The sequence below is a fragment of the Streptomyces sp. NPDC050211 genome, from assembly GCF_040656035.1.
Classification (GTDB): domain Bacteria; phylum Actinomycetota; class Actinomycetes; order Streptomycetales; family Streptomycetaceae; genus Streptomyces.
The window spans coordinates 56,067-113,737 of record NZ_JBFALC010000013.1 but is presented as its reverse complement, the minus strand read 5'-3'; the positions used below and the strand labels follow the sequence as shown (position 1 = coordinate 113,737).

Below are 57,671 nucleotides of genomic sequence, written 5' to 3'. Positions count from 1 at the left end.
TCTCTCGGCAGCAAGACCCTGCCGGCCGTGAGCGAGTGGCAGGAGCGCCTCGGCTATCGCGGCCGCCAGCCCGGCGGCGACGCGGACGGCTACTTCGGCAGGACGTCGCTGGTCAAGCTCGGCCATCGGTACGGCTTCGACGTGAAGGAGTAACCCATGCTCACCAAGGCGTTCTGGAAGGCGACCGCCGAGCGCTCCGTGCGCACCTTCGCCCAGGTCCTGGTCGGCTCCCTCGGCCTGGACACCCTCGGCATCATCAACGCGAAGTGGAGCGAGGGCCTGGCGCTCGGCGTCGGCGCCGCGGTGCTCACTGTGCTGACGGCGGTGGCGACGTCCGGCGGTCCGGAGGGGCCGGGCCTGACCGAGACCGTGAGCCGCCGGTGACGGTGCCCGAGGCATCGGTCGCGGTCGAACTGGCCCAGCTCAGAGGGGAGATCAACACGGGCCTGGAGCAGATCAAGGGAACGCTCGGCATTCTGGTCGAGCGCACCAACCGTACCGATGCCGATGTGAAGCAGCTGCGAACCGACACCGAGAAGACCCTGACCGAACTCCGTGCCGACGTCGAGGCACTGAAGACGCGCCGCTGGCCCCTCCAGACCGTCAGTGTCCTAGCCGGAGCCGCCGGCACTGTGACGGGCGTCCTGGCGCTCATCCTCCGCTGAACCGTTGCCCCCTTCCGCCTTCGGGCGGGAGGGGGCGCACTCTCTTTTCAACGAGCGCCCCTCACGCGCCACTTGCGCCCTAAGAGAGGTCCGTCACAGACCGGTGCACTCTGCGCAGCTTGGGTGGCACGCCGTGCCAGGGGAATCCGGCCCTTTCTCCCCGGAACCCGGGCTTTCGCCTCGGAATCCAAGGCGTCACTACGCTTGACCGACACCCGGTGCCGACAACGACGGACCCCTGTTGTCGACACACTGTCGTAACCTGATTGGCGCAGCAACACCTTCGAATCGAAGGTGACACAAAAAGACACCCTCCGCAGGGGTAGCAGCCCTGCGGAGGGCCAAAACCAGGAGGTTGAGCTCCGTGGTGCAATCGCAAGGTAACGCAAGCCTGCCCACTGAAGCCAGTGGGGGGTCTAGTCCTTTTGACAAAATCCGCCATGTGGACACCTACGGGCGCGAGTATTGGCTCGGGCGCGAGATGCAGCCGCTCATGGGCTACGCGCAGTGGGGCAAATTCGCGCTCGTCATCGAGAGGGCCAAGACCTCCTTGGCCCTTGTTCAGGGCGAAACCGCAGCTCAGAACCATTTTTCCCAGACGGGAAAGATGGTTCCGATCGGTTCTGGAGCCGAACGTGAAGTTCTGGACTTCCGCCTCACCCGCTTCGGCGCCTACCTCACGGCGATGGCCGGCGACGACACCAAAGAGGCCGTGGCCCTGGCCCGCGTCTACTTCGCCGTCCGTACTCGGGAGGCCGAGACCGGCGCGCTCACCGAGTTGGAGGTCCGCCGCACCGCCCTTGCCCGGGCGCGGGAGATGGTCGACTACCAGATCTTCCGCGACATGATGCGGGACAACGCCCCCGACTACGAGCCCAGCGGCAAGGCCACACGCATCTTCTTCGCCGCCATGCAGAACAAGCTGTACGTCCATGTCGTCGGCATGACCGCCGAGGAGATCAAAGTGGCTCGGGACATCTGCACGTGGCCTGGCATTGAGGAGGGCAAGCCCGAGCCTGGTCCGAAGAGTCGACACAGGAAGGTGGCCAAGAACTACCTCACGGCGAAAGAGCTCGCTAAGCTCGACCGCCTCGTCAGCCGCCTCTGTCTACGCGCCGAGGACATCGCTGAGGATGACCTCCACCTGTCCCTGATGGAGTGGCAGAACCTGGTCGAGGTCGAGCTGATGATGGCGAATCGACAGCTCGCCGCGTGACAGTCGCCGTGTGGCCCCCTCTCGCCTTCGGGCGCGAGGGGGCTTTCGTCGTGTCTCAGCGTGGGTTCAGCGTCCGTCGCACGCGGTTGATCACATTCTGCGCGTCCGCCCCGTACACAGCCGACTCGCCAAGCGTGTCCCACACCCGCCGGTACGAGGCCACCGTCTCGTCGTCGTCCAGCCACAGCTCAGCGTGCCAGTCTTCGGCGATGACCAGCCTGTTGTCGAGGATCCAGAAACCGTTAGCAGTTGGGACCTTGAGAGATGCGCTGAGGGGGATGATCCCGAGCTCGATCGTGTCCATCCCGACTTGGCCCGCCAGACGGTCCAGCTGCGCGGCGAGCACCGACGGCGGGCACACGAGGGCGTGCAGCGCTGGCTCCCACACCAGCGCGTGGAAGCGTCTGCCGCCCTGGTACAGCCACGACTGCCGCTCCATCCGCGACCGTACGGCTTCCTCCGTATCGCGTTTCGTGCCCTGAAGGTCGGCGTACCGCAGGAAGATATGCCGAGCGTAGTCGGCAGTCTGGAGCATGCCTGGCACGACGGCCTCTTCCCAGGCATGGATGACGCGGGCCTGGTCCACAGCGACGTTCCAGGTGTCCTGCACCGGGCGGTGGCCGGCGCCGAGCTGGCGGCGCCAGGAGCGGATGTGGGACTCGAATCCGCGTAGCCGGGCTACCAGTTCCTCAGCGGTATCCGAGTGGCCGACGGCGTCAGCCCAGGCCTGGAGGTCCTCAGGGACCGCCGTCTGCCGGCCGCCCTCCAGCTTGTACACCTTGGAGTGCGGCCAGCCGAGCCGCAGTGCGAGCTGTGTGCCGGTGAGACGGCCTCCCGGGGCGGACAGGCGTAGCTCCCTCAGGCGTCGACCGAGGGCCTCGCGTGCCTGCTGGTAGTCCGTGCTCACCGGTGCCGGTCAGCCCTTCAACTGTGCCGCGAAGACGTCGTAGGGGAGGGAAGCGTGTACGGCCGCGTCGCGGACCTGGCAGTAGCGCAGCACCTCGGCAGGCTCGGTGATGACCTCGACGTCGTGGAAAACGTCCTGGTCGTCGAAGCGGAGTATCGCTACGAGTCGGCTGTCGAAGACCCAGAAGTCCTCGGCGGGCAGATGTGCCCGCTCGGCGTCCTCGCGCCACACGTTGCGGGCGTCCTCGCCGGTGGCCGCGTTGCAGCGGGCGTAGCTGAGGAGGAACCGCTGCCCGTCGGTCGGCGGGTTGTCGACGACGCGGACGCGCCCGACGTACTTCCCTGCCGCCGTCTGCCGACGGATGTTCTGGCACCAGTCGCTGTCAAGGTCGCACGGCGCCTGGCCGGTGGCGAGGAACTCATCGAAGCCCAGGTCTTCCCGGTCGGAGGCGTAGCCGCGCCGGGTCTCCAAGTGCCACGCCGAGTGCTCGAACGTCTCGAAGAGCCGGCCGAACTCCTCCAGGTCGATGATCTTCGGCACGCGGTACATCTCCTTGGGACCATGGTTGACGAGCAGTTCCCAGGGGACGGCAACGGCCGCATCGTCTGGTCCGAAGTGCTGGAGTTGGGCCAGGTCGGCCGGGTCGGTGATGGGCACCCCCTGGACGATGATCTCACCGCTGTCGAGGTCCTCGTGCACGGCGGGGCAGCCGCCGTTCTTGCTGTCGGTGCCGTTGAAGCGAAGCCGTCGCGCCATGGTCGTCTCCCGTCAATGCCGGATCGGTCGCCTTCAGCATCGCCAGGCTCGGTGGCGGGTACTACAGGGCACGCGCGGTTCCGTGAGACCACACGAGAACATTCCGTGAGCCAGTGAGAACATTCGAGAACATCGCATGGCGGCTGTCAACGGCGCCTCCCTAACGTCCTGTTCATGGTCGAAGCACGCGAGTTGCACGACGTCGATCCGTTCGCGACGCACGTCGATCCCTTCACGGCTGTGGAGTCACTCAGGGCGGCGCTGGAGAAGGCGGGCATCGTGCTGCCGTCACTCGCCGTCGATGCGGCATCGCCCACCCTCGGCCTCGTCGAACTGGGGCGTGTGCGTGCGGACGTGGCCGTGCGACTGGCGGACGCACTCAGGCGAGGGGGTCCACCATCATGACTGCGCCCGCGATAGAGACGTCGCCCCTGTCTGCTGAGTGCGAGCTGGCGAAGCGGCCCGGCTACAAGGACCTGCACGGCCACTGCTGCCAGACCAAGGACATACCGCTTCCCCATGGGGGCGGCATCCTGCTGCAGCGTCGTTGTGGCTGCTCCTGTCACCGTTGGAACGGGAGCTCGTCGTGACTGCGCTGCATGTGTGCCGGTACTGCGACGGCCTAATCACGGACCCGGATGACGCGGTCGCGGTCGCCCACGAGTTAGGGATGTCCGGCCCCGGCTGGACGGTGTGGGCGCACAGTGCACACGCGCACCTCGTCGAACCGGACGCCGATGCGATCCGGATCCTTTCGCGGATTCTGATCACACGCGCTCTGGCGTCAGACGACTGAGGCCCAACGCGCAGCCGAACCCCCGCTGCCGGCGCCCGCCGATGGTGCCGGCAGCGGGATGAGCGGCGGACGCCCCCGTCTCCCCCGTCGGGGGCGTCCGCTCAGCGCACGGGGGAGTCGGTTGCTGGGCCCTGGTGGCCTTGCTCGATACGACCGGTCGACGCCGGTCCGCACCACGATCACCCCTCCCTCCGCGGATCGGCAGCCGCAGCGGCAGTAGGCACCAAGACTCCCGGGGCGGGGTCCCACCACGCACGTCCGAAGCACACCGACTCGAGGAGGCACGGACCGTGACAGACACACAGAAGCGCAGCCTGATCGACGCTCGGAGCCTGATCAGCGAAGAGATGCGGTCAACTCTCGTCGCCAACATGTGTGACAAGTTCCCTCAGTTGACGGAGGAGAAGGCGGACCGGGGCGTCGGCCAGATGCTCGCCTTCCTCGCCGCGTGCGCCTACAGCGAGAGGCCGCTCTCTCCCTCGCCGCTGGTGGACGACTTCTGGCACGCCTTCCTGCTCCACACCAAGGCCTACCGGGAGTTCTGCGCCGAAACCTTCGGCCGGTTCCTGGACCACCAGCCCGGCTACCTCGACCCGGAGGAGCACGGTGGGGGCAAGGCGCTCCGCGCCCGGACGGTCGACGCGATCACGCTCGCCGGGTACGAGATCGACATGGAGTTCTGGCCTGAGCTGGAGCTTGCGAAGTGCTCGCAGTGCCACGCCAACTGCTCCGACAGCCCGAACCATCCCTGACACACACGCTGGCTCTCGGCGGCCTGTGCCACGCTCTGGCCAGGCCGGGGGCTGGCCATTTCGCTCAACCGAAGCAGGAGCAGCGGGTGAACCGCATCGAATGGCACCACCTACCAGCAGCGACCCGGGCCGCCGTCGAGCGGCACGCGAGCCCCGTCGAGAGCGCCGAGACGGCGCCACACGGCGTCATGTCCCGGCTCGCCTGCACTATCCGCACACGGGCAGGCCGAGCGTTCCTCAAGGGAACGCGGCAGGACGACCCGCAGGCCTGGGTGTACCGCCACGAGGCTAAGGTCACGCAGGCGGCCCCGCGCGCGGCCCGCGTGCTGTGGGAGGTCGACGCAGGCGGGTGGCTGCTCTACGGGTACGAGTACGTCGACGGGCGGTACCCGAACCTGCGTCCTGGCTCGGCCGACCTCGCCCCTCTCGTGTCCTCTCTTGCTGCCCTCTCCGAGGCGCCCTGGCCCGAGGCCCTGAGGAAGAAGCCGCTGCACACGCGCTGGGCCGACTTCCTGCCCGAGGATGTGCCGCCGGGATTGCAAGGCCGGAGCCTCGCCCACACAGACATGTCCCCACACAACATGCTGGTGACCCTGGCAGGTGAGTTGCTGCTGGTGGACTGGGCCCTGTCCTGCCCCGCCCCCGCATGGGCAGACACCGCGCTGACGATCCCCAGACTCATCTCCGCCGGCCACACACCGGAGCAGGGTGAGGCGATTGCCCGGCAGGTGCCCGCGTACCGCGCGGCCGACCCTGACACCGTCACCACTTTCGCGCGCACCGTCTACGCCGCGTGGGAGGACTGGGAGCGAACTCGCCCACTTCCTCATCGGGCCGCGCTCACGGCTGCTGCCCGCGAATGGGTCGCGTGCCGTGAGGTCGTGCCACTGCCCTGAGCCGGGCCACTCATACGGCCCCGTCCGTCCATTACCCCCGTGGCGGATGGGCGGGGTCCGGCAGTCGCTGGCCACGGATCAGTGAAGGTGGAGGTCCGTTCCGCACCAGCCACCCGAACGCGGGACGGTGTGATGTGCGTCCGTCGTTCCCGCAGAGCGCTCGCCGACGAGGCTGAGCGCGGCCGCCCCGCCCTCCGTATAGAGGGCGGGGCGGTTTACTGTGTGCGACCGACGCCCCCCGCCGAATCACGCGGCGGGGGGCGCCCTTCCGACCGGGGGCCTCCCGAGCACCCCAGCCGGGCTTGCTTGGGGTTGTGCGTCAGACGGACGGAAGCTTCTCGTCCGCCTCCCCTGCCTGCACTGTACCTACCGTTACTGCCCGATCTACAGCGGGTAGACGGGGCGTACGCGAAAGCTCTACAGATCGCTCATCTCAGCTGCGGACGCCCGTCCCCACCAGGCCATGACTTGGTACATCGAGCGATACCCGAGGGAGTCCCGGATCGCGGCGAGTTCCTTGGTCACGGCGCGCTCGCTGAGTCCGATGCGGGGGCCGACCTGTTGCTGCGAGTATCCGGCGTCGAGCTCGCGCAGTATGCGCCGCTGGCGTTCGCTAATGGCCGTGTGGCCCGCCGGCCGGGAGAGGTCTTGCCACCGGGTGGCCTGGTCCCAGAAGTGGTTGAATACGGCGCGGGCCCACATGACTGCCGCTCTATCGAAGACGTGCCAGCCGGAGTTTGGTTCGGCGCTCTCGATGACGTGGTTGTCGATGAAGAGGTGGCGCTGGTCGATGATGACCATGCGCGGGCCGGGGGTGCTGGAGGCGCGGACGTCGGCGCCGTCGGCGACCATCTGGCCGATGTAGTCGCGGGACTGGCCGTGCTCGTGGGTGCTGCGGTGGTAGAGCGAGCGGACGTGGACTCCGCGGCTGAGCGCGGCGCGGGTGCGGTCGATGCCCAGTCGGAGTATCGCCGGGTCGCGGTCGGCTGGCTCCGAGGGCTGGAGGGTGATGACTTCCGCGGTGGCCGCGACGGTGGTTTCGCCGAGGCGAGCGTTCATCTGATGGGCGGTGGCGAGGTACTCCGACCCTGGGCCGCCGTAGAGCCGGTGGGGGTCGAAGTGCTCGGCAAGGCGCTCCAGGGCAGGGATGTGGGCCATGCGGTCGGCGAGCTGGGTGAGGTCGCGCAGGGCGGCCGCGGTGAGGGCTTGGGCGACGGCGCGGGGATCGTGTGGGACGTAGCGGCCGGCCCGGTAGGGGTCGCGGTCGATGAGGCGGAGCGCGAGTAGCCGGTCGACTTTTCGGTCGGGTGGGAGTTCTTCCTGCTCGGCGATCATCCGGTAGGTCTCAAGATCTTCGGGTGGGAGGGGGAGTTCACCGCCCGACCTGTCCAACTCGCTCATGTTCGCCCCCAGTTGGGTGTGCGAGATTCTGCATGTGCTCTTTTCTGTACGGCCTGTCGCTTGGATCTCATCAATCCCGCATGCCAACCTACGTTGAGTAGCGCTAATTCGCGCGCACGTTCGAGTAAGGGGTTTCCATGACGAGGATCCGCCTAGCGGCCGTGGCCACACTGCTGGCCCTGGCTGCCACCGTCACCCCTGCTGCAGCGGATACCCCGGATGCGCAGGGGACCAGCGTCGAGCCCACCACCTCGACTACCCAGGAGCCGTCGGAGGCTGATGCGTCTCCGGCCCTCGACGATGTCGGTTGGGGCTGACAGCCCGCCCAGAACTCCGGCCGGGTGCTCGGGAGGCCCCAGCCGGAATGGCAGACGCCCCCTGCCGCGTGATTCGGCAGGGGGCGCGCTGCCACAGTAGTGCCCCGCGAGTCAGTTGGCATCCACAGCTTCCTGCAAGGTCATCCAGTCGCGTTTGGCGCAAGTTACGGGGTAGTAGCGGGATACCAAGATCCACACATGTAGAAGCCCGGTAGATCCTGGGGATCTACCGGGCTTCTCACCTGGCGCTATGCCGCTGTGGGGCTAACAGGATTTGAACCTGTGGCCTCATCCTTATCAGGGATGCGCTCTAACCAACTGAGCTATAGCCCCGCCGCGCTCTGCGGTGTATGTCCCGCGCGCTGACCCCTGAAGATTAGCGCACGACGTGGGCAGTCCCAAAATCGATAGTCAGAGGACCGTCGCCCGAGGTTTGAAAGGGCGTTGCCGGTTAATGTCACTCGTCCTCGGCCAGCGTCAGCTCGACGCCGCCCACGAAGCCCGCCGACAGGTTGTAGATGAACGCGCCGAGGGTCGCCAGGGCCGTCGCGAGGACGACGTCGATGACGGCGATGATCGACGTGAACATCAGGACGTTCGGGAGGGACAGGAAGGACTGGAGGTCGAAGCCGTTCGACTCGTTCGAGCCGGTGGCCTCGGAGATCGTGCCGCCAACCGTCGAGAAGACGCCCATCGCGTCCATGACCATCCACAGCACCGCCGAGGCGACGATCGTGCAGATGCCCAGGGCGATGGAGAGCAGGAAGCTCACCTTCATGACCGACCAGGGGTCGGCCTTCGCCACGCGCAGCCGGGCCTTGCGGGTGCGGGGCGTCGTACGGGCGCCCGTGCGGGGCCGTCGTACGGCACCGGCGGGCGCCGCCGCCGGCGGGTAGGCCTGCGGCGGGTGGTACGGGCCGGCGGGCTGCTGTGGCTGGCGCTCTCCCGGCAGCGGAGAGGCCGGCTGCGGCGCCGCCTGAGCGGCTTGCTGGGCCGACGGCTGGGGCTGGGAGCCCGCAGCGGCCGAGCCCGCCCCAGCCGCGTACTGCTGGGTCTGCGAGCCACGGGTGTCCGTCACAGTTCCCCCCTGGGATCCATGAGTGTCAGGCGAGCGTGAGTCGGTCGGGGACGACTTGATCGCTTGCAGGTTGGTCGTGTGCGAGTCCGTCACACGCGCGGCGGAGCCACTGCCGCCGCCGTCCGTCTCCGTACCGGTCGGTCCGGCGCCCGTGGCTCCGCTCACGATGACTCACTCCTCGCGCTACTCGTCCGAGGGCGCCTCACCCTCGTCCGTGCCGGTGGTCGCGACACCCTCGGCGATCTCGTCCACGGCCACGTCGCCGTCGACTTCCTCCGCCTCGCGTCCCGCCTCGGCGTTGCGTGCGATACCGACGACGGCATCGCGCTTGCCCAGGTTGATCAGTTGGACGCCCATCGTGTCACGGCCTGTCTCCCTGACCTCGTTGACTCGCGTACGAATCACACCGCCGGACAGCGTGATGGCGAGGATCTCGTCGGTCTCCTCAACCACCAGCGCACCGACGAGCGATCCGCGGTCCTCCACGATCTTGGCGGCCTTGATGCCGAGGCCGCCGCGTCCCTGGACGCGGTACTCGTCGACAGCGGTCCGCTTCGCGTACCCGCCGTCGGTGGCAGTGAACACGAACGTACCGGGTCGAACAACATTCATCGAGAGCAGCTCGTCGCCCTCGCGGAAACTCATGCCCTTGACACCCGAGGTGGCACGGCCCATGGGCCGCAGGGCGTCGTCCGTGGCAGTGAACCTGATCGATTGCGCCTTCTTGCTGATCAGAAGCAGATCGTCATCGGGCGATACGAGTTCGGCTCCGATCAGTTCGTCATCGGAACCGTCCGCCGTCTCACGGAGGTTGATCGCGATGACGCCACCGGAACGCGGCGAATCGTAATCCTTCAGAGGCGTCTTCTTGACCAGACCGCCCTTGGTGGCGAGCACCAGGTGCGGCGCCGCCTCGTAGTCGCGGATCGCGAGGATCTCGGCGATCGCCTCGTCCGGCTGGAAGGCGAGCAGGTTGGCCACGTGCTGGCCGCGCGCGTCACGGCCGGCGTCCGGCAGCTCGTACGCCTTCGCCCGGTAGACGCGGCCCTTGTTGGTGAAGAACAGCAGCCAGTGGTGGGTGGTGGACACGAAGAAGTGGTCGACGATGTCGTCTTCCTTGAGCTTCGCGCCGCGCACGCCCTTGCCGCCGCGCTTCTGGGCGCGGTAGTCGACGGTCTTGGTGCGCTTGACGTAACCGCCACGTGTGACGGTCACCACGATGTCCTCTTCGGCGATGAGGTCCTCGATGGACATGTCGCCGTCGTAGGGCACCAGCATGGTCTTGCGGTCGTCGCCGTACTTCTCGACGATCGCGGCCAGCTCCGCGCTGACGATGCCGCGCTGGCGGACCGGCGAGGCGAGGATCTCGTTGTACTCGTTGATCTTCGCCTGGAGTTCGTCGTGCTCCTGGACGATCTTCTGGCGCTCGAGGGCGGCGAGGCGGCGCAGCTGCATCTCGAGGATGGCGTTGGCCTGGATCTCGTCGATCTCCAGGAGCTGCATCAGGCCGCCGCGCGCGATCTCGACGGTGTCGCTGCGCCGGATCAGCGCGATGACCTCATCGATGGCGTCCAGGGCCTTGAGGAGGCCGCGGAGGATGTGGGCGCGCTCCTCGGCCTTGCGCAGGCGGAAGCGCGTCCGGCGGACGATGACCTCGATCTGGTGCGTCACCCAGTGGCGGATGAACGCGTCCAGGGAGAGGGTGCGGGGCACGCCGTCGACCAGGGCCAGCATGTTGGCGCCGAAGTTGGTCTGCAGGTCGGTGTGCTTGTAGAGGTTGTTCAGAACGACCTTGGCGACCGCGTCCCGCTTCAGCACGATGACCAGTCGCTGGCCGGTGCGTGACGAGGTCTCGTCGCGGACGTCCGCAATACCGCCGACCTTGCCGTCCTTCACCAGGTCGGCGATCTTCTGCGCCAGGTTGTCCGGATTGACCTGGTATGGCAGCTCCGTCACCACCAGGCACTGGCGGCCCTGGATCTCCTCGACCTCGACGACCGCGCGCATCGTGATCGAGCCACGGCCCGTGCGGTACGCCTCCTCGATGCCCTTGCGGCCGACGACGAGCGCGCCGGTCGGGAAGTCCGGGCCCTTGATGCGCGCGACGAGGGCGTCGAGCAGTTCCTCGTGCGACGCCTCCGGGTTCTCGAGGTACCACTGGGCGCCGGACGCGACCTCGCGCAGGTTGTGCGGCGGAATGTTGGTCGCCATGCCGACCGCGATACCGGCCGAGCCGTTGATCAGCAGGTTCGGGAACCGGGCGGGCAGGACGGTCGGCTCCTGGGAGCGGCCGTCGTAGTTGTCCGTGAAGTCGACGGTCTCCTCGTCGATGTCGCGGACCATCTCCATCGACAGCGGCGCCATTTTGCACTCGGTGTAGCGCATGGCCGCCGCCGGGTCGTTGCCCGGAGAGCCGAAGTTGCCGTTGGAGTCGACGAGCGGCATGCGCATCGACCACGACTGGGCGAGGCGGACCAGGGCGTCGTAGATCGAGGAGTCGCCGTGGGGGTGGTAGTTGCCCATGACGTCGCCGACCACACGGGCGCACTTGTAGAAGCCGCGCTCGGGGCGGTAGCCGCCGTCGTACATGGCGTACAGGACGCGGCGGTGGACGGGCTTGAGCCCGTCCCGGACGTCCGGCAGCGCACGGGAGACGATGACGGACATCGCGTAGTCGAGGTACGAGCGCTGCATCTCCGTCTCGAGCCCGACGGGCTCGACACGCTGGGCGATGTCGCCGCCTTCTTCAGGCGTGAAGGGAGTGTTCTCGTCGGCCATTGCTGGTGAAGATCCTTCCTGGTGCGGTCAGCTGAGACCGACTCAGATGTCGAGGAAGCGGACGTCCTTGGCATTGCGCTGGATGAACGCGCGCCGCGCCTCGACGTCCTCGCCCATGAGGACCGAGAACAGGTCGTCGGCCTGCGCGGCGTCGTCGAGGGTGACCTGGCCGAGGACGCGGTGCTCCTGGTCCATCGTGGTGATGCGCAGCTCCTCGGCGTTCATCTCGCCGAGACCCTTGAAGCGCTGGACCGAGTCGTCGCGGATGCGCTTGCCGTTCTGCCGGCCGAGTTCGATCAGCGCGTCGCGCTCGCGGTCGGAGTACGCGTACTCGAAGTCGTCCCGGCCCCACTTGATCTTGTAGAGCGGGGGACGCGACAGGAACACGTGCCCGGCCTCGACCAGCGGCCGCATGAAGCGGAACAGGAAGGTCAGCAGCAGGGTGTTGATGTGCTGGCCGTCGACGTCGGCGTCCGCCATCAGGATGATCTTGTGGTAGCGCAGCCTCTCGATGTCGAAGTCCTCGTGGACTCCGGTACCGAAGGCGGAGATCAGCGCCTGGATCTCCTGGTTCTGCAGGATCTTGTCGATCCGCGCCTTCTCGACGTTGAGGATCTTGCCTCGGATCGGGAGGATCGCCTGGTACTGCGGGTTGCGGCCGGACTTGGCCGAGCCGCCGGCGGAGTCACCCTCGACGATGAAGATCTCGCACTTGGTGGGGTCGTTCGACTGGCAGTCGGAGAGCTTGCCCGGCAGGGACGCCGACTCCAGCAGGCCCTTGCGGCGGGTGAGGTCGCGGGCCTTGCGGGCGGCCACGCGCGCGGTGGCGGCCTGGATGCCCTTGCGGACGATGTCCGCGGCCTCGTTCGGGTTGCGGTCCAGCCAGTCGTTGAGGTGCTCGTAGACCGCCTTCTGGACGAAGGTCTTCGCCTCCGTGTTGCCCAGCTTGGTCTTCGTCTGGCCCTCGAACTGCGGCTCGCTCAGCTTCACCGAGATGATCGCGGTCAGACCCTCGCGGATGTCGTCGCCCGTGAGGTTGTCGTCCTTCTCACGGAGCAGCTTCTTGTCGCGCGCGTACTTGTTGATCAGGTTCGTCAGCGCCGAGCGGAATCCCTCTTCGTGGGTGCCGCCCTCGTGGGTGTGGATGATGTTGGCGAAGGAGTACACACCCTCGCTGTAGCCGCTGTTCCACTGCATGGCGACTTCGAGGGAGAGGGCCTTGTCCTTGTCCTCGGCCTCGAGGTCGATCACCGTCGGGTGCACCACGTCTCCCTTGCGGGAGTTGAGGTACTTCACGAAGTCGACGATGCCGCCGTCGTAGTGGTACGTGACCTTCTTGACCTCGGCGGTCTCGTCCGCGCCGGCCTCGTCCGCCCCGGAGGTCGCCTTCGCCGACTCGCGCTCATCAGTGAGTTTGATGGTCAAACCCTTGTTGAGGAACGCCATCTCCTGGAAGCGCCGCGAGAGCGTCTCGAAGGAGTAGTCCGTGGTCTCGAAGATGTCGGCGTCGGCCCAGAAGGTGACCGACGTGCCGGTCTCGTCCGTGGCCTCGTGCTTGACCAACGGCGCCGTGGGGACGCCCATCTTGTAGTCCTGCGTGTGGCGGTACCCGTCGGTCTTGACCTCTACGGCGACCTTCGAGGACAGCGCGTTCACCACGGAGACGCCCACGCCGTGCAGACCACCGGAGACCGCGTAGCCGCCGCCGCCGAACTTGCCGCCCGCGTGCAGCACGGTCAGCACGACCTCGAGGGCCGGCTTGCCCTCGGAGGCGACGATGCCCACCGGGATGCCACGGCCGTTGTCGACCACGCGCACGCCGCCGTCGGCGAGGATCGTCACCTCGATGGTGTCCGCGTGACCGGCCAGCGCCTCGTCGACGGAGTTGTCGACCACCTCGTACACGAGGTGGTGCAGTCCGCGCTCACCGGTCGAGCCGATGTACATACCGGGTCGCTTGCGGACCGCGTCCAGACCCTCGAGGACGGTGATGGCGCTGGCGTCGTACGAGGCGGTGACCTCGCCGTTCGACGAAGTCACCGCGCCGTTGGCGCCGGCGTCGGTGGACGGGATGTTCTCGTTGGGGTTGCCGGAATCGGCCACGAAGCGCCCTTTCTGGCACAGCACGAGCCAGGCTCGCCGGCAGGTTGCCGGAGCGGCTGCGGCATGTTGCGTTGGTAAGCCTTGATCAGCGTTGCTCAGCTTTTCCCGGACGGTCCCCACGGATGGGGCGGGATTAGCTTCCAGTCTACCGGTAGCGCCGACAGTGATGGGGGTTTGCCGGTACCTGAGTCCTCATGTGGCGCCCTGAATCGGTCTCCGCCGGGTCCCCATATACGGAGCGGGGCTCCAAGAGGCTCACAGCGGCACTCAGCGCTTCCGGCTGTCAACCCATGGCTACTTCGGAGTCAGGTCGCGATTCGCAACCGCGTCCGCCGGTACTTCGCAGACGTCGACGCGCGTTGATCGCTTCTCTCGACGTGATGTCCGTCACCCATAGGTGTCGCCGGGCCCCGTGCTGCCCGGAGCACGCAGCGGGCCGTACCGGCGGGCGGGACCACCGGGGCCGTTCACCTTGATCAACTGCACCGTGCCATGGCCCAGATCCTCGTTCAGCCGGGCGACCAGCGTGGGGGCGAGCAGACGCAGGTTCGTCGCCCAGGCCGTGGAGTCGCAGCGCACGATCAGCACACGCTCGTCCTCGTCGTACCGCTCCGGCACGCAGTGCTTGGCGACGTCCTCGCCGACGATCTGCGGCCAGCGGCCCATCACACCGCCCACCGCGGCCGGGGCCTCCCAACCCCGCTCGGTGATCAGGCGGTTGATCGCGGCGCCGAGCGCCATGGGGTCGCGTCCATCGGCACGCGCGCCGGAGCGCAGGCCACCGCGACGCGCCTGCTTCTTCTGCTGCACGGCATCCCCACGCGCGCGTGCCTGTTCCTTCGCCGCGCGCAACGCCACGCGCGCGAGGTCCACCCCGGACGGCTCGGGTGCCCCCTGCTCGGTTGCCTTCTTGGGGTCGTCGGTCGTCATGCGCGCTCCACCGTCCCGTCCGACACCGTGTACCGCGTCCCCGTCAGCACGTGCGGTACGTCGTCGTCCACCGCGGCCGTCACCAGCACCTGCTCACCGGGCGCCACCAGCTCGGCCAGCCGCTCGCGCCGCCGGGTGTCCAACTCGGCGAACACATCGTCGAGGATCAGCACCGGCTCATTGCCCTCGGCCCTGAGCAGGTCGTACGACGCCAGCCGCAGCGCCAGCGCAAACGACCATGACTCACCGTGGGAGGCGTATCCCTTGGCCGGCAGCTGACCGAGTTTGAGATTCAAATCGTCTCGATGAGGCCCTACGAGGGTGACGCCCCGCTCGATCTCCTGCTTGCGCGCATCGGCGAGCGCGGCCATCACCTGCGTGTAGAGGTCCTCGCGCGTGTGCGCCTCGCCCGGCGCCGACGGCTTGTACTCCAGGGCCACCGGGCCGCCACCGGGCGCCAGTTGCTCGTACGCCTTGTCGGTCAGTGGCTGGATCGCGGCTATCAGGTCCAGGCGCTGAGCAAGCAACTCGGCGCCCGCGCGCGCAAGATGCTGGTCCCAGACGTCGAGGGTCGACAGATCCATCGAGCGACCGCCGTGCCGACGAGCCAACGCGGCACTTTTCAACAGGGTGTTCCGCTGCCTGAGGACCCGCTCGTAGTCCGAGCGCACACCGGCCATGCGCGGAGACCGGGCGGTGATCAGCTCGTCGAGAAAGCGGCGCCGCTCCCCGGGATCGCCCTTGACCAGAGCGAGGTCCTCGGGCGCGAACAGCACAGTCCGTACGATGCCCAGCACATCACGGGGTCTGACCTGCGAGGACCTGTTGATGCGAGCGCGGTTCGCCCTGCCGGGGTTCAGCTCCAGCTCGACCAGCTGCTGCCGCTCGCCCTGCTTGACCTGCGCACGGATGACCGCACGGTCGGCGCCCATCCGGACGAGAGGGGCGTCGGAGGCGACGCGGTGACTGCCCAGGGTGGCGAGGTAGCCGATCGCCTCGACGAGGTTCGTCTTGCCCTGCCCATTGGGGCCGACGAAGGCGGTGACACCCGGGTCGAGCGGAACTTCGACCCGGGCGTACGAGCGGAAGTCGGCCAGCGACAGATGCGTGACGTGCATGGTCGTTCGCCGACCTCCCCCAGTGTTGTGGACCGCTCAGCAGCCCTGTGGATTACTTCGTCTCGACCGCGTGGCCACCGAACTGGTTCCGCAGCGCCGCGATCATCTTCATCTGCGGAGAGTCATCCTGCCGCGAGGCGAACCGCGCGAACAGGGACGCCGTGATCGCCGGGAGCGGCACGGCGTGGTCGATGGCGGCTTCCACAGTCCAGCGGCCTTCCCCGGAGTCCTGTGCATAACCGCGCAGCTTCTGCAGGTGCTCGTCCTCGTCGAGGGCATTTACCGCGAGGTCGAGCAGCCAGGAGCGGATGACCGTGCCCTCCTGCCAGGAACGGAACACCTCCCGGACGTCGGTCACGGAGTCGACCTTCTCCAGGAGCTCCCAGCCCTCGGCGTAGGCCTGCATCATCGCGTACTCGATGCCGTTGTGGACCATCTTCGCGAAGTGGCCCGCGCCGACCTTCCCGGCGTGCACCGCACCGAAGTCGCCCTCGGGCTTGAGGGCGTCGAAGACCGGCTGCACCTTCGCCACGTTCTCCGTGTCGCCGCCGTACATCAGCGCATAGCCGTTCTCCAGGCCCCAGACGCCGCCGGAGACACCGCAGTCGACGAAGCCGATGCCCTTGGCGGCCAGCTCCTCCGCGTGCTTCTCGTCGTCCGTCCAGCGCGAGTTGCCGCCGTCCACGACGACATCCCCGGGCTCCAGCAGCTCGGCCAGCTCGTCGATGGTCGACTGGGTGGCCGCACCGGCCGGGACCATCACCCATACGACGCGCGGGCCCGCGAGCTTGCCCACAAGCTCTTCCAGGCTGTGGACATCGGCGAGATCCGGGTTGCGGTCGTATCCGATGACGGTGTGGCCTGCGCGGCGGATCCGCTCGCGCATGTTGCCGCCCATCTTGCCGAGGCCGACGAGACCGAGCTCCATCAGTTGTTCCTTAGGTTGCTGTGTGGCGTGTGAGGCACCTTCGTACCCATGTCCGAGCCTAAACCCGGACTCTCACGCACACCTGTGGGCATACGCGCTCAAACGTATGCCCCGACCTGCGGTGTTCTCGTCGGTCGCGGTCAGCCGCTGAGGCGGACCGGCATGATCAGGTACTTGTAGGCCTCGTCCGCCTCGGCGTCCAGCGCCGGCTTGCCGCTGAGCAGCGCGGGCTTGGTGGACGTCGTGAAGGACAGCTGCGCCACCGGGGAGTCGATGGCGCTCAGGCCGTCCAGCAGGAACGTCGGATTGAAGGCGATCGAGACGTCATCGCCCTCCAGCTGGGCGTCCACGCGTTCCACAGCCTGTGCATCGTCGCTGGAACCGGCCTCCAGGATCAGCACGCCCTGCTCGAAGCTCAGCCGCACAGGAGTGTTGCGCTCGGCGACCAGGGCCACGCGCTTGACGGCCTCCACGAAGGGGGCGGTCTCGATCACGGCGACCGAGTTGAACTCCGTCGGGAACAGCGAGCGGTACTTCGGGAGGTCGCCCTCCAGCAGCCGCGTCGTCGTACGCCGGCCGGCGCCCTCGAAACCGATCAGGCCCTCGCCCGCGCCCGAGCCGGACAGCGCCAGGATCACGCTGTCGCCGCTGGTCAACGCCTTGGCGGTGTCCAGGAGCGTCTTGGCGGGGACCAGGGCGACCGCGGACGCCTCCGGGTTCTCCGGCTTCCACAGGAACTCACGGACCGCGAAGCGGTAGCGGTCGGTGGAGGCCAGGGTGACCCGGTCGCCCTCGATCTCGATGCGCACACCGGTGAGGACGGGCAGCGTGTCGTCACGACCGGCGGCGATGGCGACCTGGGAGGCAGCCGAGGCGAAGACCTCACCGGGGACGGTGCCGGTCGCCGACGGCATCTGCGGCAGCGCCGGGTATTCCTCCACAGGCAGTGTGTGGAGTGTGAACCGCGAGGAGCCGCAGACCACCGTCGCCCGTACACCGTCTGTGGAAATCTCCACCGGGCGGTTGGGAAGGGCGCGGGAGATGTCGGCGAGCAGCCTGCCGGAGACGAGGACCGTGCCCTCCTCCTCGACCTCGGCCTCCACAGACACGCGTGCCGAGACCTCGTAGTCGAAGCTGGACAGGCTCAGCTGGCCGTCCTCGGCCTTCAGCAGCAGGCCGGCGAGGACAGGCGCCGGCGGACGGGCCGGGAGGCTGCGCGCCGCCCAGGCCACTGCCTCCGCGAGTACGTCGCGTTCCACCCGGATCTTCACTGTTGCCGCCTCCTGCTGTTGCCGGCGCTTCTCGGCCTGCCTGGCTTCGTCGTCTGTCTCGGTGTGGTCGGTCCCTGTGAGGGGAAGGACACCGGAGAACAGTCTGACGCACGGCACTGACAGTAGGTGCCTCTCGGGGTCAAGTCGTGACGAGGGGCAGTCGGGCGCCGAAGAGCGAGTTGTGCACAGGACCCTCTTCGAAGCGAATTCCCAGCTCTCTCTAGTTGGGAGTAGTAGTAGGGCCTGTGGATACCGTGGATAACCCTGTTTTCCCAGGTCAGCGGCAAGATTTTGTCCACGGGCCCTGTGGGCGACACCGGTGGACAACCAGGCGAATCTGTGGAGAACGGAAAGTTCTGCACACCCCATGCACAGGCTGAGGCGACTTCTCCCCAGTGCCGTCCCCAGCTTTACCCAGCTTTCCCACAGACCAACCCGGCAGCTTGATGTGACGCCTTTCACTCGTCCCGGTGAGGAGGCGCGTCGCGTTGCCGAACAGTGGACAGCGGTGTGGAGAAGCGGGCCATCCTTGGGGACAACTGACCCCAGCCTGTGGGTTGCCCGTGGACAACTTCGTACACAGCCTGTGGATCTTTTCGCTGTCCACAGTCTGTGGAGATCGCTCGTCCACCAATCCACAACCACTTGAGCTGGCTTGATGGTCTGTCAACGGAGTCGGCTGTGGACAGGATCTGGACAACTCCCCAGTCCCCAGGGTGTGGACGGCAGAAAGTCACCGAATCTGTGGAGAGTGGCCGTAACGCGGCACGTAATCGAACACCGGGTGGCTGCGGCATAACGAAGGGCGCCCTCCGGATCTCCTCCGGAGGGCGCCCTCGGTGCCGTAACCCTGTGGTCGTCAGCCGTTTTTGATGCGGTTCGTCAGCTCGGTCACCTGGTTGTAGATGGAGCGCCGCTCGGCCATCAGATTGCGGATCTTGCGGTCGGCGTGCATCACCGTCGTATGGTCGCGGCCGCCGAACAGCGCGCCGATCTTCGGCAGCGACAGGTCCGTGAGCTCGCGGCACAGGTACATGGCGATCTGGCGGGCCGTGACGAGCTGGCGGCCGCGCGAGCTGCCGCACAGATCCTCGACCGTGAGACCGAAGTAGTCGGCGGTCGCGCTCATGATGGCCGTCGAGGTGATCTCCGGCGTCGAGTCTTCACCGCCGGGGATGAGGTCCTTGAGGACGATCTCGGTCAGGCCCAGGTCCACCGGCTGCCGGTTGAGCGACGCGAACGCCGTCACCCGGATCAGCGCGCCCTCCAGCTCGCGGATGTTGCGCGAGATCCGGGAGGCGATGAACTCGAGTACCTCCGGCGGGGCGTTGAGCTGCTCCTGCACCGCCTTCTTACGGAGGATGGCGATACGGGTCTCCAGCTCGGGTGGCTGGACGTCGGTGATCAGGCCCCACTCGAAACGGTTCCGCAGCCGGTCCTCCAGGGTCACCAGCTGCTTCGGCGGCCGGTCGCTGGAGAGCACGATCTGCTTGTTGGCGTTGTGGAGCGTGTTGAAGGTGTGGAAGAACTCCTCCTGCGTCGACTCCTTGTCCGCGAGGAACTGGATGTCGTCGACGAGCAGGATGTCCATCTCCCGGTACCGCTTGCGGAAGCTGTCGCCCTTGCCGTCGCGGATGGAGTTGATGAACTCGTTGGTGAACTCCTCCGAGCTGACATAGCGCACGCGCGTGCCCGGGTACAGGCTGCGGGCGTAGTGCCCGATCGCGTGCAGCAGGTGCGTCTTGCCGAGCCCCGACTCCCCATAGATGAAGAGGGGGTTGTACGCCTTCGCCGGCGCCTCGGCGACGGCTACCGCGGCCGCGTGCGCGAAGCGGTTGGAGGCGCCGATGACGAACGTGTCGAAGAGGTACTTCGGGTTCAGCCGCGCGGTCGGCTCGCCGGGGCCGGTCGCCGGCGCGGGCTGCGCGGCCAGCGGGCCGGGGGCGCCGGTGGTGGGGAGCGTGGGTCCGACCGGTCCGCCGCGATGCACATGACCGGACCCGGACGGCGGCTCGGGCCGCTCCCGGCGGGCGTCACGCTGGTCGTAGTCGGAGCGGGACTGGTCGTAGTCGGAGCGCTGTGTGTCGTAGGAGGGGCGCTCCATGGACTGCGGACGGTAGTCCTGGGAGGGCTGGTGGTACGAGTCCTGGGACGGCGGAGAGTACGAGTCCTTGGGTCCGTACGAGTCCTGAGAGCCGTAGGAGTCCTGGGACCGGTACGAGTCCTGTGACGGCGACGCGTACGGGTCGCGCTCCGGGAAGCCGAGCCGCTGCTGCTGCCAGCCGTAGTCGTCCTGGGATCCGCGGGGCCAGGCGCCGGGTTCGGGGCGCTGGTATTCCGAGGGGTACGCGGGGCGGGCCGTCGGGAGCTGGTCCGCGCGGGGCGGGGGCAGCTGGTCGCTCGGGGTGCCGGGCCGGTCGTCGGCGCGGTGGCGGCCGTAGCCCTCGTACTGGGAGGAGGGGAGTTCCGGCTCTTCGTACCGGGGGCGCGCGGGCGGGGCCGGGGGTTCGCCGACGGAGTCGTCGACGGTGATCGCGATGCGGATCGGGCGGCCGCATTCACGGCTCAGCGTCTCGCTGACGATCGGTGCGAGACGGCCCTCCAGTACGCCCTTTGCAAATTCGTTCGGTACGGCGAGCAGGGCGGTGTCCGCGACCAGCGCCAGGGGCTGGCAGCGCCGGATCCAGCGCTCGTCCTTGGCTTCGACGCCCTGCCCGCGGCCCTCCCCGAGGAGTTGCTCCAGTACTCGTGGCCACACTGCGGCAAGATCGGCAGGTACGTCAGCCACAGGGCACGCTCTCTCGTGGGTCCCACGAACGTGTGGTTGTGGGACGGGTAGGGATTCACATCGGATGGGACGGGCGAATCGGAGTCCAGCCAAGGTAGTCAGGGCGACGGGTGCGGTTCAAGTTGTTGTCCCCAGGCTGTGGATAGTGTCTCCTGTGGGCCGTTGGTTTGACCGGATGGCGTAGCCCCGCGTACCGTGACCAGGTCGAGTTGTCGATGGCTGCTGCCGCCTGCCTCCGATGGGCACAGATCGCTGAAGGTGATCGGGAAGCGGTGCACTCGGGCGTGATGCGAGCTACTCGTGGGCGCACGGTGACAGCCAGGACGGCACCCGCCACCACCGATTGATTTCTGGAGCCCCCGAGTGAGCAAGCGCACCTTCCAGCCGAACAACCGTCGTCGCGCGAAGACCCACGGCTTCCGGCTGCGTATGCGCACCCGTGCCGGCCGCGCGATTCTCGCGTCCCGCCGTGGCAAGGGTCGCGCCCGTTTGTCCGCCTGATCCCGGTCAGGTCATGACGTCGTGCTGCCCACCGAGAACCGGCTGAGGCGGCGCGAGGACTTCGCGACCGCGGTACGACGAGGACGCAGGGCCGGACGCCCGACTCTCGTCGTCCACCTTCGAAGCGGTGCCACGGACCCGCACGCGCCTGGGGAGAGCGCTCCCCCGACGCGTGCGGGTTTCGTCGTGAGCAAGGCGGTGGGCGGCGCGGTCGTCCGGAACAAGGTGAAGCGCAGACTCCGTCATCTGATGCGGGAGCGAGTCGCCCTGTTGCCCCCCGGTAGCCTGGTAGTCGTACGAGCGTTGCCCGGTGCGGGCGACGCCGACCATGGACAACTGGCCCAAGACCTGGATGCCGCTCTGCGGCGGCTGCTGGGAGGGGGCGCACGATGAAGTACCCGCTACTGGCTCTGATCAAGCTCTACCAGTGGACGATCAGTCCGCTGCTCGGGCCGGTCTGCAAGTACTACCCGTCGTGCTCCCACTACGGCTATACGGCCATCGACCGGCACGGTGCGATCAAGGGAACGGCACTCACCGCCTGGCGCATCCTGCGGTGCAATCCGTGGTCGCTGGGCGGTGTGGACCATGTCCCGCCGCGCAAGCGCCCGCGGTGGCACGAAATGCTGCGTGACGCCTGGCGCACACGCAGGGGCGGGAACTCCGCCGCCGTAACGGCCACCGAGGGGCAGACTCCTTCGAGCCCGGCCGCAGAGACCCCGTCCCATGCCCAAGGAGCATGATTAGTGGACACGATTGCCAGCTTCTTCAGCTTCATCACGACACCTGTCTCCTGGGTCATCGTCCAGTTCCACACGGTGTACGGCGCCCTCTTCGGCGATGACACCGGGTGGGCCTGGGGCCTGTCCATCGTGTCCCTGGTGATTCTGATCCGTATCTGCCTGATCCCGCTCTTCGTGAAGCAGATCAAGGCGACCCGGGCGATGCAGACGCTCCAGCCCGAGATGAAGAAGATCCAGGAGCGCTACAAGAACGACAAACAGCGTCAGTCCGAAGAGATGATGAAGCTGTACAAGGAGACGGGTACCAACCCGCTCTCCTCGTGCCTTCCCATCCTGGCGCAGTCGCCGTTCTTCTTCGCTCTGTACCACGTGCTCAACAGCATCGCGAACAACGACACCGTCGGTGTCATCAACGCGAGCCTGCTGGAGAGCGCGCAGAAGGCGCACATCTTCGGGGCCCCGCTGGCCGCGAAGTTCACCGACAGCTCGTCCGACGTCGCCGCTCTCGACGCCTCGCTGACCACCGTCCGCATCGTCACCGCGGTCATGATCGTCCTGATGTCGGCGTCGCAGTTTTACACGCAGCGTCAGCTGATGACGAAGAACGTCGACACCACGGTGAAGACGCCGTTCATGCAGCAGCAGAAGATGCTGATGTACATCTTCCCGATCATGTTCGCCGTCTTCGGCATCAATTTCCCGGTGGGTGTCCTCGTCTACTGGCTGACCACCAACGTGTGGACCATGGGTCAGCAGATGTACGTCATCCGCAACAACCCGACTCCGGGTTCCAAGGCCCAGGCCGCGTACCTGGAGCGCCTGCACAAGCACGTCACGCACCACGGCAAGACGCGTGGCCGCGGTGAGAAGGCCATCGTCAAGGCCATCGTGGCCAAGGGCCGCGACCGCAACGAGTACGAGCGGAAGTTCATCAACGGTCTGAGCAAGGCGGGCCTCGCGGCTCAGGCTGACGGCACCGTGGTGAAGGGCGAGACCGCGACCGTCGTGCAGACCGAGGACGGTACGCCGACGACCGCCACGCCCAAGCGTCAGCAGCCGAAGCGGCAGTCCAAGTCCCAGCGGCAGGCCGGCGCGAAGGTGGCCGGTGAGTCCTCCGAGCCGAAGACGTCACTGAGCAAGTCCGATGAGCCCGAGGATGCCAAGCCCGCCGCGAAGAAGGCCGCGCAGAAGCCCGGGGGCGGTGGCCGCAGCAAGGCCCAGTCCGGGCAGCGCAAGGGTCCGCAGCGGCCCAAGTCCCCGACCAAGAAGTAAGAAGGAGTCCATCCCGTGACGGAAGGCACCACCTCCGCCGCTGCCGAGGGCGCAGACACCCTGACCCGCCTGGAGCAGGAGGGCGAGATCGCGGCGGACTACCTCGAGGGTCTGCTGGACATCGCCGATCTCGACGGCGACATCGACATGGATGTCGAGGCGGACCGCGCGGCTGTGTCGATCATCAGCGACTCCGGCAGCCGTGACCTGCAGAAGCTGGTCGGCCGTGACGGCGAGGTGCTGGAGGCGCTTCAGGAGCTCACGCGCCTGGCCGTGCACCGGGAGACCGGGGATCGCAGCCGCCTGATGCTGGACATCGCGGGCTACCGGGCCAAGAAGCGTGCGGAGCTCTCCGAGCTGGGCGCGAAGGCGGCTGCTGAGGTCAGGAGCAGCGGTGAGCCCATGAAGCTGAAGCCGATGAGTCCTTTCGAGCGCAAGGTCGTGCACGACGCGGTCAAGGCCGCGGGTCTGCGCAGTGAGTCCGAGGGCGAGGAGCCGCAGCGGTTCGTCGTTGTGCTTCCCGCCTGATCGGTCCCTTCGGTCCTCCGGCCCCGTCTGCCCGGCAGGCGGGGCCGAACTTTGTCAGCCTGATAGTTCTGGTGGTTCTCGTGGTCGGCGTTCGGTGCGCCGAGGCGGTACGGAAGGACGGTCCCCGTGACGGAGGCAGTGGAGCTTCCCCCTGTGCCGGAGCAGGCGCGCGAGGTGTTCGGCGATCGCTTCGCTGATGCCGTGCGCTATGCCGAGTTGCTCGCCGAGGCGGGAGTGCAGCGCGGTCTGATCGGCCCGCGCGAGGTGCCCCGGCTGTGGGAGCGGCACCTGCTGAACTGCGCTGTGCTCTCCGAGGTCGTGCCTGAGGGGGTGACCGTGTGCGATGTCGGCTCGGGCGCCGGCCTGCCCGGCATTCCTCTGGCCCTCGTCCGGGAGGACCTGAAGATCACGCTGCTGGAGCCGCTGCTGCGCCGCACCACCTTCCTGACCGAGGTCGTGGAGCTGCTGGGGCTCGATCATGTGACGGTGGTGCGCGGCCGAGCCGAGGAAGTCATGGGGAAGCTGACGCCGGTGCATGTCGTGACAGCACGGGCCGTGGCGCCGCTGGACCGATTGGCCACGTGGGGCATCCCGCTGCTGCGCCCGTACGGCGAGATGCTCGCGCTCAAGGGTGATACGGCCGAGGAGGAGCTCAAGAGCGCTTCCACGGCTCTGAGCAAGCTCGGCGCCGTGGAGACGTCCATCCTCCATGTGGGCGAGGGAGTGGTGGATCCGATGTCCACCGTCGTCCGTGTGGAGGTCGGGGAGAGCCCAGGAGGAGTGCGCTTCGCGGCGAAGCGTGCGAAGGCGGCCCGGACGGGGCGGGCACGTCGACGTCGTTGAGATGAGCGGGCGCATGAGGGGCGCCGCTGATCCGTCCTGACGACGACACGTACTCCACACAAGCTGCCAAACCTACGCAGGCCGGAGTGTCGCGACACTCCGGCCAGGGCTGCTGTGCATCGTGTTTCACGTGAAACGTCGCTCATTGCTGCACGGCATCATCAGTCGCGGCCGCGCCGCGGCCGAACCTCGCGACCGAAAGCCTCTCGGATCACTCGGCGAGGCGCCAGCTACCGATTCCGGCGGCTCTCGGTCCCCCTCGGGGGGCACGGAGTTGTCCACAGAGGTGGAATTCTCCACAGAACAACAGGCCTCACTGGTTCACGACCCCGAAGACATGGGAGGCTCTGTTCATTGCGAGCCTGAAGTCGAGGAGAGTGAATCCTTGCGGTCCGACGCCAACATCGCGGGACCGATGACCGATCCGGTCCCCGGTCCCCGTACCGAGTCGATGGGGGACGATGTTTCACGTGAAACACCGCCCCCGATGGACGACACTCCCATCGGTCGTGCTGCCCAACTGGCGGTGGAGGCTCTGGGCCGCGCCGGCGAGGGCCTGCCACGGCCTGAGCAGACCCGGGTCATGGTGGTCGCCAACCAGAAGGGAGGCGTGGGCAAGACAACGACGACCGTCAATCTTGCCGCTTCGCTGGCCTTGCATGGCGGCCGTGTCCTGGTGATCGACCTCGACCCCCAGGGCAATGCGTCCACCGCCCTGGGAATCGACCATCACGCCGAAGTTCCTTCCATCTACGACGTGTTGGTCGAGAGCAAGCCGCTCTCGGAAGTCGTTCAGCCGGTCCCTGATGTCGAGGGCCTCTTCTGTGCACCCGCCACGATCGATCTCGCCGGTGCGGAGATCGAGTTGGTGTCCCTGGTGGCACGAGAGAGTCGGCTGCAGCGAGCCATCCAGGCCTACGAGCAGCCGCTGGACTACATCCTCATCGACTGCCCGCCCTCGCTCGGCCTCTTGACGGTCAACGCGCTGGTGGCCGGCGCGGAGGTCCTCATCCCCATCCAGTGCGAGTACTACGCGCTGGAAGGCCTGGGCCAGCTGCTGCGCAACGTCGACCTGGTGCGGGGGCACCTCAACCCCACCCTGCATGTATCGACGATCCTGCTCACCATGTACGACGGCCGGACGCGCCTTGCGTCCCAGGTCGCGGACGAGGTGCGCAGCCACTTCGGGGGCGAGGTGCTGCGGACGAGCATTCCTCGCTCGGTCCGTATCTCCGAGGCACCGAGCTACGGACAGACGGTGCTGACCTACGATCCCGGATCGAGCGGTGCCCTGTCCTATCTTGAGGCGGCACGAGAAATCGCACTGAAGGGCGTGGGCGTCACCTACGAGGCGACGCACGCCCATATCGGTGCCCAGAGCGACCCGAACATGGTGGAGGGGATCCAGTGAGCGAGCGACGGAGGGGGTTGGGCCGTGGTCTCGGCGCACTGATCCCTGCAGCCCCGACGGAGAAGACGGTGCCTCCAGCGGTGGGGGGCGCTGCTTCCGCGTCCCCCACGGCGGTGCCGGTGCTGACGACCGACCGTGGCGTGGCCGCGGCCAAGGTGGCCACGCTGCCGCCTGTTTCACGTGAAACCGAGGAGCCTTCGGTGAACGGCGTGGCGGAGGCGCCCGCGTCTCCCATGGGCGCCCACTTCGCCGAGATCCCTCTCGACGCCATCACGCCGAACCCGCGTCAGCCGCGTGAGGTCTTCGACGAGGATGCGTTGCAGGAACTCGTCACCTCCATCAAGGAGGTCGGTCTCCTTCAGCCGGTCGTGGTACGGCAGATCGGCCCCGCCCGTTACGAGCTCATCATGGGCGAGCGGCGTTGGCGGGCCTGCCGTGAGGCGGGGCTCGAGGCGATCCCCGCGATCGTGCGGGCCACGGACGACGAGAAGCTCCTCCTGGACGCCCTCCTGGAGAACCTGCACCGTGCTCAGCTGAACCCGATCGAAGAGGCGGCTGCCTACGATCAGCTGCTGAAGGACTTCAGCTGCACGCACGATCAGCTGGCGGACCGCATCGGCCGGTCCCGCCCTCAGGTCTCCAACACCCTGCGCCTGTTGAAGCTCTCGCCGAAGGTCCAGAACCGGGTGGCCGCCGGTGTGCTCTCCGCCGGGCATGCGCGGGCGCTTCTCTCCGTCGACGACCCGGAGGAGCAGGAGAGGCTGGCTTACCGGGTGGTGGCCGAGGGGCTCTCGGTTCGCTCTGTCGAAGAGATCGTGACCCTGATGGGCTCCCGCCCGCAGAAGGCCCAGCGTGCCAAGGGGCCGCGGGCCGGAGCCCGGGTCTCCCCGGCTCTGACCGATCTGGCGTCCCGTCTCTCGGACCGCTTCGAGACGCGGGTGAAGGTGGACCTGGGACAGAAGAAGGGCAAGATCACGGTCGAGTTCGCCTCGATAGAGGATCTTGAGCGCATCCTCGGCTCGCTTGCTCCCGGCGAGGGTCCTGTCCTCCAGAAGAGCCTTCTGGACGAGGATGACGCTGAGGACTCCGAGGACTGATCCTCCGGCCGCCCGGTCGTTGAGCCTTGGGTGGTCGGCAGAGCGGGCCGTGTCCGGTGTGTACCGGAACACGGTCCGCTCTTTGCTTTTTGGCAGTATCGATCGAATCGCAATCGTGGATACGATGCGTTCGGGTATGGCGCATCCACCCGGCAGCACCTCTCAGGGGAGGCAGAGGCCATGCGAACGGTGAGCCGCACCGGACTGGTGAGCGCGGGCCTCGGGCTGGGCGCGGTCGGCGGATTCGTCGGCAGCCTGCTCCGGGAACGAAGCGCCCTGACGGCCGCCCGCGACGCGGCGGGCGAAGGAAGCGAGGAACAGCCTTCATGGGGCGCCGGCTCGTACCGCTCACGCTGGACAACCTTCAGGACCTTCCCAAGCGCTGTCGCACGTGTGTCTTCTGGGAACTGGACCCAGTCAGTGGCGAAGCCGCGGTAAAGGCGGGCACCCCGGCGCTGGAGAAGGAAGCCTGGATCTCCGCCGTGCTGCTGGACTGGGGATCCTGCGGCCGAGTGGTGTACGTCGATGAAGTGCCCGTGGGCTTCGTGCTCTACGCCCCTCCCGCATACGTCCCCCGGTCGACCGCGTTTCCCACGAGCCCTGTCTCACCTGATGCCGTGCAGCTGATGACCGCGTTCATCATGCCGGGCTACCAGGGCCAGGGGCTGGGCCGGGTGATGGTACAGACGGTCGCGAAGGATCTGCTGCGCCGGGGCTTCAAGGCGATCGAAGCCTTCGGGGACGCTCGTTGGTCGGAGCCGGCTTGCGTGCTGCCTGCCGACCATTTGACGGCTGTGGGCTTCAAGACGGTCCGGCCTCACCCCACCTATCCGCGATTGCGTCTGGAGCTGCGGACGACGCTCTCCTGGAAGGAAGACGTGGAGATGGCGTTGGATCGGTTGCTGGGGGCGGTTCAGAAGGAGCCGGTGCTGCGGCCGCTGTAGAGACTTCTGCGACAAGCGAATGGGCCAGCCCCTCTCAGGGGCTGGCCCATTCGTGTTTCACGTGAAACATCGACTACTCGGCGATGAAGTCCTCGAGGTCGCGGACGATCGCGGCCTTCGGCTTCGCGCCGACGATGGTCTTGGCGACCTCGCCGTTCTGGTAGACGTTCAGCGTCGGGATGGACATGACGCCGTACTTGGCGGCCGTACCCGGGTTCTCATCGATGTTCAGCTTGACGATCTCGATCTTGTCACCGTACTCGGCGGCGATCGCCTCGAGGGACGGTGCGATCTGGCGGCACGGACCGCACCAAGCGGCCCAGAAGTCCACCAGAACGGGCTTGTCGCTCTTGAGGACGTCCTGCTCGAAAGAGTCGTCGGTTACATGCTTCAGGGTGCCGGCCACGGCGGGCTCCTTAACTGGTTGGTGCGTGGGGCGGAAGGGGGTCAGACAGCGGTCTTCTCGGGCTCGGCCTGCTCCTCGTCCGCCAGGGCGGAGAGGAAGCGCTCGGCGTCGAGAGCGGCGGAGCAGCCGGTGCCGGCCGCGGTGATCGCCTGGCGGTAGGTGTGGTCCACGACGTCACCGGCGCCGAAGACACCGGTCAGGTTGGTGCACGTCGAGGGGGCCTCGACCTTGAGGTAGCCCTCCTCGTCCAGGTCGAGCTGGCCCTTGAAGAGCTCGGTGCGCGGGTCGTGACCGATCGCGATGAACAGGCCGGTCACCGGCAGGTCCGAGAGCTCGCCGGTCTTGACGTTGCGCAGCTTCAGACCGGACAGCTTCTGGTCGCCCTGGACCTCGGCCACCTCGCTGTCCCAGACGAACTTGATCTTCGGGTCGGCGAAGGCGCGCTCCTGCATCGCCTTGGAGGCGCGCAGGGTGTCACGGCGGTGCACGATCGTCACGGACTTGGCGAAGCGGGAGAGGAAGGTCGCCTCCTCCATCGCGGTGTCGCCGCCACCGATCACGGCGATGTCCTGATCCTTGAAGAAGAAGCCGTCGCACGTGGCACACCAGGAGACGCCACGCCCGGAGAGAGCGTCCTCGTTCGGCAGGCCCAGCTTGCGGTGTTGCGAGCCGGTGGCGATGATCACGGCCTTCGCCTGGTGGACCGTGCCCGCGGTGTCCGTGACGGTCTTGATCTCACGGGACAGGTCGACGGCCACCACATCGTCCGGGATGAGCTCTGCACCGAAGCGCTCGGCCTGGGCGCGCATGTTGTCCATGAGCTCGGGGCCCATGATGCCGTCCTGGAAGCCCGGGAAGTTCTCCACGTCGGTGGTGGTCATCAGGGCACCACCCGCGGTGACGGCGCCCTCGAACACCAGCGGCTTCAGCGACGCGCGTGCGGTGTACAGCGCCGCCGTGTAGCCGGCGGGCCCTGAGCCGATGATGATCACGTTACGGACGTCGCTCACGGCTTGATTCCTCGTCTCTGGACTGCGTCAGTACGGCCAGTGGAGCCCTCTCGGAACTCTCACCCCACCCAACGGATCCTAAGGGGCGTGCATTCCCGGTGTCCCCGGGCACACAGAGAGTGGACACCGTACGGGATACCACGCAGCGCAGAAACGAAGCGTTCGCGCTCAGGAGCGCGTGTAGGAGTCCTTCAGCAAGACCTTGGCTGTGCCGGATGACGGGTGGGCGACACAGGTGGCATCCATGACGTAGGCAACGACCCGAGTGGTATCGGCAGGGTCGAGCAGCACGACGAGCATGGCGTCCGTCCCCTGGAAGGTGCCCTTCTTGGTCGCGATCGCCGTGTCGTTGATGCCGATGCCCTGCTGGATGCACGGCGGGACTGTGGGCTCCCTGAAGACCCGAGGGCTCGGGCTGTCGGGGGTCGACTCCATACCGAGGCTGTGCGGGGCGCGGGAGCCGTCCCCGGCGCTCTGATTCTCGGCAAGGAGATCGGCGACCTGGTTCTCCAGCTTCCCCTCGGAGAACGTGTCGGACGCGGTGGTCGTATCGTCCGACGGCTTGCCGTCGTTCAGATACGCCACCAGCACGGAACCGAGTCCCAGGGCGGCCACTGCGAAAACGGCGCCGAGGACGGTGGCCCTGCGGCGCCCGCCCCTCTTGCGTTCCTTGCGGCCCGGGCCCGTTGTCGTGCTGCGGGCGTGCCCTGTGGGACGGGCTGCGGAGACCGATGTTTCACGTGAAACATGAGCACGATGGTCGGGCGTGGAAGCATCAACGGGTGCCGGGTCGCCCCCGGTATCGGGTGCGGTGGCCTGGAGAAGAGCCTCAGCGGCAAGGGCGGCATCGATACGGCTCGCAACATCGTCAGGCATGCGTTGTGAACCGGGCAGTGTGCCGAGGAGGCCCCGGATCTCTTCGAGCGATGCGTGCACATCCGCGCAGAGATCGCACTCGTCCAGATGCCGCTGTACGTCCGCGGTCCGGTCCGGAGGCAGCAGGCCCTCGGTGAGGTCGGAGATCTCGGCGACGTCCGGGTGCCCGGCCGTGTCTGTCGTGGATGTCACGCTCGCCCACCTCCGCCCTTCACAGCAGTTGAATCACTGGGTCCTGTATCGCGGGAGCCGACGTCATGCGGATCCGCTGCCGGTGGGACGGATGTCCCGTGCACCCGGTTCCGTCCCCGGCCGGGTTCTCTGTCGTCCTCGGCGTTTTCGGGCCGCAGATGAGAGAGAAGGGGCAGAAGCCGGGCTCTGCCACGAGCACAGCGGCTCTTCACCGTGCCGGTCGGAACGTCGAGGACACGGGCGGCTTCGGCGACCGGGTAGCCCTGCATGTCCACCAGGACGAGGGCCGCGCGCTGGTCGGGCGGAAGGGTACCGAGCGCTTCGAGGAGCTGACGGTTCAGGTCGTTGCGCTCCGCAGGAGCCGAGGCCGACTCATGCGGCTCCAGCAACTGCTCCAAGCGCTCGGTGTCATCGACGGGAGACGTCTTGCGGGAGGCCGCCTTGCGGGCGCGGTCGAGGCAGGCGTTCACCGTGATGCGGTGGAGCCATGTCGTGACGGCTGACTGGCCGCGGAAGGTGTGGGCGGCCCGGTAGGCGGAGACGAGGGCGTCCTGGACCGCGTCAGCGGCCTCCTCGCGGTCCCCGAGCGTCCGCAGGGCCACGGCCCAGAGCCGGTCACGGTGGCGCCGTACGAGCTCGCCGAAGGCGTCGGGGTCGCCGTCCACATGGCGAGCGAGGAGGTCCTGATCGCTTGCGTCGCCGTATGCGGTGCCATCTGCCATCGGACCCCCTCCCCTGAGATGCGGTGAGCTGTCAGCCGGTGAACTTCACGTCGGTGATGGCCTGCTTGTAACCGGCGCTGCTGTAGTTGGCGGAATCCTCTCCCGAATACGGCATCGCTGTCAGCCAGACCAGCACGTAGCGGCTCTTCACCGGCTTGGCGACCGCCACCTTTGCGGAGGTGCCGCTCGTGGTCGCCTCGCCCAGCTCCTTCATCGAGCTCAGCGGCGTGGACGAACCCAGCGAGTCGGTCGCGTACAGCTTGACGGTGGTGTGAGGGCCGCCGTAGCGGAGGGAGAGCGTCGCGGTCGACACCTCCTGGGCGGAGCCGAGGTCGTAGACGATGCCGACACCGGGCTTGATCACTATTTTCGGGCCGTCGTTGTAGCTGTTGGTCCGCCATCCCGTCGTGGTGCTGCTGTCGTACGTCAGGTCCACGTCGCCGGGATGCTGGGCGTCGCCCTCGGCCACGTACTCCTCGGCACCCTCGATAGCGAGCGTCTTGACCGGCTTGGTCTTGTCGCCGTTCTTTTCGTTGTCTTCCGTCTGCGTCTGGTTGGTGTCCTCGGACTTGCTGCCCTGGTCCATGAGCGCATCGGCGAGCTGCCAGCTGCCCAGGCCCAGGGCCGCGATCAGGAGGGCCGAGACGGCCCACTTCAGCGCCTTGCCGGTGCGGCTCTGCAGCGGAGGCGGCGGCGCCTGTACCGGCTGGGTGGCTCCGGGGTGCGGCGCCTGACGGCCGTACGTGCCCTGCTGGTAGGTCGTGCGCTGATACTCGGGCGGGGCGGTGAACGCCGGCTCCGGCGGCCGGATGCGGGGCATCTCGCCGATCGCCTTCACCAGCTCCTCCGGCGTGGTGCACGGGGACTCGTGGCGGGAGGCGGTCGCGCCGTCGTTGGCGAGTGCACGCATGGCGAGCTCGGACAGACCGCGGTGGACGCCGGCGCGCACCTGGTCGGGGGCGATCAGACCGACGTCCTTGGGCAGCCCGGACAGGCCGTAGGCGTCGCTCTCGTACGGCCAGCGCTGGGTGAGCGCCGCGTACAGCAGGGCGCCGATGGACTCCGTGTCGGTGCGCTGGGGGGTGCCGGAACTGATGCCGCGCAGCGCCGCGTTCACGGCGAGGCCGCGGATACGCCACTGACCGGACGAGGTGCGCAGGACGGCGTTGGGGTTCAGGCGCAGATGGGCGAGGCCCTCACGGTGGGCGGCGGCCATCGCGGCGGCCACCTGGCTGACCATCTGGTAGGCGTCGTGCGGCTCCAGCGGCCCGGGGGCGAGGAGCGCGGTCAGCTCGACGGCGTCGGGCAGCCACTCGTGGACGACGTAGACGAGGTCGTTCTCCTCGACGGCGTCGAGGACCTGGACGAACCGGGGATCGCCGAGCAGGGCGGAGGAGCGGGCCGCTGCCAGGACGGAACGCGCCCGGGTGTGGTCCGCGGGCAGGATGTGGACGCCGACCGCGCGACGGAGCTTCTCGTCCACCGCGCGCCAGCTGCTGAATCCGTCCAGACGGGTGACGCATTCCTCGAGTCGGTAGCGTCTGGCGAGTTTGTGGCCGCTGTGCAGTTCGGGCGGTGAGGCTTTTCCGGGATCCTCGGTCCCGCCGCTCCCCTGTGCCTCGTCGATGTCCGTGTCCAGCTCCCGATTCTTGGCCACCCCGTCGGCCGTGGACTGGTCCGCCTGAGCGGTCAGCGGCTCGTCGCCGCTGTTGTCTGCCACGTCGACGGCAGCTGTGCTCCGTTCCGCCACCGTCGTTCCTGCCTCCCCATCCATTGCGCGCCGTTCGACTGCTGTGCGCGCCGTCCGACGCCGAAACCAATTGTGCCCACAGTCCGCCGCTATGCACGACACACGGTGGGGGCCGATGGTTGTGCGCGTACCCCAGCCCTAGCGCCCCAGACGCCCGCGGACCATGCCGACGAGCGAGTTGAGCTCCTCGATGCGCATGCGACGGGCAGCCACGTAGAAGATGCCCAGCAGTACGGCTCCGCCGGCGAGGAGCGCGGCGAAGGAGCCGATGACGCCCTGGCCGAGCGAGCGGCTGATGCCGTAGCAGGCCGCGCCGCTGAGCAGCGCCGCGGGCACCGAGGCGATGCACAGTCTGGCGTACGTCCGCATCACGCGGGTCCCGTCGAGATCCCCGCCCAGCTTCTTGCGCAGCCGGTTCCAGGCGACGCCGACGCCGATCGCGTAGGCCAGGCCGTACGAGGCCGCCATGCCGACCACGGCCCAGCGGGCCGGGAGCAGGATGTAGCAGAGTGCTGAGGCTCCCGCGTTGCCCGCAGCCACGATGACCGTGTTGTAGAACGGGGTGCGGGTGTCCTCGTAGGCATAGAAGGCGCGCAGGACGACGTACTGAATCGAGTAGGGAATCAGGCCGAGGCCGAACGCCATCAGCATGTAGCCCATGTTCGTTGCTTCGCTCGTCCCGGAGGAGCCGAACATCAGCGTGCACATCGGGATGCCTAGCGAGAGGAATCCGAAAGCGAGGGGCACGATCGCCACCGCTGTCGTACGCAGACCCTGCGAGATGTCGTCACGGATGGCACCTGTGTCGTCCTCGGCCGCCGAGCGGGAGATACGAGGCAGCAGGGCAGCCATCAGGGAAACGGTGATGATGGCCTGCGGGAGACCCCAGATGAGCTGGGCATTGGCGTAGGCGCTGAAGCCGGTGCCGGGGACGCCCGAGTCTGTGATGGCCGCGGTGGCGAGCTGCGTCACGACAAGAGCGCCCGCCTGGTTGGCGAGGACGAAGAAGATCGTCCACTTGGCGAGCATCGCGGCCTTGCCGAGGCCGTGGCCCTTCCAGTCAAAGCGGAGCCGCAGCTTGAACCCGGTCTCGCGCAAATACGGGATCATCGCGAGGGCCTGGACGACGAGACCGAGGAGGACGCCGAGGCCCAGCAGCCGAACGCCCTCCGGCGGGATGTTCGTGACCTGCATGCCGGAGTGTTCAGCGGTGCCGTACACCCACAGGAACGCGCCGAGACTCGTGATGATGACGATGTTGTTCAGGACCGGCGTCCACATCATCGCGCCGAACCGTCCCCGGGCGTTGAGGATCTGCCCCATCACCACATGGATGCCCATGAAGAAGATCGAGGGCAGGAAGAACCGGGTGAAGGTGACGGCGGTGTCGTTTGCCGCAGGATTGTTGGCCAGGGGGGTCGACAGTGCCCGGACCAGGAGGGGGGCGGCGAACATGGCGAGCGCGGTGAGGGTACCGAGGATCACCATGACCAAGGTCAGCAGTCTGTTGGCGTATGCCTCGCCGCCGTCCTCGTCGTCCTTCATGGCACGGACCAGTTGCGGGACGAACACGGAGTTGAGGCCGCCGCCGACGGTCAGAATGTAGATCATCGTCGGGAGCTGGTACGCCACCTGGAACGACTCGCCCAGCAGCCCCAGACCCAGCGCCGAGACGATCAGCGCGGAGCGGATGAAGCCGGTGAGGCGGGAGACCATCGTGCCCGCCGCCATCACGGCGCTCGACTTCAGCAGACCGCCCGCCCGGCCGCCCTTCCTGGTCGCCGCCGGGGCGGGCGTGGGAGCGGGGGCCTCAGGCGCGGGCGGCGGCGGGGTCGCCGCGGGGTACTGGCCGTACTGTCCTTGCGCCGGGTACTGGCCGGGTACCGACGCGGGCTCGTACTGCGGATGGCCGCTGCCCTGCTGCTGGTCCCGGAAGAGATGCGCGAAGGCGTCTGGCTCGTGGCGCTCCTCGGAGGAGTGGGTGACGAGGTCGTCGACGCCGACGTACTGGGTGGTGCGGGGATCGTCGCCGTACGGCAGGTACTGGGTCGGGCCGTCCGGCTCGGGGGGCGGGGTCTGGGCCCAGACACGCGGATCGGGAGCGTACGGGGACTGCGGCGGCTGGGCGTAGAGCTGTTGCGGCGGCGGGTACGTGCCGGGGGGCGGCGGGGGGTGCGCAGCGCGGTCGTACAGCGCTTCGGCGACCGGGTCCTGGGCCGAGAGGTCCTGCGCCCGGTAGGGATCCTGGTCGTAGGCGTCCTGGAGGTACATGTCCGCGGGGGGCTGCGGCGGCACCTGGCCGTGCTCGGGCGGCGGGCCCTCGGGGTGCCCCGAGTTGCCCGCGGCCTGGCCGCGGTCACCGTCGTGCGGCGCGTTCATGGTTACCCCACCTCATCGTCCCGGGCCCACCGGCCACGACATCCTCAACGGTCCACTCTCTCACCCGTGCCGGACGGGTCTGCGCTTTCCGCTGGGGTGTCCGGTGCCGGGTCACTCGGCTGCTCCGGGTCGCCTGCCCGGGTCCGGGTGTCGGACTCCTCCTGGAGACGGTCTTCGGGGCTCTCGGGGTTCTGCGGGGTGTCGTCGCCTTGGCTCGCCTCGTCGGTGCCGTCTCCGTCGGCCTCGCGGGCAGCGGCGCGCTTGCGCTGGGTGTACATCCGGAAGCCGGCCAGGACGAGCAGCAGGACACCACCGCCGATGACCAGCATGACCGTGGCCGTGAACTCGGTGACCTTCACGTCGAAGGTGACCTGCCCGCCGTACGGCTGGCCGTCCTCCGTGTACAGCTGGGCGATCACCGTCGCGCGGCCGTTGGCCTTGGCCGAGGTGGTGAACTTCACCGTCTGGCTGTGGCCGCCGGAGACCGTGACGGGCTGTTCCTCGTAGGAATCGCCGCCGATCTCGAGCCGGTTCGGGCTTGTCGACGTGAGCCGCAGCACCAGGTGGTCGACGCCCTGCACCAGGTTGTTCTGCACGGTGACGGGGATGGTGGCGCTGCGTCCGGAGAGTTTGGTCTCGGACTTGTCGATCAGCGTGACCTGGCCGGCGAGGCTGTCGAGGTATTTCTCCACATCTACGCGGAAGCTTTCCGCCTCCTCGGCCCGGCCGCGCCAGGAGGTGGACATCTCGCGGTTCATGGCCCGCCCGAAGGGCGTCACGACACGGGACTGGTCGTTGAGGATCACCTTGAAGTTGTCGAGCTTGTCCTGCGTCGTCGCGATCTGCTGGAAGGCCGACCTGGGCAGCTCCTGCTTGCGCAGGGACGCGGGGTAGGCGGAACTCGACGGCACCTTGGTGGTGGCGCCCTCGTCCGGCTCGGCTGCGGCGGCGGCCGTGAGTTCCTGGGACTCGGACCAGGCGCCGCCCTGGAGCGCCGTCACCGCCTCGGCCATCGCCCGGGCCTGCCGTGCCGTCGGCATGCGCTGCGGGGCGACGACGACGCTGCGCTGCTTGTCCGTCTGGAGGTTCATCGTGAGGCTCTGGGCGAGGAACTTCTGCACGGCCAGCGTGGAGGCCGACGCCTTCGTCAGATCGCCCTGGAAGGCCGTCGACAGCCGTGTGTCCGCGACCACCGCGGTGATGCCCCCGCCGATGGGCCGCGCCGCCGAGGGCGTGTACGGCAGTCCGCCCGTCTCCTCCAGGCTGTCGCTGCGCGCGATCACCTTGTCCGCTCCGGCCGAGGTGGCGACCTTGACGATCGACGGGTCGACGGCACCGTCCACGGGCCAGGCGAAGTCCGTGATCGGTTCCACGTGGAGGATCGTCTCGACGGTGCCGGCGACGACGTCGGTGGCTTCCTTGAGGTGGCTCAGCGAGCCGGTGACGCTGGTGCCGTTGTGGGCGATGGAGGCCAGGTCCGGGTCGGCGAAGGGAAGAGCGACGACCTCCTTGTCGACGACCGCCTCCTGCAGCGAGGCGAGCCACTTCTTCGCGACCGCCTGATGGGCTCCGGCCGTGGTCGTGCCGTCCTCGTTCTTCACCCGGTAGCCGCGCGTCATCGCGTCGACCGACGCCAGCAGGTCCGGGTCGATCACCCAGGTGACGTCGAGGTTCTTGCCCAGGCTCAGGAGCTGGTTCAGCCGGCCGCCCGGGGAGAGTTCCTTGGCGAGGTCGTCATTGAGGAAGACCGGCGTCTGCTGCTCGTTCGATCCCGTCTCCGCCGTCATGTGGACCGTGGAGATGAGGGGCCACAGGACGGTTGTCTTCGTCCTGGTGTCGGCCTCGCCGGACTGCCAGGGCAGGAAGGTCCGCTGGATGCCGAGCACCTGGTCCCACGGTTGCGCGGACGTCTCGCCGGAGAGTGAGACGGCGAACTGGTAGACCCCGTCCGTGGTGAGATCCAGCTCGTCGACCGGCACGGAGATGCTGAAGCGCTCGGAGACGCCCGGCGTGAGCTTAGGGAACTCCTCGACGTACTCCCCGCCGACCGATGAGCCGTCGGCGCCCTCCTGGTAGCCGGTGCGCTGGGCGGCGCTGTCGATGGCGGAGCGGGTGGTCAGCCGGGGGCCCAGGAGCAGATCGACCTCGGCGCCGGTGACGGCCTGCTTGCCGTTGTTGGTCACCGTGCCGGAGACGGTCAGGGTGTCGCCCTCGACGGGGGCGACGGGGGTGAGCGAGTCGACGGCGACGGCCACCGTGCTCGAGCCGGAGGCTGTCTTCAGCGAGGTCTGTCCGACGGCGTCCGCGGGCGTGGCGGCGGGCAGCTGGAGCAGCCCGGTGAGCAGGGGCGCGCCGGCGAGCAGTGCTGCCGTGCGCCGCAGCCACCGGCGGGCAGGTGAGGGACTGGTCCCCTGGAATTCTGCCGCCTCGGCCACGCGCTCGTCCGTCCCTCGTCGTCGTCAGTGGTCGTCGGAATGTCCGCCCACGCATGGTAACGATGCGCGCTGAGGGGAAGTGCCGCGGACCGCTCCACAAGATCGGTGGACGGTGCCGGGCTGTCCCGTATGTGCCCGTATAAAGGAGGGGCGGCTCCGCTCGCCGCACGGACGGATCTTGTGCACGTATCAAGGAGGCGAGGTGCCCGTCCGCTTTAAGGTGTGATGTCTTCCCCCCTTTTAATGGGGGCGCTCGGGGTCGCCCGAGCCACGTACCCTCTTCTGTTGTGCCGAACGCCAACGAAGACAACCTCAGTGCCCTGAGCCAGGTGCAGCACCGCGCGGTGAGTGAGCTGCTGCGGATCGCTCCTGTCGCCGACGACCTCGCCCGCCGCTTCCAGGAAGCCGGGTTCTCACTCGCTCTGGTCGGCGGATCGGTCAGGGACGCGTTGCTCGGCCGGCTCGGCAACGACCTCGACTTCACAACCGATGCCCGCCCCGAGGACGTACTGAAGATCGTGCGCCCGTGGGCGGACGCCGTGTGGGAGGTCGGGATCGCCTTCGGGACCGTAGGGGTGCAGAAGGACGCCCGCGTCGGAGACACTGATCGACGCTTTCAGATCGAGGTGACCACCTACCGGTCCGAGGCGTACGACCGGACCTCACGCAAGCCCGAGGTGTCGTACGGCGACTCCATCGAGGAGGACCTCGTCCGGCGTGACTTCACGGTGAACGCGATGGCGGTCGCGCTTCCGGAGAAGGAGTTCATCGATCCGCACGGTGGTCTCAAGGACCTCGCGGAGCGTGTGCTGCGTACTCCGGGCACACCGGAGGAGTCCTTCTCGGACGATCCGCTGCGGATGATGCGGGCCGCGCGCTTCGCCGCACAGCTCGACTTCGAGGTGGCTCCGGAGGTCGTCACGGCGATGAACGAGATGGCCGGGCGCCTCGAGATCGTCTCGGCCGAGCGGGTCCGGGACGAGCTGAACAAGCTGATCCTTTCCTCGCACCCGCGCAAGGGTCTGACGCTGCTGGTCGACACCGGACTCGCCGACCACGTACTGCCCGAGCTCCCGGCGCTCCGTCTGGAGCGCGACGAGCACCACCGGCACAAGGATGTCTACGACCACTCGCTGATCGTTCTGGAACAGGCGATCGCGCTCGAGGAAGACGGCCCCGACCTCACCCTCCGCCTCGCCGCGCTGCTGCATGACATCGGCAAGCCCCGCACTCGTCGCTTCGAGAGCGATGGCCGGGTCTCCTTCCACCACCACGAAGTGGTCGGCGCGAAGATGACCAAGAAGCGGATGACGGCGCTGAAGTACTCCAATGAGCTTGTGAAGGATGTCTCCCGTCTGGTCGAACTCCACCTCCGCTTCCACGGCTACGGCACCGGGGAGTGGACGGACTCCGCGGTCCGCCGCTACGTCCGTGATGCCGGTCCCCTCCTCGACCGCCTGCACAAGCTGACCCGCTCGGACTGCACGACCCGCAACAAGCGCAGGGCGGCGGCCCTGGCGCGGGCGTACGACGGCCTGGAGGACCGCATCGCTCAGCTCCAGGAGCAGGAGGAGCTGGACGCGATCCGCCCTGACCTCGACGGCAACCAGATCATGGAGATCCTGGGAGTCGGACCGGGGCCGGCCGTCGGGCGTGCGTACAAGCACATGCTGGAACTTCGGCTGGAGAACGGGCCGATGGAACATGACGCGGCGGTGGCGGCACTCAAGGAGTGGTGGGCCGAGCAGGGCTGAGGATGTGGAACGGGGTCATGTTTCACGTGAAACATGACCCCGTTCAGAACGCGGCGATGTTTCACGTGAAACAACGCCCCTCTCGATGTCTGCCCTACTTGGCGTCCTTCAGGCAGAGCAGGAAGTCGCTGCCGTCGCCGCTCTCGGTGTACACGTACTGGAAGTCCTTGGCCTTGGCCTCGCACTGGGAGCTGGCCGCGGCGTCAGTGGTGTACGAGCCTTCGATCTTGGCCAGCACCACGTACTCGGCGTCCGCGGAGCCGCACTCGACGACTTCGAGGTCCGGGTCGCTGTTGTTGGTGCTGCCACGCTGCATGCAGTCGCCCACCGCGGCGGTGTTGGCGTCATCCCGGCTGGCGATGATGCCAACGATGATCACGGCGAGGACCGCCACGCCGATCACGATGTTCTTGATCGTCTTAAAGCTGAGCTTGCGGCCGGCCGGCTGCGGCGGGACCGACGCGTAGGGCGAGCCGCCCTGCTGCGGGAAGCCGGGCTGCTGCGGGAAGCCGGGCTGCTGGGGGACGCCGGGCTGGCCCGGCTGCTGCGGATAGCCGCCCTGGGGCGGGTACGGAGCCTGGCCCTGCGGTTGGCCGTAAGGGTTCTGGCCCTGCCCGAATGGGTTCTGGCCCTGGGGCGGCGGAGTTGTCACTGAGGTCCCCCTGAAAAGGATGCGTGACGCGGACATGGCGTCGAAATAAGACGCACGTAAGTTATCGGCCTCCACTGACAACTCTGTATCCGGGAGTGACTCTGTGGCACTGATGTGACACTTACTGGCGTTCAAAGCGGGCCATAGTGGCGGCAACCGCCCCGTAGATAACGGCCACCGTGACCACCAGCGCCACCGACCGACCGTCCGGCGGCAGGATTGCGGCGGCCACCGCGGCGGCGCCGACGAAGGCGGCGTTGAACAGAACGTCGTAGACGGAGAAGACGCGGCCGCGGAAGCCGTCGTCGACCGAGGACTGCACGATCGTGTCCGTGGCGATCTTCGCCCCCTGCGTGGTGAGGCCCAGGACGAATGCCGCTGCCAGCATGGGAGCCGTGGCGAACGGCAGGCCCAGGACGAGTTCCAGGACCGCGGCCGCCGCGGCACATACGATGATCCAGCCGCCGGGGCCGAGTCGTCCCGCCGCCCAGGGCGTCAGCACTGCCGCCGCGAAGAAGCCGGCACCGGAAATGGCCAACGCCAGTCCCAGCAGGGCGAGTCCGTCCTCCGAGGTGGACGTGAAGGCGTACCGGCAGAGCATCAGCAGCATGACCGTCAGGGCGCCGTAGCAGAACCGCATCATCGTCATCGCGCACAGTGCCCACGTCGCCTGCCGGCGCTGCGGCGCGGCGAGATGACGTACACCTGCCACCAGGTCGCGTGCGGTGCCGGACAGTGCGGCGGTGAGGCGGGGCTGGACCAGCTCCCGGTCGGGACCCAGCAGGTCCCGGGCCATGCGCAGCGAAGCCAGCCCGGCGCACAGATACAGCACGGCGCCCAGCAGCACCACGGCCGCGTCGGAGTCGGCGCCCAGGATTCGTACGAGAAAGGCGAGGCCGCCGCCGGCGGTCGCGGCGAGCGTTCCGGCGGTCGGGGACAGGGAGTTGGCGATCACCAGCCGGTCGGCGTCGACCACGCGGGGCAGCGCGGCGGACAGGCCCGACAGGACGAAGCGGTTGACGGCGGTGACGCACAGGGCGGAGACGTAGAAGAGCCAGTCCGGGACGTCGCTGACGATCAGAGCGGCCGTGACCGTCGCCAGCAGGGCGCGCAGCAGGCTGCAGTACAGGAGGACCTGACGGCGGCGCCAGCGGTCCAGCAGGACGCCGGCGAAGGGGCCGACCAGGGAGTACGGCAGGAGCAGGACCGCCATCGCGGAGGCGATCGCGGCGGCCGACGTCTGCTTTTCCGGCGAGAAGACGACGTAGGAGGCGAGTGCGACCTGGTAGACGCCGTCGGCCCCCTGGGACAGCAGGCGTACGGCGAGCAGGCGCCGGAACCCCTGGAAGCGCAGGAGGACGCGCAGGTCACGGACGACGGCCATGGGGCACAGCCTCACATACGGGGAGGGTCCCCGGGCGGAATGCCTCGGGGACCCTCACCATCGAGCAAGACCTGGGTCTTTAGCGCTCGACCTCACCCTTGATGAACTTCTCGACGTTCTCGCGGGCCTCGTCGTCGTAGTACTGGACCGGCGGGGACTTCATGAAGTAGCTCGACGCCGACAGGATCGGGCCACCGATGCCGCGGTCCTTGGCGATCTTCGCGGCGCGCAGGGCGTCGATGATGACGCCGGCGGAGTTCGGGGAGTCCCAGACCTCGAGCTTGTACTCCAGGTTCAGCGGGACGTCACCGAACGCGCGGCCCTCGAGGCGGACGTACGCCCACTTGCGGTCGTCCAGCCAGGCCACGTAGTCGGACGGGCCGATGTGGACGTTGTCCGCGCCCATGTCGCGGTCGCGGATCTGGGAGGTGACGGCCTGCGTCTTGGAGATCTTCTTCGACTCGAGGCGGTCGCGCTCGAGCATGTTCTTGAAGTCCATGTTGCCGCCGACGTTCAGCTGCATCGTGCGGTCGAGGACGACGCCGCGGTCCTCGAACAGCTTCGCCATGACGCGGTGCGTGATGGTGGCGCCGACCTGCGACTTGATGTCGTCGCCGACGATCGGCACGCCCGCCTCGGTGAACTTGTCCGCCCACTCCTTGGTGCCGGCGATGAAGACCGGGAGGGCGTTGACGAAGGCGACCTTGGCGTCGATGGCGCACTGGGCGTAGAACTTCGCCGCGTCCTCGGAACCGACGGGCAGGTAGCAGACGAGGACGTCGACCTGCTTGTCCTTGAGGACCTGGACGACGTCGACCGGCGTCTCGGCGGACTCCTCGATGGTCTCGCGGTAGTACTTGCCGAGGCCGTCGAGGGTGTGGCCGCGCTGGACGGTCACGCCGGTGCTCGGCACGTCGCAGATCTTGATGGTGTTGTTCTCGGAGGCGCCGATGGCGTCCGCGAGGTCGAGGCCGACCTTCTTCGCATCGACATCGAACGCGGCGACGAACTCCACGTCACGGACGTGGTACTCGCCGAACTGCACATGCATGAGGCCGGGCACCCTCGACGCCGGATCGGCGTCCTTGTAGTACTCGACTCCCTGCACCAGCGACGCGGCGCAGTTGCCCACGCCGACGACGGCTACGCGAACCGAACCCATTCCGGTTGCTCCCTGTGTGTACGAGTGAGGCCCTGGCAGGGGTCTCACGTGGTGGTGTCGCCGGGCGTATCCGGACCGGGGGTGTCCCCGGGCCGGGGCAGGACGCCCGGCGCTCCCTCTGTGGTGTCGCGAGCGGCTTCTCCGTGGGCGGGACCCTTCAGGTCCCGGCCCGCCCGCTCACTTTCGATGAGCTCGTTCAGCCAGCGCACTTCGCGCTCCACGGACTCCATCCCGTGGCGCTGGAGCTCGAGCGTGTAGTCGTCGAGGCGCTCCCGGGTGCGCGCCAGAGAGGCGCGCATCTTCTCCAGGCGCTCCTCCAGCCGGCTGCGTCGCCCCTCGAGTACGCGCATGCGTACGTCGCGCGACGTCTGCCCGAAGAAGGCGAAGCGAGCGGCGAAGTGCTCGTCCTCGTACACATCGGGCCCGGTCTGCGAGAGCAGTTCCTCGAAGTGCTCCTTACCTTCCGCCGTCAATCGGTAGACGATCTTGGCGCGGCGGCCGGTGAGGGGCGCGGCGAGGGCGTCCTCGGTGGTGTTCCCCGGCTCTTCGATCAACCAGCCGTTGGCGACCAGCGTCTTGAGGCAGGGGTAGAGCGTCCCGTAGCTGAACGCACGGAACACACCCAGTGACGTGTTGAGTCGTTTGCGCAGCTCGTATCCGTGCATCGGGGATTCGCGGAGCAGGCCGAGTACGGCGAACTCGAGGATCCCGGAACGCCGGCTCATCGTCGCCTCCTCTCTGCCGCGGCCCGTGCGACGGGCGCCTTGACGGTCCTTATGCCGAGCTGATGTATCGACTCGATACATCCCGACGATAGAACGGCCTTCCGGATGCGACAAGAGGGAGGACGGTGAACGGGATCACATCACCGATTCGTAGGAAGTAAGTTGCCTGTTTTGGGGTGAACTTCGGTGCTAGGTGGGTTTTGACGGTGCGTAGTCTGTGCGGCATGCAGACCACCGGGAACCGAGTGACGTCTGGGGGCGTCCTCGTCCCCGGTGCAGTACGGGTGAATGCAGGACCGACCACATCCGTACTTCGGGGGGACCGGAAACCTGCCGCCGTTTCCAGGCGCGCCACGGTGCGCCTGCCCTAGGAGTAGTCGTTCGATGAGCGAGCACCGTCGCAAACCGCCGCAGCCGCAGGGAGGCGGACGTGCCGCGGCCCGACGCGGCCAGTCCGGCTTGCCCACCGGCCGCCGCGCGGCACCGCGAGGCGCAACCGGGTCTCCTTCCGACTCGTACGGGTCGGGTTCCGGGTCGGGAGCAGAGGAGCGGCCGTACGGCGGCCGCGCCGAGGCCCGGCGTGCGGCCCAGAGAAGCACAGGCGGCCGCCGCAGAGCGGCCGACCCCGGCCGGAGCGGCCGAGGCGCCGTTCCCGGTGGTCCGAACGGTCCTGGACGAGGAAGAGGGCGACCGGCTCCTCCTGGCCGCAAGAGGCTCGTCGACTACCCCCGGGCCGGTAAGTACGGATGGCGCCGCTGGGTGCCCTCCTGGAAGCTCGTCTCCGGCCTGTGCATCGGCTTCTTCGGCAGCCTGGTGGCCGTGGCGGGCATCGGCTACGCGATGGTGGGCGTCCCCGACATCCAGAAGACTGCCGAGGCGCAGAACAACGTCTTCTACTGGGCCGACGGCAGCGAGATGGTCTCCACGGGTGGCGAGACGAACCGCCAGATCGTCAACCTCTCGCAGATCCCCAAGGCGATGCAGTACGCGGTCATCTCCCAGGAGAACAAGACCTTCTACTCCGACAACGGCATCGACCTGAAGGGCATCGGCCGTGCCGTGTTCAACATGGCCAGGGGCGGCGAGACGCAGGGTGGATCCACGATCACCCAGCAGTACGTCAAGAACGCGATGCTCAACGACCAGTCGCAGACCGTCTCCCGGAAGTTCCAGGAGATCTTCGTCTCGATCAAGGTGGGAGCGAAGCTCTCCAAGGACGAGATCATGGCCGGCTACCTGAACTCCGGCTACTACGGCCGCGGGGCCTACGGCATCCAGGCGGCCGCACGCGCGTACTTCAACAAGGACGCCGTCGACCTGAACGAGGGCGAGTGTGCCCTCCTGGCAGCGACGCTCAAGGGCGCCACGTACTACGACCCAGCGGGTTCGCGCTCCATCGACCCGGTCGGGGCCACTCCCGAGGCGAACCAGCGGCGCGCAAAGATCCAGATGCAGGACACCTTGGACAAGATGGTCGAGTACGGCCATCTGGATGCCGCGACGCGGGCCAAGTACACCGAGCTTCCCAAGACCCAGAGTCCGCGTTCGAACGCCGCGCTGAGCGGCCAGGTCGGCTATCTCGTCGACCTGGCCAAGGCGTATCTGGTCAACAACACGAAGATCACTGAGGACGACCTGCAGAAGGGCGGCTACTCGATCTACACGACCTTCGACAAGAGGAAGGTCAAGGAGCTCGAGGACTCGGTCAAGAAGGTCCAGAAGGCCAACATCGACCCCAAGAAGCGCCCGAAGACGGACACCCACGTCCAGTTCGGCGGTGCTTCCATCAGCCCGAAGACCGGCGCGATCAAGGCCATCTACGGCGGTGAAGACGCGACCAAGCACTTCACCAACAACGCCGACGTCACCGGCGCCCAGGTCGGTTCGACGTTCAAGCCGTTCGTGCTCGCGGCAGCGATGACGTGGGGTGTGCGGGACCCGGATCTGGGTCCGACCCAGGCGCAGGACGAGCGGACCCAGGTGTCCCCGAAGAGCCTGTTCAGCGGCAAGAACAAGCTGAAGATCGAGGATTACACCGGAGAGGTCTGGAAGAACGAGAAGGGCAAGGAGTGGCTGCAGGTCAATGACGGCGACGAGTCGTACGGCACTCCGCCCGACTACCAGATCGATCTCCGTGAGGCGATGCGGGAGTCGGTGAACTCCGCCTTTGTGCAGCTCGGCATGGACGTCGGCCTGGACAAGGTGAAGGAGGCCTCCATGAACGCGGGCCTCAAGGAGGACAGCCTGGCCGGCACCAACTATCCGACGTTCTCCATCGGCACCTCCGACCCCAGCGCGATCCGTATGGCGGGTGCGTACGCCACGTTCGCGGCCAGCGGCAAGCAGCGTGAACCGTTCTCCGTGGAGAAGGTCACGAGCAAGGACGGCACGGTCTTCACACACGAGACGCAGACCAAGGAGGCGTTCACCGAGGACGTCGCCGACAACGTCACGGACGTCCTGAAGACGGTCGTCGACAAGGGAACGGGTACCAACGCTCAGCTGACCGGGCGCGATGTGGCCGGCAAGACCGGTACCACCGACGGCAACAAGTCCGCCTGGTTCGTCGGCTACACCCCGCAGCTGTCCACATCGATCACCATGTTCCGGTACGACGACGATGAGACCAAGAAGAACCGTACGTTCCTGGAGATGTACGGCACGGGTGACCAGGAGTCGATCCACGGCGCCTCGTTCCCGGCCGAGATCTGGCACGACTACATGGAAGCGGCGCTGAAGGGGGAGCCTGCGATCGACTTCCCGACGCCCAAGCCCATCGGTGAGATCGTCAACGAGCCGACGCCGACCCCCACTCCCACCATCACGGAAACGCAGGAGGAGAGCCCGACGCCGACTCCGACGCCCAGTCAGCCCCTGCCGTCGCCCACGCCCACGCAGAGCGAGACTTGTGGCTTCTTCGGCTGTGAGGACGGCGGCTCCGAGACGGGCGGTGCGGACAGCGGAGGAACGGACGGCGGTGTGACCGCCTCACCGACGCCCACAGGTACGGGCGACGAGGGCGGAAACAACGGCAATGGCAACGGAGGCTTTCTCGGAGGCTCAACGGGTTAGCCACCGGATCGTCCGGTGTGACTGTTTCACGTGAAACACCCGGATGTTTCACGTGAAACGAGGGCCGCCGCACCCACGAGGTGCGGCGGCCCTCGCCGTATTCCTAGGTCGGTACGGCAGGATGTGCCCTATGCCCAGCGCAGAATCGACGCAAGCGAGCGTGCACGAGCCGGACCCGGTCCCGCCGACCAAGACCGATGAGGTCGCGGCGACCGGCAGTGAGCTGATCGGCGGTCCCATCGGCCGACGCGCCCTGCTCGGGACGTCCTGGTGGACCCCCGTGCGGATCATCGCGCTGGTGGCGATCGGCATGTTCGCCCTCGGCCTGGTCCAGAAGGCGCCCTGCTACAACGGCGCCTGGTTCTTCGGCGCCAGCTCGCAGTACACGCACGCGTGCTACTCGGACATCCCACACCTTTACCAGGGGCGCGGGTTCGCCGACGGGCTTGTGCCGTACTTCGACAAGCTCTCCGGCGATATGCAGTACCTCGAGTACCCGGTGCTGACCGGAGTGTTCATGGAGGTGGCCGCCTGGCTCACGCCCGGCAGCGGCAGCATCCAGGACCAGGAGCAGTGGTACTGGATGGTCAACTCCGGGCTGCTGATGGTGTGCGCCGTCGTCATCGCCGTCTGTGTGACCCGTACGCACGCCCGGCGGCCCTGGGACGGTCTGCTGGTCGCTCTGGCGCCCGCCTTCGCGCTGACCGCGACCATCAACTGGGACCTGCTGGCGGTCGCTCTAACGGCCGCGGCGATGCTGATGTGGTCGCGGGGCCGCTCGCTCGCCTTCGGCGTCCTCCTGGGGCTTGCCACGGCCGCCAAGCTCTATCCCTTCCTGCTGCTCGGGCCGCTGCTTGTGCTCTGCTGGCGCGCGGGCAAATGGCGGGAGTTCGGCACGGCACTGGGAGGGGCGGTCGTCGCCTGGCTGGTCGTGAACCTGCCGGTGATGCTGTTCGCCTTCGAAGGCTGGTCGAAGTTCTACGAGTTCAGCCAGGAGCGGGGCGTCGACTTCGGCTCCTTCTGGCTGATCATGGCCCAGAACTCGTCCAACCCGCTCAGCACCGACACCGTCAACACGCTCGCCACGCTGCTCATGCTGGTGTGCTGCGCGGGCATTGCGGCGCTCACGCTGACCGCACCGCGCCGTCCGCGCTTCGCCCAACTCGCCTTCCTGATCGTCGCGGCCTTCATCCTCACCAACAAGGTCTACTCGCCGCAGTACGTCCTGTGGCTGATCCCGCTGGCCGCGCTGGCCCGGCCGAAGTGGCGGGACTTCTTGATCTGGCAGGCCTGCGAGGTGGCGTACTTCCTGGGCATCTGGCTGTACCTCGCCTACACGACCAGCGGAGACGCCCACAAGGGCCTTCCGACCGACGGCTACCACTGGGCCATCGGCGTGCACTTGCTGGGGACGCTGTACCTGTGCGTGCTGATCGTGCGCGACATCCTCATGCCGGAGCGGGACGTGGTGCGCAGGGCCGGCGACGACGACCCCTCGGGAGGCGTCCTCGACGGTGCTGAGGACGTCTTCGTGCTCGGCGCTGCAGCCCATCCGCCGCGGCACGCGGCGCAGTTCGAAGGAGCTCAGGTGGAGTGGGGCAGCGCGCGCCCCGGGCCACCTGAGGGGCGTTCGCTCTGAGCGAACGGGGCGGGCGTGGGCTACGCAAAAGGCCGTACACGGTGTTCCCGTGTACGGCCTTTCCTGCTGTGGCGCCGCTGCTCAGCGATCGACGAGCCGGTCGAACTGCGTGGTGGTGTGCCGCAGATGGGCCACCAGCTCGTCGCCGACCGTCGGCTCCGGGGCGTCCGCGGGCACGAACAGGATGGAGACCTGCATGTGCGGCGGCTCGGCGAACCAGCGCTGCTTGCCGCCCCAGACGAACGGCGAGAGGTTCCGGTTGACGGTGGCGAGGCCGGCGCGGGCGACGCCCTTGGCGCGGGGCATGACGCCGTGCAGCGCCTTCGGGGCTTCCAGACCCACTCCGTGCGACGTACCGCCCGCCACGACCACCAGATAGCCGTCCGAGGCCGCCTTCTGCTGCCGGTAGCCGAAGCGGTCGCCCTTGGAGACGCGGGTGACGTCCAGGACCGCGCCGCGGTACTCGGTTGCCTCGTGGTCGCCCAGCCACAGCCGGGTGCCGATGCGGGCGCGGAAGCGGGTCTGCGGGAACTGCTGCTGGAGGCGGGCGAGTTCCTCGGCCTTGAGGTGGCTGACGAACATCGTGTGCAGCGGCAGGCGGGCCGCGCGCAGCCGGTCCATCCAGCCGATGACTTCCTCGACGGCGTCCGAGCCGTCGGTGCGGTCCAGCGGCAGATGGATGGCGAAGCCCTCCAAGCGGACGTTCTCGATGGCGGCGTGCAGCTGCGGCAGGTCCTGCTCGTTCACGCCGTGCCGCTTCATCGAGGACATCACCTCGATGACCACCCGGGCGCCCACGAGGCCGTACACGCCGTCCACCGACGACACCGAGCGGATGACCCGGTCCGGCAGCGGCACGGGCTCCTCGCCGCGCCGGTACGGCGTGAGCACCAGCAGGTCGCCGCCGAACCAGTCCTTGATGCGCGCGGCCTCGTACGTCGTGCCCACGGCGAGGACCTCCGAGCCCAGCCGGGTGGCCTCCTCGGCGAGCCGCTCGTGTCCGAAGCCGTAGCCGTTGCCCTTGCAGACCGGGACGAGACCCGGGAACTGCTCCTGCACGTGCTTGTGGTGCGCCCGCCAGCGCGCGGTGTCGACGTAGAGCGTGAGCGCCATGGCCGGACCTGGAACCTTTCTCGTGGCTGCGGTGTATCAGAGATGTGAAAGCAAATTGTGGTGCGTCAGCGGCGGGACATGTAGATGTCGAGCGCCTTGTGGAGCAGCTTGTTGAGCGGGAAGTCCCACTCACCGAGGTATTCGGCGGCCTGGCCGCCCGTGCCCACCTTGAACTGGATCAGGCCGAAGAGGTGGTCGGTCTCGTCCAGCGAGTCGGAGATGCCGCGCAGGTCGTAGACGGTTGCGCCGAGCGCATAGGCGTCGCGCAGCATTGTCCACTGCATCGCGTTCGAGGGCCGGACCTCGCGGCCGATGTTGTCGGACGCGCCGTAGGAGTACCAGACGTGCCCGCCGACGATCAGCATGGTCGCGGCCGACAGGTTCACCCCGTTGTGGCGCGCGAAGTACAGCCGCATGCGGTTGGGGTCCTCGGAGTTGAGGGCCGTCCACATGCGCTGGAAGTACGACAGCGGGCGGGGCCGGAAGTGGTCGCGCACAGCGGTGATCTCGTACAGCCGCTGCCATTCCTCGAGGTCGTGATAGCCGCCCTGGACGACCTCGACGCCGGCCTTCTCGGCCTTCTTGATGTTGCGGCGCCAGAGCTGGTTGAAGTTCTTGTGGACGTCTTCCAGGGAGCGGTTGGCCAGCGGCACCTGAAAGACGTATCGGGGCTGTACGTCACCGAAGCCGGCGCCCCCGTCCTCCCCCTGCTGCCAGCCCATACGGCGGAGCTTGTCGGCGACCTCGAAGGCGCGCGGCTCGATGAAGTCGGCCTCGATGTCACGCAGGCGCTTCACGTCCGGGTTCTGGATGCCCTGCTTGATGGAGCCGGCCTCCCAGCGCCGGATGATCACCGGCGGGCCCATCTTCACGGAGAAGGCACCCTGCTGCTTGAGGTGCGCGAGCATCGGTTCCAGCCACTCGGTGAGATTCGGCGCGAACCAGTTGATGACCGGGCCCTCGGGCAGATAGGCCAAGTAGCGCTTGATCTTGGGCAGTTGCCGATAGAGGACGAGCCCCGCGCCGACCAATTCACCGGTGCGGTCGTCGAACCATCCGAGGCTCTCGGAGCGCCACTCCGCCTTGACGTCGGCCCAGGCCGGGACCTGCATGTGGCTCGCCGACGGCAGGCTCTGGATGTATGCCAGATGCTGCTCGCGACTGATCGTCCTCAGGGTCAGGCTCATTCGGGGCGCTCCTCGGGCTGGTGTGTCCCCATGGGTACAGGGGCTCCGGCTCTAGCGCCGAAGCCTACTGCGCCTTGCGAGCGCCCCGACTGGGCCTACGGAAGCTTCGCCCCGGCCTGTTGGCCGCCGGGGCGTTGTGCGGTGTTGAGGAGACAGTGGCGGTGGCTCAGAAGACCCCGCCGAAGAGACCGCCGTGCGCCATGCCGAGGAAGAAGCCGACCCCTGAGGCGCCGAGGCCCAGGATCAGACCGAAGCGTTCGCGGGTCGTCTCCGAGATCCACTGCCCGTAGGCGCCGGTGATGATCCCCACCAAGCCTGTCCAGGAGCTCAGCAGGTGCAGGCTGTGGAACATCGCTGTGACGAAGGAGATGATGCCCAGCACCAGGGTCACCGCGAGAAGCGTGTCCTGGAGCGGGTGGGGTTTGCCGTCGGTGGCGAAGAGGCCTCCGACGGTGTTGGGTCGCAATGCTTGTGCCATAGGGCACCTCCTGCGGAAGACGGCGCATCGTAGCGCCATACACACCCGATGTGTACAGATTGTCGGTGTCGGCGGCCGGATTTCAACCGGAAGCCGGTGTGCGGGTACTCTGTACCCTCTGCACTGGTGTCTGCCCATGCCACGGCTCGGAATCCCGAGGGGAACCCCGATTGTCAGTGGCGGCCGATACCGTTGCGTACGCATCACAACCCTCCTGCCACGGAACGACCGTGGCCGTTGAGTCCAAAGGAGGTGGGTTCCACATGCGTCACTACGAGGTGATGGTCATCCTCGACCCCGATCTGGAGGAGCGCGCTGTCGCCCCCCTGATCGAGAACTTCCTCTCCGTCGTCCGTGAGGGCAACGGCAAGGTCGAGAAGGTCGACACCTGGGGCCGTCGTCGTCTCTCGTACGAGATCAAGAAGAAGCCCGAGGGCATCTACTCGGTCATCGACCTGCAGGCCGAGCCTGCGGTCGTCAAGGAGCTCGACCGCCAGATGAACCTGAACGAGTCGGTCCTCCGGACCAAGGTCCTCCGCCCCGAGACCCACTGAGCTCTTCCGCTCAGCTGAACTCGGGATTCTGAGTAGCAGCACAAGCAGCCAGCAGCAGCAAACCCGCCGAGAGGTTCCCCCATGGCAGGCGAGACCGTCATCACGGTCGTCGGCAATCTTGTCGACGACCCCGAGCTGCGCTTCACCCCCTCCGGTGCGGCGGTCGCGAAGTTCCGTGTCGCGTCCACTCCCCGCACCTTCGACCGTCAGACGAACGAGTGGAAGGACGGCGAGAGCCTCTTCCTCACCTGCTCGGTCTGGCGTCAGGCGGCGGAGAACGTCGCAGAGTCGCTCCAGCGAGGCATGCGCGTCATCGTGCAGGGCCGGCTGAAGCAGCGGTCCTACGAGGACCGTGAGGGCGTCAAGCGCACGGTCTACGAGCTGGACGTCGAGGAAGTCGGCGCCAGCCTGCGCAACGCCACGGCCAAGGTCACCAAGACCGCCGGCCGCGGTGGCCAGGGTGGTTACAGCGGCGGTGGCGGTGGCGCCCAGGGTGGCGGCGGCTGGGGCGGTGGCCCCAGCGGCGGTCAGCAGGGCGCTGGCGGTGCTCCCGCCGACGACCCGTGGGCGACCGGCGCTCCCGCCGGTGGCCAGCAGGGCGGTGGCGGTGGCGGCGGCTGGGGTGGAAACTCCGGCGGCGGTCAGCAGGGCGGCGGCTACTCGGACGAGCCCCCCTTCTAGGCCTCAGGGCCGAGGGTGGGTCGTACCCACACTTCTTGATCACACAGGAGAAACACCATGGCGAAGCCGCCTGTGCGCAAGCCTAAGAAGAAGGTCTGCGCTTTCTGCAAGGACAAGGTCACGTACGTGGACTACAAGGACACGAACATGCTGCGGAAGTTCATTTCCGACCGCGGCAAGATCCGTGCCCGCCGCGTGACCGGCAACTGCACGCAGCACCAGCGTGACGTCGCCACGGCCGTGAAGAACAGCCGTGAGATGGCGCTGCTGCCCTACACCTCCACCGCGCGATAAGGGAAGGGTGACCGACACATGAAGATCATCCTCACCCACGAGGTCTCTGGCCTCGGTGCCGCGGGCGATGTCGTCGACGTCAAGGACGGTTACGCTCGCAACTACCTGATCCCGCGGAACTTCGCGATCCGTTGGACCAAGGGTGGCGAGAAGGACGTCGAGCAGATTCGTCGTGCTCGCAAGATCCACGAGATCCAGACCATCGAGCAGGCCAACGCTGTGAAGGCCCAGCTCGAGGGCGTCAAGGTCCGTCTGGCCGTCCGCTCCGGCGACGCCGGTCGTCTCTTCGGTTCCGTCACCCCTGCCGACATCGCTTCCGCGATCAAGGCTTCCGGTGGCCCCGAGGTCGACAAGCGCCGTATCGAGCTCGGTTCGCCGATCAAGACCCTCGGTGCTCACGAGACGTCTGTACGTCTGCACCCCGAGGTTGCCGCCAAGGTCAACATCGAGGTTGTCGCGGCGTAAGCGCTGCGCTCGCGAGAGCGGTGTGTGGGGGGGCCCCCCGAGGGGGGGGGGGCCCGCAGTGTGGGCGGGGTTTGTGGGGGTGACGGGGGGCCGGCGCGGGGGGCGCGGGGCGCGGCCCACCACCGTCCGCCCCCCCCCCCCACACTGCTTGCCGGTGTTTCACGTGAAACACCGCGAACCGCATGGGGGCCGGGCCCCACCGACCCCTCATGTTTCACGTGAAACGCTCAGCGGGTCGCGCCGGTGACGATCCAGCGGCCCGAGCGGGTGCGCAGCCACAGGGTCAGCATCCGGACGGTCATCATCAGTGTCATGGCGGCCCAGACCGCGGTGAGCCCTCCGCCGAGCACGGGGATGAGCAGCGCGACGGGGACGAACACCGCGAGGGTGACCACCATCGCCCAGGCCAGATAGGGTCCGTCTCCCGCGCCCATCAGGACGCCGTCCAGGACGAACACGATGCCGCAGATCGGCTGCGAGAGGGCCACCATCAGCAGAGCGGGCAGCGCGGCGTCCTTGACCACGGAGTCGCTGGTGAACAGTGGCAGGAACAGCGGGCGGGTGAGCATCACCAGCAGTCCCAGTACGAGTCCGGTGGCGATACCCCACTCCACCATCCGTCGGCATGCGGCTCGGGCGCCTTCGGCGTCTCCGGCGCCCAGATAGCGTCCGATGATGGCCTGCCCGGCGATCGCTATGGCATCCAACGCGAAGGCGAGCAGGCTCCACAGGGACAGGATGATCTGGTGCGCTGCGACATCGGCATCGCCGAGGCGGGCTGCTACAGCCGTGGCAATCATCAGGATCGCCCGCAGGGAGAGCGTGCGGACCAGCAGGGGCAGGCCTGCTTGCGCGGAAGCCCGGATCCCGGCGATGTCGGGGCGCAGCGAAGCGCCGTGACTGCGGGCGCCCCGGACGACCACCACAAGGTAGGCCGTCGCCATACCGCACTGGGCGATGACAGTGCCCCAGGCGGATCCGGCGATGCCGAGGCCGGCGCCGTAGACGAGTCCCACGTTCAGGGCGCCGTTGGCGAGGAAGCCCGCGATCGCGACGTACAGAGGCGTCTTGGTGTCCTGCAGTCCGCGCAGGACACCTGTCGCGGCGAGTACGACGAGCATGGCCGGTATGCCGAGGGCCGAGATGCGCAGATAGGTGGTCGCATACGGTGCCGCGGTGTCCGAGGCGCCGAAGAGGTCCACGAGTGCTGGCGCCGTGGGCAGGACGACGGCCACGACCGCTGCGCCGAGGAGTAGGGCGAGCCAGATGCCGTCCACGCCCTGGCGGATGGCGGACTGGAGATCGTCGGCGCCGACGCGTCGGGCGACGGCCGCCGTGGTGGCGTAGGCCAGGAAGACGAAGACGCTGACGGCTGTCATGAGGAGGGCGGAGGCGACCCCGAGTCCGGCGAGCTGCGCCGTGCCGAGATGGCCGACGATCGCACTGTCGGCCATGACGAAGAGGGGCTCGGCGACGAGTGCGCCAAAAGCCGGGACGGCCAGTGCGACGATCTCTCGATCGTGCTGTCGCCGGCCGGCCTTGGGGGTCGCGGGAGCCTGTGTCATGAGCATCAATCTAATCGTCCACAGGTAAGAGATGCAATGGCAATAGGACCCTTACTTGCCGTCTTGGCCCCCGCGCTCTCGTGCACAGTTTGAAGTGATCTTGGCCCGGCAGGGAAAGTTTTTCTTCTGCACAGCCGGTGGATGGGAAAGATGCAGGTCAAAGCGGTTTCGTGGGCGGAGGTGGGGGCTTGTTCACAGGCCTGTCCACCGGGTCGTGCACAGGTTTTGTGGAGTTCTCCACAGCATCGGGACCGTCGTCCACATGGCCTGTGGATAACCAGATTGGCTGACGGTGCCGAGGGGCCTACGGTGGTCCGACGCCTGCCCCGCCCGTCGGCTTGGAAATCATCACAAATCCGACGCGTCAGAACCGGAGTTGGGCCTCTTATTTGTCAGTGCCGTGCCGTAGAAAAGATGGGGCGCGGCGAGGTCCGCTGGGCGGACGGGAGGAGGTGGCTCGGTGAGTATTTCCGAGCCCTTGGACGACCCGTGGGCCGACAGCGGTCCAGGTGATCGTCTCCCCGCGTCTCGCCGACGCGGTGACGGCGGCCGTGGCCGCGACGAACAGCACGACCGTGGCCGGGAGAGCGCATGGGACGGCGGGGGCACGTCCTTCGAGCGTGTACCGCCGCAGGATCTCGACGCCGAGCAGTCCGTCCTCGGCGGCATGCTCCTGTCCAAGGACGCCATCGCCGACGTCGTCGAAGTCCTCAAGGGCCACGACTTCTACAAGCCCGCCCACGAAACGATCTTCCAGGCGATCCTCGACGTCTATGCGAAGGGGGAGCCGGCCGACCCGATCACGATCGCCGCCGAGCTCACCAAGCGCGGCGAGATCAACAAGGTCGGCGGCGCGTCGTATCTCCACGGCCTCGTCCAGACCGTGCCGACGGCGGCGAACGCCGAGTACTACGCCGAGATCGTGCACGAGCGGGCTGTCCTGCGCCGCCTGGTCGAGGCAGGCACGCGTATCACTCAGATGGGATATGCGGCCGACGACGACGTCGACGAGATCGTCAACCGCGCCCAGGCGGAGATCTACGCGGTCACCGAGCAGCGCACCAGCGAGGACTACCTGCCGCTCGGCGACATCATGGAGGGCGCGCTCGACGAGATCGAGGCGATCGGTTCGCGCAGCGGCGAGATGACCGGTGTGCCCACGGGATTCACCGACTTCGACTCGCTGACCAACGGCCTGCACCCGGGGCAGATGGTTGTCATCGCCGCGCGTCCCGCCATGGGTAAGTCCACGCTCGCGCTGGACTTCGCGCGCGCCGCGTCGATCAAGAACAATCTGCCGAGCGTCATCTTCTCCCTGGAAATGGGCCGCAACGAGATCGCGATGCGCCTGCTGTCCGCCGAGGCCCGTGTCGCCCTGCACCACATGCGGTCCGGCACGATGACCGACGAGGACTGGACGCGGCTGGCCCGCAGGATGCCGGACGTCTCGGCAGCCCCGCTCTACATCGACGACTCTCCGAACCTGTCGATGATGGAGATCCGCGCCAAGTGCCGTCGACTGAAGCAGCGCAACGACCTCAAGCTGGTGGTCATCGACTACCTCCAGCTGATGCAGTCCGGCGGCTCCAAACGCGCCGAGAGCCGTCAGCAGGAGGTCTCGGACATGTCCCGTAACCTCAAGCTGCTGGCCAAGGAGCTGGAGCTCCCGGTCATCGCGCTCTCCCAGCTGAACCGTGGTCCCGAGCAGCGGACCGACAAGAAGCCGATGGTCTCCGACCTGCGTGAGTCCGGCTCCATCGAGCAGGACGCCGACATGGTCATCCTGCTGCACCGCGAGGATGCCTACGAGAAGGAGTCCCCCCGCGCGGGAGAGGCCGATCTGATCGTGGCCAAGCACCGTAACGGCCCGACCGCGACGATCACGGTCGCCTTCCAGGGGCACTACTCGCGGTTCGTGGACATGGCGCAGACCTGATCCGACGCCGACGGGCGGGCACGCGGAAATGCGCTCGACGTGTGCCGTCCCGCCGGATGGACTGGGGAGCATGACGACAACTCAGGATGAGCTTCTTCCCGGCACGCGCCGGGCGCTGCTGCACCGGATCGCGGTTGCCCAGTCCGAAGGGCGTGCGCCGTCGCTGGTCGCCGCAGTGGTACGAGACGGCCGGACGGTGTGGCACGGTGCCCGGACTTCGGTGGACGGGCACGCGCCCGACGAGAATGTGCAGTACAGAATCGGCTCGATCACCAAGACCTTCACGGCCGTTCTCGTGCTGAGGCTGCGCGACGAGGGAGTGCTCGACCTCGGTGACCAACTGGAGAAGCATCTGCCGGGTACGGGCGCGGGGGAGGCCACCGTCGCCGAACTCCTCGCGCACACCGGCGGGTTGGCCGCCGAGTCGCCCGCGCCGTGGTGGGAGCGGACGCCGGGGGCCCTGCGCCCCGAACTCGCCGACGTGCTCGGCAAGCAGCCCTTGGTGCATCCCGTAGGCCGCCGCTTCCACTATTCGAACCCCGGCTACACGATGCTGGGCGCGCTCGTCGAGAAGCTGCGGGGGGCTGCGTGGGAGGACGTACTTCGGCGTGAAGTGCTCGAACCCCTGGGCCTGAACCGCACGAGTGCTCAACCCCGGGCACCGCATGCCGGCGGCTGGGCCGTGCATCCCTGGGCCGATGTCATGTTGCCCGAGCCGACAGAGGACCTGGGGCGGATGGCTCCGGCAGGCCAACTCTGGTCCACCGCCGGGGATTTGGCGCGATTCGCGGTCTTCCTGAACCAGGGGGACAGCCGGGTGCTGAGTGCGGAGACGGTACGGGAGATGCGGACTCCGGCGGCGCCCGCTGAGGCCGCGGATGTCGTGGACGGCGCGACCTATGGTCTCGGCATGCAGCTCCAGAGCCGGGAAGGTCGGTTGCTCGTGGGGCATTCGGGCTCGCTGCCGGGCTTCCTGGCGAACCTCACCATGAGCGTGGAGGACGACGTCGCGGCGGTGGTGCTGGCCAACTGCACCTCCGGGCCCCTGCTGGGCTCGGTCGGCGCCGACCTCGTACGCATCGTCGCCGACGCTGAGCCGCGCATTCCCGAACCGTGGCGTCCCTTGCCCGAAGTCGACCCGTCTGCACTGCAGTTGACGGGCCAGTGGTACTGGGGGACACACGCTTTCGCACTGCGCCTC

At 67.7% G+C, this 57,671-nt stretch carries 52 protein-coding genes and 1 tRNA gene (2 of these 53 cut by a window edge); 26 read left to right on the top strand and 27 right to left on the bottom strand.

Annotated elements, in window-relative coordinates; all coding sequences use genetic code 11:
* The 4 genes from AB0I98_RS16685 to rhuM form a co-directional block, all read left to right on the top strand.
* Positions 1 to 153 carry the 3' portion of an N-acetylmuramoyl-L-alanine amidase gene (locus tag AB0I98_RS16685; RefSeq protein WP_362941564.1) on the top strand. The gene continues 705 nt to the left of window position 1, outside the view, so the window shows 153 of its 858 coding nt (coding positions 706–858); its start codon lies off the left edge, out of view; it ends in the stop codon at positions 151 to 153.
* 3 nt (positions 154 to 156) lie between these two features.
* Positions 157 to 384 (top strand): holin, encoded by a 228-nt coding sequence (locus AB0I98_RS16680; RefSeq protein WP_362941561.1) that lies wholly within the window; start codon positions 157 to 159, stop codon positions 382 to 384.
* Positions 381 to 665, top strand: a complete 285-nt coding sequence (locus tag AB0I98_RS16675) for a hypothetical protein (protein WP_362941558.1) — start codon at positions 381 to 383, stop codon at positions 663 to 665. Before AB0I98_RS16680 ends, AB0I98_RS16675 begins: the two co-directional genes overlap by 4 nt.
* Positions 666 to 1,107: 442 nt before the next feature.
* On the top strand, positions 1,108 to 1,881 hold the full coding sequence (gene rhuM, locus AB0I98_RS16670; RefSeq protein ID WP_362941555.1) for a RhuM family protein: 774 nt from the start codon (positions 1,108 to 1,110) through the stop codon (positions 1,879 to 1,881).
* Positions 1,882 to 1,936: 55 nt separating this feature from the next.
* Here the strand turns inward: rhuM and AB0I98_RS16665 are convergent, their stop codons facing one another.
* Both AB0I98_RS16665 and AB0I98_RS16660 read right to left on the bottom strand, forming a co-directional pair.
* Positions 1,937 to 2,788 carry a helix-turn-helix transcriptional regulator gene (locus AB0I98_RS16665; RefSeq protein WP_362941552.1) on the bottom strand — a complete coding sequence of 284 codons (852 nt, stop codon included), beginning with the start codon at positions 2,786 to 2,788 and terminating at the stop codon, positions 1,937 to 1,939.
* Between the two features lie 9 nt (positions 2,789 to 2,797).
* Positions 2,798 to 3,544: a DUF6879 family protein gene (locus AB0I98_RS16660; RefSeq protein ID WP_362941549.1), complete on the bottom strand. Its 747-nt coding sequence runs from the start codon at positions 3,542 to 3,544 to the stop codon at positions 2,798 to 2,800.
* Between the two features lie 174 nt (positions 3,545 to 3,718).
* Between AB0I98_RS16660 and AB0I98_RS16655 the strand changes: the two genes are divergently transcribed.
* From AB0I98_RS16655 to AB0I98_RS16640, 4 genes are all read left to right on the top strand, one after another.
* Positions 3,719 to 3,949 (top strand): hypothetical protein, encoded by a 231-nt coding sequence (locus AB0I98_RS16655; RefSeq protein WP_362941546.1) that lies wholly within the window; start codon positions 3,719 to 3,721, stop codon positions 3,947 to 3,949.
* Positions 3,950 to 4,130: 181 nt separating this feature from the next.
* Positions 4,131 to 4,340 (top strand): hypothetical protein, encoded by a 210-nt coding sequence (locus AB0I98_RS16650; RefSeq protein WP_362941543.1) that lies wholly within the window; start codon positions 4,131 to 4,133, stop codon positions 4,338 to 4,340.
* A gap of 290 nt (positions 4,341 to 4,630) precedes the next feature.
* Entirely contained in the window at positions 4,631 to 5,092 is a 462-nt protein-coding gene (locus AB0I98_RS16645) for a hypothetical protein (RefSeq protein ID WP_362941541.1), read from the top strand.
* An 86-nt stretch (positions 5,093 to 5,178) separates the two neighbouring features.
* Positions 5,179 to 5,988: a hypothetical protein gene (locus AB0I98_RS16640; protein ID WP_362941537.1), complete on the top strand. Its 810-nt coding sequence runs from the start codon at positions 5,179 to 5,181 to the stop codon at positions 5,986 to 5,988.
* Positions 5,989 to 6,405: 417 nt separating this feature from the next.
* On the opposite strand, the gene AB0I98_RS16635 is transcribed toward AB0I98_RS16640, so the two are convergent.
* The 10 genes from AB0I98_RS16635 to dnaA form a co-directional block, all read right to left on the bottom strand.
* A complete protein-coding gene (locus AB0I98_RS16635; RefSeq protein ID WP_362941534.1) occupies positions 6,406 to 7,389 on the bottom strand; it encodes a hypothetical protein in 984 nt (327 codons plus the stop codon).
* Between the two features lie 576 nt (positions 7,390 to 7,965).
* Positions 7,966 to 8,039, bottom strand: a tRNA-Ile gene (locus tag AB0I98_RS16630).
* Between the two features lie 124 nt (positions 8,040 to 8,163).
* On the bottom strand, positions 8,164 to 8,949 hold the full coding sequence (locus AB0I98_RS16625; RefSeq protein WP_362941531.1) for a DUF3566 domain-containing protein: 786 nt from the start codon (positions 8,947 to 8,949) through the stop codon (positions 8,164 to 8,166).
* An 18-nt stretch (positions 8,950 to 8,967) separates the two neighbouring features.
* Positions 8,968 to 11,562: a DNA gyrase subunit A gene (gyrA, locus tag AB0I98_RS16620; protein ID WP_362941528.1), complete on the bottom strand. Its 2,595-nt coding sequence runs from the start codon at positions 11,560 to 11,562 to the stop codon at positions 8,968 to 8,970.
* Between the two features lie 42 nt (positions 11,563 to 11,604).
* Complete coding sequence (gene gyrB / locus AB0I98_RS16615) at positions 11,605 to 13,689, bottom strand: DNA topoisomerase (ATP-hydrolyzing) subunit B (protein WP_362941525.1); 2,085 nt, start codon at positions 13,687 to 13,689, stop codon at positions 11,605 to 11,607.
* A 363-nt stretch (positions 13,690 to 14,052) separates the two neighbouring features.
* Positions 14,053 to 14,595, bottom strand: coding sequence for a DciA family protein (locus tag AB0I98_RS16610; protein WP_362941522.1), 543 nt, complete (start codon positions 14,593 to 14,595; stop codon positions 14,053 to 14,055).
* A complete protein-coding gene (gene recF / locus AB0I98_RS16605) occupies positions 14,592 to 15,713 on the bottom strand; it encodes a DNA replication/repair protein RecF (protein ID WP_362941519.1) in 1,122 nt (373 codons plus the stop codon). Before recF ends, AB0I98_RS16610 begins: the two co-directional genes overlap by 4 nt.
* A 52-nt stretch (positions 15,714 to 15,765) precedes the next feature.
* The gene (gnd, locus tag AB0I98_RS16600; protein ID WP_362941516.1) at positions 15,766 to 16,641 is read right to left on the bottom strand and encodes a phosphogluconate dehydrogenase (NAD(+)-dependent, decarboxylating); all 876 of its coding nucleotides are present in this window, start codon (positions 16,639 to 16,641) and stop codon (positions 15,766 to 15,768) included.
* A gap of 140 nt (positions 16,642 to 16,781) precedes the next feature.
* Positions 16,782 to 17,912: a DNA polymerase III subunit beta gene (gene dnaN, locus AB0I98_RS16595; RefSeq protein WP_210573431.1), complete on the bottom strand. Its 1,131-nt coding sequence runs from the start codon at positions 17,910 to 17,912 to the stop codon at positions 16,782 to 16,784.
* An 859-nt stretch (positions 17,913 to 18,771) separates the two neighbouring features.
* Positions 18,772 to 20,700: a chromosomal replication initiator protein DnaA gene (gene dnaA / locus AB0I98_RS16590; RefSeq protein ID WP_362941513.1), complete on the bottom strand. Its 1,929-nt coding sequence runs from the start codon at positions 20,698 to 20,700 to the stop codon at positions 18,772 to 18,774.
* A 363-nt stretch (positions 20,701 to 21,063) separates the two neighbouring features.
* On the opposite strand from dnaA, the gene rpmH reads away from it, so the two are divergent.
* The 9 genes from rpmH to AB0I98_RS16545 all read left to right on the top strand — a co-directional run bounded on the left by rpmH (position 21,064) and on the right by AB0I98_RS16545 (position 28,039).
* Entirely contained in the window at positions 21,064 to 21,201 is a 138-nt protein-coding gene (gene rpmH / locus AB0I98_RS16585; protein ID WP_003949374.1) for a 50S ribosomal protein L34, read from the top strand.
* A gap of 21 nt (positions 21,202 to 21,222) precedes the next feature.
* Entirely contained in the window at positions 21,223 to 21,594 is a 372-nt protein-coding gene (rnpA, locus tag AB0I98_RS16580; RefSeq protein WP_210573434.1) for a ribonuclease P protein component, read from the top strand.
* A complete protein-coding gene (gene yidD, locus AB0I98_RS16575; RefSeq protein WP_210573436.1) occupies positions 21,591 to 21,944 on the top strand; it encodes a membrane protein insertion efficiency factor YidD in 354 nt (117 codons plus the stop codon). The genes rnpA and yidD overlap by 4 nt, the downstream gene beginning before the upstream one ends.
* A 3-nt stretch (positions 21,945 to 21,947) precedes the next feature.
* Complete coding sequence (gene yidC / locus AB0I98_RS16570; RefSeq protein ID WP_362941510.1) at positions 21,948 to 23,216, top strand: membrane protein insertase YidC; 1,269 nt, start codon at positions 21,948 to 21,950, stop codon at positions 23,214 to 23,216.
* Positions 23,217 to 23,231: 15 nt separating this feature from the next.
* Positions 23,232 to 23,744, top strand: a complete 513-nt coding sequence (locus tag AB0I98_RS16565) for a R3H domain-containing nucleic acid-binding protein (protein WP_301982422.1) — start codon at positions 23,232 to 23,234, stop codon at positions 23,742 to 23,744.
* Positions 23,745 to 23,870: 126 nt separating this feature from the next.
* Entirely contained in the window at positions 23,871 to 24,587 is a 717-nt protein-coding gene (gene rsmG / locus AB0I98_RS16560; protein ID WP_362941508.1) for a 16S rRNA (guanine(527)-N(7))-methyltransferase RsmG, read from the top strand.
* A gap of 337 nt (positions 24,588 to 24,924) precedes the next feature.
* Complete coding sequence (locus AB0I98_RS16555) at positions 24,925 to 25,998, top strand: ParA family protein (protein ID WP_328372166.1); 1,074 nt, start codon at positions 24,925 to 24,927, stop codon at positions 25,996 to 25,998.
* A complete protein-coding gene (locus tag AB0I98_RS16550; RefSeq protein ID WP_362941505.1) occupies positions 25,995 to 27,095 on the top strand; it encodes a ParB/RepB/Spo0J family partition protein in 1,101 nt (366 codons plus the stop codon). The genes AB0I98_RS16555 and AB0I98_RS16550 overlap by 4 nt, the downstream gene beginning before the upstream one ends.
* 326 nt (positions 27,096 to 27,421) lie before the next feature.
* On the top strand, positions 27,422 to 28,039 hold the full coding sequence (locus tag AB0I98_RS16545) for a GNAT family N-acetyltransferase (RefSeq protein WP_328361048.1): 618 nt from the start codon (positions 27,422 to 27,424) through the stop codon (positions 28,037 to 28,039).
* Between the two features lie 73 nt (positions 28,040 to 28,112).
* Here the strand turns inward: AB0I98_RS16545 and trxA are convergent, their stop codons facing one another.
* From trxA to AB0I98_RS16510, 7 genes are all read right to left on the bottom strand, one after another.
* On the bottom strand, positions 28,113 to 28,445 hold the full coding sequence (gene trxA, locus AB0I98_RS16540) for a thioredoxin (protein ID WP_123998972.1): 333 nt from the start codon (positions 28,443 to 28,445) through the stop codon (positions 28,113 to 28,115).
* Positions 28,446 to 28,486: 41 nt separating this feature from the next.
* Positions 28,487 to 29,455 carry a thioredoxin-disulfide reductase gene (gene trxB / locus AB0I98_RS16535; RefSeq protein WP_362941502.1) on the bottom strand — a complete coding sequence of 323 codons (969 nt, stop codon included), beginning with the start codon at positions 29,453 to 29,455 and terminating at the stop codon, positions 28,487 to 28,489.
* 168 nt (positions 29,456 to 29,623) lie between these two features.
* Positions 29,624 to 30,523 (bottom strand): hypothetical protein, encoded by a 900-nt coding sequence (locus tag AB0I98_RS16530; RefSeq protein WP_362941499.1) that lies wholly within the window; start codon positions 30,521 to 30,523, stop codon positions 29,624 to 29,626.
* Positions 30,520 to 31,245: an RNA polymerase sigma factor SigM gene (sigM, locus tag AB0I98_RS16525; protein WP_362941496.1), complete on the bottom strand. Its 726-nt coding sequence runs from the start codon at positions 31,243 to 31,245 to the stop codon at positions 30,520 to 30,522. The genes AB0I98_RS16530 and sigM overlap by 4 nt, the downstream gene beginning before the upstream one ends.
* A 31-nt stretch (positions 31,246 to 31,276) precedes the next feature.
* The gene (locus tag AB0I98_RS16520) at positions 31,277 to 32,995 is read right to left on the bottom strand and encodes a protein kinase family protein (RefSeq protein WP_362941493.1); all 1,719 of its coding nucleotides are present in this window, start codon (positions 32,993 to 32,995) and stop codon (positions 31,277 to 31,279) included.
* 138 nt (positions 32,996 to 33,133) lie between these two features.
* Entirely contained in the window at positions 33,134 to 35,374 is a 2,241-nt protein-coding gene (murJ, locus tag AB0I98_RS16515) for a murein biosynthesis integral membrane protein MurJ (RefSeq protein WP_362941490.1), read from the bottom strand.
* Positions 35,375 to 35,418: 44 nt separating this feature from the next.
* Positions 35,419 to 37,809 carry a DUF6049 family protein gene (locus AB0I98_RS16510; RefSeq protein WP_362941487.1) on the bottom strand — a complete coding sequence of 797 codons (2,391 nt, stop codon included), beginning with the start codon at positions 37,807 to 37,809 and terminating at the stop codon, positions 35,419 to 35,421.
* A gap of 287 nt (positions 37,810 to 38,096) precedes the next feature.
* On the opposite strand from AB0I98_RS16510, the gene AB0I98_RS16505 reads away from it, so the two are divergent.
* Entirely contained in the window at positions 38,097 to 39,563 is a 1,467-nt protein-coding gene (locus AB0I98_RS16505; protein WP_362941484.1) for a CCA tRNA nucleotidyltransferase, read from the top strand.
* 94 nt (positions 39,564 to 39,657) lie between these two features.
* Here the strand turns inward: AB0I98_RS16505 and AB0I98_RS16500 are convergent, their stop codons facing one another.
* The 4 genes from AB0I98_RS16500 to AB0I98_RS16485 form a co-directional block, all read right to left on the bottom strand.
* The gene (locus AB0I98_RS16500; RefSeq protein WP_362941481.1) at positions 39,658 to 40,215 is read right to left on the bottom strand and encodes a hypothetical protein; all 558 of its coding nucleotides are present in this window, start codon (positions 40,213 to 40,215) and stop codon (positions 39,658 to 39,660) included.
* Positions 40,216 to 40,336: 121 nt separating this feature from the next.
* Positions 40,337 to 41,599: an MFS transporter gene (locus AB0I98_RS16495; protein WP_362941478.1), complete on the bottom strand. Its 1,263-nt coding sequence runs from the start codon at positions 41,597 to 41,599 to the stop codon at positions 40,337 to 40,339.
* Positions 41,600 to 41,678: 79 nt separating this feature from the next.
* Positions 41,679 to 42,761: an inositol-3-phosphate synthase gene (locus AB0I98_RS16490; protein WP_362941474.1), complete on the bottom strand. Its 1,083-nt coding sequence runs from the start codon at positions 42,759 to 42,761 to the stop codon at positions 41,679 to 41,681.
* Between the two features lie 44 nt (positions 42,762 to 42,805).
* A complete protein-coding gene (locus AB0I98_RS16485; RefSeq protein WP_301982408.1) occupies positions 42,806 to 43,486 on the bottom strand; it encodes a PadR family transcriptional regulator in 681 nt (226 codons plus the stop codon).
* 384 nt (positions 43,487 to 43,870) lie between these two features.
* On the opposite strand from AB0I98_RS16485, the gene AB0I98_RS16480 reads away from it, so the two are divergent.
* On the top strand, positions 43,871 to 46,558 hold the full coding sequence (locus AB0I98_RS16480; RefSeq protein ID WP_362941471.1) for a transglycosylase domain-containing protein: 2,688 nt from the start codon (positions 43,871 to 43,873) through the stop codon (positions 46,556 to 46,558).
* Positions 46,559 to 46,679: 121 nt separating this feature from the next.
* The gene (locus AB0I98_RS16475; protein ID WP_362941468.1) at positions 46,680 to 48,197 is read left to right on the top strand and encodes a glycosyltransferase 87 family protein; all 1,518 of its coding nucleotides are present in this window, start codon (positions 46,680 to 46,682) and stop codon (positions 48,195 to 48,197) included.
* An 81-nt stretch (positions 48,198 to 48,278) separates the two neighbouring features.
* On the opposite strand, the gene AB0I98_RS16470 is transcribed toward AB0I98_RS16475, so the two are convergent.
* The 3 genes from AB0I98_RS16470 to AB0I98_RS16460 form a co-directional block, all read right to left on the bottom strand.
* Positions 48,279 to 49,310, bottom strand: coding sequence for an alanine racemase (locus tag AB0I98_RS16470; RefSeq protein ID WP_362941465.1), 1,032 nt, complete (start codon positions 49,308 to 49,310; stop codon positions 48,279 to 48,281).
* Between the two features lie 65 nt (positions 49,311 to 49,375).
* Positions 49,376 to 50,497: a peptidoglycan bridge formation glycyltransferase FemX gene (femX, locus tag AB0I98_RS16465; protein ID WP_362941462.1), complete on the bottom strand. Its 1,122-nt coding sequence runs from the start codon at positions 50,495 to 50,497 to the stop codon at positions 49,376 to 49,378.
* Between the two features lie 166 nt (positions 50,498 to 50,663).
* On the bottom strand, positions 50,664 to 50,975 hold the full coding sequence (locus tag AB0I98_RS16460) for a hypothetical protein (RefSeq protein ID WP_210573517.1): 312 nt from the start codon (positions 50,973 to 50,975) through the stop codon (positions 50,664 to 50,666).
* Between the two features lie 263 nt (positions 50,976 to 51,238).
* Here AB0I98_RS16460 and rpsF point away from each other — a divergent pair, with 263 nt between their 5' ends.
* The 4 genes from rpsF to rplI all read left to right on the top strand — a co-directional run bounded on the left by rpsF (position 51,239) and on the right by rplI (position 52,969).
* Positions 51,239 to 51,529 carry a 30S ribosomal protein S6 gene (gene rpsF / locus AB0I98_RS16455; RefSeq protein WP_005482942.1) on the top strand — a complete coding sequence of 97 codons (291 nt, stop codon included), beginning with the start codon at positions 51,239 to 51,241 and terminating at the stop codon, positions 51,527 to 51,529.
* Between the two features lie 81 nt (positions 51,530 to 51,610).
* A complete protein-coding gene (locus tag AB0I98_RS16450; protein WP_362941459.1) occupies positions 51,611 to 52,210 on the top strand; it encodes a single-stranded DNA-binding protein in 600 nt (199 codons plus the stop codon).
* Between the two features lie 57 nt (positions 52,211 to 52,267).
* Positions 52,268 to 52,504: a 30S ribosomal protein S18 gene (gene rpsR / locus AB0I98_RS16445; RefSeq protein ID WP_003949403.1), complete on the top strand. Its 237-nt coding sequence runs from the start codon at positions 52,268 to 52,270 to the stop codon at positions 52,502 to 52,504.
* Between the two features lie 18 nt (positions 52,505 to 52,522).
* On the top strand, positions 52,523 to 52,969 hold the full coding sequence (gene rplI, locus AB0I98_RS16440; protein ID WP_250073675.1) for a 50S ribosomal protein L9: 447 nt from the start codon (positions 52,523 to 52,525) through the stop codon (positions 52,967 to 52,969).
* A gap of 227 nt (positions 52,970 to 53,196) precedes the next feature.
* On the opposite strand, the gene AB0I98_RS16435 is transcribed toward rplI, so the two are convergent.
* A complete protein-coding gene (locus AB0I98_RS16435; RefSeq protein WP_362941456.1) occupies positions 53,197 to 54,534 on the bottom strand; it encodes an MATE family efflux transporter in 1,338 nt (445 codons plus the stop codon).
* A 460-nt stretch (positions 54,535 to 54,994) separates the two neighbouring features.
* On the opposite strand from AB0I98_RS16435, the gene dnaB reads away from it, so the two are divergent.
* Positions 54,995 to 56,470, top strand: coding sequence for a replicative DNA helicase (dnaB, locus tag AB0I98_RS16430; RefSeq protein ID WP_362941453.1), 1,476 nt, complete (start codon positions 54,995 to 54,997; stop codon positions 56,468 to 56,470).
* 70 nt (positions 56,471 to 56,540) lie between these two features.
* Positions 56,541 to 57,671 carry the 5' portion of a serine hydrolase domain-containing protein gene (locus AB0I98_RS16425; protein WP_362941450.1) on the top strand. The gene runs 255 nt beyond the window's last position, so only the first 1,131 of its 1,386 coding nucleotides appear in the window; it begins with the start codon at positions 56,541 to 56,543; its stop codon lies off the right edge, out of view.

Bases quoted from the DNA above. Each gene is read 5' to 3' on its own strand.
- AB0I98_RS16680 (WP_362941561.1), top strand. From the start codon at position 157: ATGCTCACCAAGGCGTTCTGGAAGGCGACCGCCGAGCGCTCCGTGCGC.
- AB0I98_RS16660 (WP_362941549.1), bottom strand. From the start codon at position 3,544: ATGGCGCGACGGCTTCGCTTCAACGGCACCGACAGCAAGAACGGCGGC.
- AB0I98_RS16655 (WP_362941546.1), top strand. From the start codon at position 3,719: ATGGTCGAAGCACGCGAGTTGCACGACGTCGATCCGTTCGCGACGCAC.
- AB0I98_RS16635 (WP_362941534.1), bottom strand. From the start codon at position 7,389: ATGAGCGAGTTGGACAGGTCGGGCGGTGAACTCCCCCTCCCACCCGAA.
- gyrA (WP_362941528.1), bottom strand. From the start codon at position 11,562: ATGGCCGACGAGAACACTCCCTTCACGCCTGAAGAAGGCGGCGACATC.
- AB0I98_RS16610 (WP_362941522.1), bottom strand. From the start codon at position 14,595: ATGACGACCGACGACCCCAAGAAGGCAACCGAGCAGGGGGCACCCGAG.
- recF (WP_362941519.1), bottom strand. From the start codon at position 15,713: ATGCACGTCACGCATCTGTCGCTGGCCGACTTCCGCTCGTACGCCCGG.
- gnd (WP_362941516.1), bottom strand. From the start codon at position 16,641: ATGGAGCTCGGTCTCGTCGGCCTCGGCAAGATGGGCGGCAACATGCGC.
- yidD (WP_210573436.1), top strand. From the start codon at position 21,591: ATGAAGTACCCGCTACTGGCTCTGATCAAGCTCTACCAGTGGACGATC.
- AB0I98_RS16555 (WP_328372166.1), top strand. From the start codon at position 24,925: ATGGGAGGCTCTGTTCATTGCGAGCCTGAAGTCGAGGAGAGTGAATCC.
- AB0I98_RS16545 (WP_328361048.1), top strand. From the start codon at position 27,422: ATGGGGCGCCGGCTCGTACCGCTCACGCTGGACAACCTTCAGGACCTT.
- sigM (WP_362941496.1), bottom strand. From the start codon at position 31,245: ATGGCAGATGGCACCGCATACGGCGACGCAAGCGATCAGGACCTCCTC.
- murJ (WP_362941490.1), bottom strand. From the start codon at position 35,374: ATGAACGCGCCGCACGACGGTGACCGCGGCCAGGCCGCGGGCAACTCG.
- AB0I98_RS16495 (WP_362941478.1), bottom strand. From the start codon at position 41,599: ATGGCCGTCGTCCGTGACCTGCGCGTCCTCCTGCGCTTCCAGGGGTTC.
- AB0I98_RS16490 (WP_362941474.1), bottom strand. From the start codon at position 42,761: ATGGGTTCGGTTCGCGTAGCCGTCGTCGGCGTGGGCAACTGCGCCGCG.
- AB0I98_RS16485 (WP_301982408.1), bottom strand. From the start codon at position 43,486: ATGAGCCGGCGTTCCGGGATCCTCGAGTTCGCCGTACTCGGCCTGCTC.
- AB0I98_RS16480 (WP_362941471.1), top strand. From the start codon at position 43,871: ATGAGCGAGCACCGTCGCAAACCGCCGCAGCCGCAGGGAGGCGGACGT.
- AB0I98_RS16475 (WP_362941468.1), top strand. From the start codon at position 46,680: ATGTGCCCTATGCCCAGCGCAGAATCGACGCAAGCGAGCGTGCACGAG.
- AB0I98_RS16470 (WP_362941465.1), bottom strand. From the start codon at position 49,310: ATGGCGCTCACGCTCTACGTCGACACCGCGCGCTGGCGGGCGCACCAC.
- femX (WP_362941462.1), bottom strand. From the start codon at position 50,497: ATGAGCCTGACCCTGAGGACGATCAGTCGCGAGCAGCATCTGGCATAC.
- AB0I98_RS16460 (WP_210573517.1), bottom strand. From the start codon at position 50,975: ATGGCACAAGCATTGCGACCCAACACCGTCGGAGGCCTCTTCGCCACC.
- rpsF (WP_005482942.1), top strand. From the start codon at position 51,239: ATGCGTCACTACGAGGTGATGGTCATCCTCGACCCCGATCTGGAGGAG.
- AB0I98_RS16450 (WP_362941459.1), top strand. From the start codon at position 51,611: ATGGCAGGCGAGACCGTCATCACGGTCGTCGGCAATCTTGTCGACGAC.
- rpsR (WP_003949403.1), top strand. From the start codon at position 52,268: ATGGCGAAGCCGCCTGTGCGCAAGCCTAAGAAGAAGGTCTGCGCTTTC.
- rplI (WP_250073675.1), top strand. From the start codon at position 52,523: ATGAAGATCATCCTCACCCACGAGGTCTCTGGCCTCGGTGCCGCGGGC.
- AB0I98_RS16435 (WP_362941456.1), bottom strand. From the start codon at position 54,534: ATGACACAGGCTCCCGCGACCCCCAAGGCCGGCCGGCGACAGCACGAT.